A 57671-nucleotide genomic window follows, 5' to 3' on the forward strand; every position below is an offset into this window, starting at 1 on the left:
CTTGACCTGCGGGTCGCCGAGGATGACGTCCAGTCCCGCGGCCATGACCTCTGCCGAGGCGCCGCCGCCGATGTCGAGGAAGTTGGCGGGCTTCACGCCGCCGTGGTTCTCACCGGCGTACGCGACGACGTCGAGCGTCGACATGACCAGGCCCGCACCGTTGCCGATGACACCGACCTCGCCGTCGAGCTTGACGTAGTTGAGGTCGTTCTCCTTGGCCTTGGCCTCGAGCGGGTCGGCCGCGGCCTTGTCCTCGAGCAGCGCGTGGTTCGGGTGGCGGAACTCGGCGTTCTCGTCGAGGGAGACCTTGCCGTCGAGGGCGATGATGTCGCCCTCTTCCGAGAGGATCAGCGGGTTGACCTCGACCAGGGTGGCGTCCTCGCCCTTGTAGACGTTGTAGAGCTTGACGAACACGTCGCTCACCTTGTCGACGAGGTCGGCGCTGAAGCCGGCGGCCTCGGCGATCTCGACGGCCTTGGCCTTGTCGATGCCCGTGCCGGGGTTGACCTCGATGCGTGCGAGTGCCTCGGGGCGCTCGACGGCGAGCTCTTCGATCTCCATGCCGCCCTCGACGCTGGCGAGGCTCAGGTAGGAGCGGTTCGCGCGGTCGAGCAGCACCGAGAAGTAGTACTCCTTGTCGATGCGGGCGCCGGCGGCGACCATCACGCGGCCCACGACGTGGCCCTTGATGTCGAGGCCGAGAATGGCCTTCGCGGCCTCGTAGGCCTCGTCGGGGTTCTTCGCAACCTTGACGCCGCCGGCCTTGCCGCGACCTCCGGTCTTGACCTGCGCCTTGACGACGACGACACCGCCGAGCTTCTCCGCGGCCGCCTTCGCCTCCTCAGGGGTATCGGCGATGATGCCGGCGAGCACCGGCACCTCGTACTTCTCGAACAGGTCTCGTGCCTGGTACTCGTAGAGATCCACGTGCAATCCTTCGCTGGGCGACTGTGGGGTGGGGTGCCGAAAGTGTCTCGATGTCGAGAGATCGACCAGTCCCCCAGCTTAGTACGGCTCGCTGAAGGCCCCGGCCCGCCCAGTGCCATCCGACAGGACAACTAAGCTTTCAGGCACCATGAGCGATACCCCGCCGCCGGCCACCGCCCGCAACGCCGTCGTCGCCGCTGCGCTCGACCTGTTCGCGACGCAGGGCTTCGAGGCGACCAGCGTCGAGCAGATCGCGCAGGCAGCCGGCGTCTCGCGCTCCACCTTCTTCCGCCAGTTCGGCGGCAAGGACGATGTCGTGTTCTCGGATCACGACCTGGTGATCGCGCAGCTGCGGGTGTTCCTCGCCCACGGCCATGAGAATCCCTGGGCTGCGGTGTGCGCGGCATCCATTCGCGTGTACAAGCACTTCGCCGCCGACCCCGAGCTCGCCCGTCGCCGCTATGTCGTGGTGCGGCAGGTGCCGGCGCTGCGCGAGCGCGAGATCGTCGAGGTGTTCCGGTACGAGCGCGTGTTCGACGAGTATCTGCGCGGCGCCGTGCCGGGCCTGGATCCGATCGATGCCGTCGCGTTCGCGGCCAACGTCACCGCGGTGCACAACCACGTGCTGCGGCGCTTGCTGCGCGGCACCAAGCGCGTTCCCCCCGCGGTGCTGAAGGACGCATACGACACCCTCATGCACCGCTTCGGCGTGCACCCCGACGGCGAGAGGCCCGCCGCCGACGACGTGATCGTGGCGACGTTCCCCCGGCGGATGCCGACCGCGGAGATCGCCCGCCGCCTCGGCGCCGAACTGGGCTGACCCGCCGGCGCGCCCCCGGCATCCACCTGCGGTAGCGGCGTGCAATCCGGAGGCGTGATGCCGCGAGAATCGACCTCCGGATCGCACATTCCCTCCGTTTCCCGCCATGACCGGCGCGGATATCGTCGCGCTCGGCGGTGCGGACTGCCACGATGGGTCCATGCCTGCGCGCACGTCTCGGATGATCGGTCGCGACGCCGAGCTCGCGGTTCTGCGTGATGCCCTCGACGCCGGACGCGCCGGCCATCCGCGGGTCGTCGTCGTGCGCGGCGAGGCCGGGATCGGCAAGACGCGGCTGCTGCAGGAGTTCCGCGCGGCGGCGAGCGCACTCGGCGGCACTCCGCCGATCACCTTCGCGGTCGGCCAATGCGTCGACATGGGTGAGATCGGCAGTCCGTTCACCCCGATCCGCCGGCTGCTGCGCGAGCTGTACGCCACCGTCGGCGACGACGTGTTCCGCGCGGCCGCGCAGACCCCGACGGTCGTCGCGACCCTCGCGGCCCTGCTGCCCGAGCTGACCACCGACGCCACTCCAGCCGACACCGGCGCCGACTACATCACCGAGTCGATCGAGCGGGTCATCGAGAGTCTCAGCCAGGATCATCATCTGGTCGTCATCATCGAGGACCTGCACTGGGCGGATGCCGCGACCCTGGCCCTGCTGAAGACCTTGGCCGTCACGCTGCGCGGCGCCCACGTCACGATCGTGATGACGTACCGGTCCGACGACGTCGGGCGCGGGCACCCGCTGCGTCCGGTGCTCGCCGAGCTCGACCGCAACCGCACCGTCACGGGTCTGGATATCGGGCGCCTCAGCCCGGCCGAGACGGTCGAGCTGGCCCGCGCGGTGGCCGGGGCCGCCGACACCGGGGCGATCGACACGATCGTGAAGCGCAGCGACGGCATCCCGTTCTTCGTCGAGGAGCTGGCCGAGCTCGACGCGAACGAGGCGCTCCCCGACACCCTGCGCGACCTGGTCCTGGCGCGGTTCGAACGTCTCAGCGACACCGGACGCGAAGCGACCGGACTGGTCGCTGCCGGAGGCGTGCGCGTCGAGGGCAGTCTTCTCGAGACCGTGCACGACGGCGACCGCGAAGCGCTGCGCGCCGGGTTGCGCGAGGCGCTGGCCGCCCACGTGCTCGAAACCAGCGGCGAGGGGTACGCGTTCCGTCACGCGCTGATCCAGGAAGCCGTGCACGACGACCTGCTGCCCAGCGAGCGCGCCGAGCTGCACGCCCGCTACGCGGCGGCGCTGCAGCGGCAGGTCGATGCGGGGCACGCCGAGGTCGCGGCCGAGGCCGCCGAGCACTGGCTGGCCGCCCGCGACCTGCCGCGCGCCTTCGACGCGATGGTGATCGCCCGCCGCCACGCCGATTCGACGTGGGCGCCGATCACCGCGGCCCGGCTGGGTGAGCGTCTGGTCGAGCTGTGGGATCGGGTTCCGGATGCCGCGGCCCGCACCGGCCTGTCACGTGCGCAGCTGTACGCCGACACCGCCGCCGCGTGGCGCCTTCAGGACTCCGCCCGGGCGATGCGACTAGCCCGCGCGGGACTGGCGGTCACCCCCGCCGACGACGTGCTCGGACGCGCTCAGCTGTACGCCGAGATCGCCAGCGCCCACGGCAACGCCGGTCGCATCTCCGAGATGATCACGGCGGTCGACTCGGCGCTGGATCTGCTCGACGACACCGCGCCGGCCCATGCGCTGCTGCGCGCGCGGGCTCTGGGGCTCAAGGTGACCGGTGCGGCCTCGGCGGTCGGCGGTGAGGACGAACGACAGCGCATCGCGGCGGCGGCACTTCACGCGGCGGAACTCAGCGGTGATGCCGTCGCACTGGCGACCTGCCTCATGCATCTCACCTGGCCGCTGATCGACCGGGGGCACCTCGATGAGGCTCTGGCGTACATCGCCCGGATCGCCGCCCTCGACCTGCCGGCCGACCGGCGACTCCACGCGACCATCTCGGAGCTCGACACGCTCGTGCGTGCCGGACGGTTCGATGAGGCCGTCGAGCGGGCCACGGCCGCGATCGCCCTCGCGATGGAGGTGGGCCTCGACCGCAGCATGGGAGCGCTCCTCGCGTCGAATCGCGCCGAGGCGCTGCTGGCGCGCGGCGACGCTGTCGAAGGTGAAGCGGTCGCCCGCCGCTGCCTGGACATGCTCGCCGGGGTGCCGACTTTCCGTTCGTTCTCCCTGCGGCTGATCGCTCTGGCCGCCTCGTGGGACGACCGGGCGGACGAGGCCGAAGAGATCCGGCGACGCGAGAGCGCGGACATCGCCGCGGTGCAGGCCGAGGACCCCGAGGAGAAGATCGGGTGGGCCGAGTTCGATACCGAGGTGGCGCTGAACCGTGCCGAGGGACACGCAGACGACGCCGTTCGCGCAGCTCTGGTCGACGCCGCGGTCACCGCCGCGCTCGTGCTCGACGACGAGGACTTCCTGCAGGGACCGGGCACCTCGCGTCGGCTGCTGCCCGGCGCGGTCCGGGCGCTGGCCGAGGCCGACCTGCTCGGCCTCGACGTCGACCGGCGGGAGCGGCTGCGCACCACCGTGACGGCTGCCGTCGCGAGTCAGCCCGACGATGCGCCCGGTCGTGCGTTCGCCGCGCTGTGGGCAGCCGAGTCCGCGCGCGGCGGCGCGGCGCCGATCGGGCCGTGGCGACAGGCGGTGACGATGGCCGACGAGCGCCTGATTCCGGTCCGGTTCCTGCATTACGCGCGGTACCGGCTCGCGGAGTCGCTCATCGCGTCCGGCGACCGGGATGAGGCCGGTGCGCTGTTGACCTGTATCGTCGCCGACGCGCCGAGCGACGGTGCCGCCGTCACCGCCCGCTGGGCTCGAGAGCTCTCCGTGCGCGCCGGACTCACGATCCTCGGCACGCAGGGAACCCACGGGTCGGATGCCGGGGGTGCCGGCGTCGCGGCCGGCATCGCCACGCTGACGCGCCGGGAGCGACAGGTGCTCGCGCTCGTGGCCGAGGGGCTCACCAACCCGCAGATCGGTCAGCGACTGTTCATCTCGCCGAAGACCGCATCGGTGCACGTGTCGGCGATTCTCACGAAGATCGGCGCGACCAATCGCGCCGAGGCCGCCGCGCTGTATGCGGCCGAAGACGATGCCGTACCGGCCGAGTGAATGACAGGTCAGCCGTGCCCGATCGGCACTGTGGCCTGGATTGCCGCCGCAGCGGCGGGCTGAGCCGCCGACGCGGCTCACTAGGGCGGTTCTGAGACGCCTTAGCCGCGTCGCAGCATGACCCACCGCGCAAACTAGGGCGCTCGCAGGCGCGAAGATGGGGCATCCGCCCGATGAGCGGCACACACCTTAGCGAGGAAAGTCGTACCTGTCAGCAGCACCGGATCCGGAAGCACCGGAACCGTCCCAGACAGGAGACCGACATGAACGCCACCGTCCACACCGCCTACGTCCTCGACCAGCACCGCGCCGCCGTGCTCGACCGCGAGAACGAGCTGCTCCGCCGCCAGGCGGAGCGTCCCGCCGCCGGACCGCACCGCCTGACCGGGTTTGCCGTCGTCACCGACTGGCTCACCGCCATCGTGCGACGGCCTCGCGCACCGCTGGCCGCCCACTGACACCACATCTCTCCTGACTGGGGACGGTGTCGCGGTGGGGACCGGCGACACAACGGGGCGGAGCCGCAAGGCTCCGCCCCTTCACCGTGCCGGGGCGTGGACGGTGAGGCCTCGGGCGCGTCCACGGGCAACACCTTTCGCGCAGCCGCCCCGGCGAGGCAGGATGGGGCGGTGGCCTACGAGATCCCCGCGCCCATGCTCGCCAAGTCGGTGCCCGACATCCCCGATCCGGCGACGACACCGGGCGGCCTGTCGTTCGAGCCCAAATGGGACGGGTTCCGTGCGCTGGTGTCGTGGGACGGTTCCGGGGTCGAACTGGGCTCGCGCGGCGCGAAGCCGCTGACCCGCTACTTCCCCGAGCTGGTCGACGCGTGCGCGAGGCTGCTTCCGGAGCCGTGCCTGCTCGACGGCGAGATCGTCGTCGCCGACGGCGAGCCGGGGTCGCAGCGGCTGCAGTGGGAGATCCTGTCGCAGCGCATCCACCCGGCCGCGTCGCGGGTGAAGATGCTGAGTGAGACCTACCCGGCGATGTTCGTCGCGTTCGATCTGCTCGCGCGCGGCGACCGCGACCTGCAGGAGGCGCCGTTCGCCGAGCGCCGGTCCGAGCTGGAGGCGCTGCTGGCCGGCATCCCGCATCCCATCCATCTCACGCGCACGACGGAGGATCCCGAACTCGCGCGACGGTGGCTGGCCGAGTTCGAGGGCGCGGGCCTCGACGGTGTCGTCGCCAAGCCGCTCGCCCAGCCGTATGCGCCGGGCAAGCGCACGATGTTCAAGATCAAGCACGCGCGCACGGCCGACGTGGTCGCGCTCGGCTACCGGATCCACAAGAGCGGCGAAGGCGTCGGGTCGCTGCTGGTCGGGCTGTACGACGCCGACGGCGTGCTGCGCAACGTCGGCGGCGTCGCCGCGTGGAGCAATGCGCGCCGGCTCGAGCTGGTCGACGAGCTCGCACCCCTGGTCGAGGTGGATGCCGCGGGGCAGACGGTCACAGGCGAGACCGACCGCTCGCGGTTCAGCGGGTCGAAGGACGTGTCGTTCGTGCGGCTGCGGCCCGAGCGCGTGCTCGAGGTGCGCTACGACCAGCTCGAGGGTCACCGGTTCCGGCACACCGTGCAGTTCGAGCGGTGGCGGCCCGACCGCGAGGCCCGCTCGTGCATGTTCTCGCAGCTCGAGCAGGTCTCGGCGTACGACCTCTCCGAGGTGCTGGGCTGAATCAGAGCAGGATGATCACCTGCGCGACGACGATCTTGACGACCATCGCCGCGGGATAGATGAGGCTGTAGCCGAGCGCGACGCGGGGGTCGAAGTTCGTGCGCTCCTGGGCGAACGCGAGCAGCGCCGGGTTGGTCATCGCACCGCCGACGACTCCCGACAGGCGCGTGCCGCCGAGGCGGAACACATGGCGCATGACGAGGTAGGTGCCGCCGACGACGATCGTCGTCATCACCGCGCCCAGTGCGAGGAGCGTCACCACCTCGCCCGACACGATCGCCGCCACGATCTGCGAGCCGGCTTTGATGCCCGCGAACGCGAGGAAGACGAGCAGCCCGAACTCGGCGAGCACGGTGGCCGCGGTGTTGGGGAGAGTGACCGGTACCGAGCCGATGCGCCGCACGCGCCCCAGCACGAGCCCGATGATCAGCGCCCCGGCGGCGAAGCCGAAGCTGAACGCACCGCCACCGGGCAGGGGGATCTGGACGACCCCGACCAGCAGTCCGATCGTGATGCCGATGCCGAGGGCCGCCGGATTGGTGTCGGTGTTGCCGCGCTCGGAGTCGCCGAGGTAAGCCGAGACCTCCGGCATCCGCTTCTTCGGCCCGACCACCCGCAGCCGGTCGCCCTGCTGCACGACGGCGTCGGATGTCGCGAGGAGATCGACGTCGCCGCGACGGATCCGCACGATCGACGCCCCGAACTTCTCGCGCAGTCCGAGACTCGCGATGGTGCGGCCCGACAGGCCGGGCGTGGACAGGATGATGCGCCGGTAGTCGAGGCTGCTGCGTTCGCCGACGACGTCGATCGACGACGTGTGGCCGAGTTCGGTGGTCACCGCGTCCACCTCGTCCTTCGGCCCGACGACGTTGACGACTGCTCCTTCGGGGAGCTCGGTCTCGTCGTCGGCGACATCCATCGATGTGCCGCCCTTGCCGCGCAGACGCGAGATCGTGATGCGTCCGCCGTGACGGTGCGCGAGGTCGCCGACCGTGGGGTGCGAGGCCGTGTCGACACGGACCGCCTTGTCGACGATGGGTACCGGGGTGTCGGTGTCGGAGCCGCGGTGACGCAATGCCAGCCACACGCCGATCATGGCGCCGATGACGCCGTAGACGTACGCGCTCGCGTAGCCGACCGTGGCTTCAGGGCTGCCGCCGGTCGCGGCCAGGGCGGGTGTGTTGGTCATCGCGCCGGCGAAGGTTCCGGCGATCGTCTCGGGGGTGACGCCCAGCATCCGCCCGAGGAGGAACCCCGCGGCTGCGGCGGCCAGCAGGAAGGCGATGTCGGCGAGGATCGTGGCGTACGACGACCGCAGTGCGTTGAAGAACCCCGGGCCGGCGATGACGCCGGTGCAGAACGCGAAGACGATCACGCCGAGGTCCCCCACGGCGGCGGGAATCTCGAGAGTCACGCCCTGCGAGACGGCCCACGCGTTGAGGCCGATCGCGGCGAACAGCACGCCGACCGCGCCCAGCGAAATGCCGCCCACGCGCACGCGGCCGAGCGCGGCCCCGAGCCCGACCAGCAGGAAGAGGGTGATCGACGGCTGCTGCTGCAGGAATTCGAAGATGGTGGTCACGGTCTCAGCGCAGCCCGGGCGGCGTGAACTCGACCATCGGCGCGGGTGCGGTGCTGCCGGTGGCCGCTTCCATCGCGGCGGACAGCTGCTCCCAGGCCTGCGGGTGGGCTGCGGCGTAGCGGGCGAAGGATGCCGCTGCCTCGTCCTCGCTCAGAAAGCGCACGTTCGCGCGGATCCGTCGCGCCCGGCCGATGCTGAGGTAGGCCACGCCGTTGGCCCGCAGATTGCGGTACCACTGCGAACCAGAGCCGAGTCCGGAGGCCACGCGGATGACGTTGTGCGAACGCTCCACCACCTCGACCACGACGTATCGCGGTGTGTGCGAGACGCGGCCCAGGTGCTCGATCATGAGCAGCCGGTCGCCCAGCAGCCACCCGAGACCGACTCGGTAGAGCCCGATGGGCATGCGCATGAGCCACGGGGTCTTCAGCAGCCGTGCGGTGATGCGGGCGGTTCTGTTCGGGGCGGTCATGCGTCGTCGTCCCAATTCGCGGCGTTCATCCGGCTGGGCTGCACGCGCGGCGGCTCGCCCGGCATCTTCGGGAACTCGGGCGGGAACGGCAGCTCTCCGAGCCCCTCGTCGACGTCGCGCCGCCACCACTCGAGCAGGGTGTCGATCCGCCCCGGCGATGACTGCAGCTTCTCCCATGGGTCGCCCACCTCGGCGAGGCGTTCGGGCACGGTGCGGACGGTGAATGCGGCCGGGTCGACACCGGCATCCAGTTCCTCCCACGTGATCGGCGTCGCCACCGTCGCGGTCGGCAGGGCCCGCGGGCTGTATGCACCGGCCATCGTGCGGTCGCGGTTGGCCTGGTTGAAATCGATGAAGATGCGCTCGCCGCGCTCCTCTTTCCACCAGTTCATGGTCACCTTGTCGGGCATGCGCCGCTCCAGTTCGCGCCCGGCTGCGATGACGGCGTGCCGCACATCGAGAAACTCATGGGTGGGTTCGATGGGGCAGAAGACGTGGATGCCGCGGTTCCCACTCGTCTTCAGCCAGGCCTCCAGGCCGGCTTCGCGGAGGACTTCGCGCAGTGCGGGGGCGACTGCTGCGGCATCCGCGAAATCAGTTCCCGGCTGCGGATCGAGGTCGATGCGCAGCTCGACGGGGTTGTCGGTGTCGGCGGCGAGCGAGGCCCACGGGTGGAAGACAATGGTGTTCATCTGGATCGCCCACACGATCGCGGCGGCTTCGTTCAGGACGACCTGTGGATGTCGGCGGCCGCTGTTGTAGGTGCACATGACCTGGTCGACGAAAGCGGGCGCGCCCTTGGGTGGGTTCTTCGAGAAGAAGCTCTCGCCGTCGACACCGTCGGGAAACCGCTCGAGCGACACGGGGCGGTGTCCGTTGGCGCGCAGGAACGGCTCGGCGACCGCGATCGCGTACTCGGCGAGCTCGCGCTTGGTGATGCCCAGTTCGGGCCAGATGAGGCGATTGGGGCTCGATAGCCCGACGTCCCGCTCGCCGACGGTCAGGGTGATGCGCTCGGAGGCCATGCTCCGAACCTACGGGTTTCGGCGTGTGTCGAGAAGTGCCGTGCGCGGTGGACACGAGCGCGTGGTCCCGCTGGGTTCAGGCTGACGGGTGCACCCGACGGGCACGCGCCGACGGGCGTTCCGCCGGGCTCCGCACGACGGCGGCCCTGCACAGTCCCGCTCGGGCGGGCGCCCCGGGACGCCCCTGCACACAGGACGGACCCGCAGCGGCGCGGATATACCTGCGGCCGTCGTGCGGGTCCGAAATCTGTGGATACTGCGGTTTCACCGCGGCTTCTTGGGTATGACGATACCCGGTTCGGCGCCGCATTACGAGGGGTCGAGCCGGGATTAATCACATTCGGCGAGAACACGGGCGCGAGCCGGAGCACGGGCCGCGCGAGGGGATTCACCCCGCGAGCGCGATGACCGGGGCGAGGTCGTCACGGGTGAGCGTGATCCACGGGCCTGCCGGGTCGAGCAGGATGCCGGTGATGTCGGGGTCGGCGGCAAGCGCCTTGCCGAGCTGCTCCGCCGTCAGCGGCAGGGGCCGTTCGTCGCGACCCTGGACGAGCACTTCGAGCGGGTGACTGAAGATCTGCAGCAGGCGCGCGCCCGCTTCGGTGCGCACCTCGGCGAGGCCCACCCGCGCGGAGTCGTCGGCCTTCCCGGCTGCAACCCAGAACTTGGCGCGGGTGAGCGCGTCGGCGATGTCGGCCGCCGTCGCATCGGTGCGCGGCCTCGCGAGCAGGTTCTTCAGCGGGAACCCCTCGTCGGCCTCTTCGACCGACTTCTGGATCAGCTGGGACGGCAGGATGATCCGCGCCTGCGGCGTCGCGTGGTCGATGATGAGTCCGGCGTACGGTCCCTCGATGACGTTGCGCAGCACGACCTGCGCCGGCTGGCCGACGGCAGAGGTCTTCGTGTCGCCGTCCGATGCGATGCTCCGCTGCAGCGCCTCGCCTCCGGTGAACGCCAGCAGGAACCGCTTGTCGTCGATCGCCGACACAGCGAGGGTGAGCTGCTTGCCTTCGGCGAGGAGGGACTTCGCGTCGCCGCGCACGCGCACGTACAGGTTGCCCTGCAGCGACTGCCGCATCGCGTTCATGATGTCGAGGTTGCCGGGCTTCTCGGGCAGCGCCGCGAGCGCACTGCGCAGCACCACGTTGTCGGGGAGTCCGGGAACCTTCTCGGTCTGCGCGGGCGCTTCGGCGGGCGGCTGCTTTCGAGTGGATGCCGGTGGCGTGGATGCCGCGGGCTTGCCGTACGTCGACACCGAGATGTTCACGTGCGGCACCGGCTCGGCGGGAGTCTCCGGTTCCGTCGCGCCGACGACCGCCGCGTCGCCGGTATCGGAAGCGGTGTCCGCGGCGACGGCCTCGGGCGTGCCGGAGTCGCTGTTCGCGGAGACGGCTCCGGACATGCCGCGGTCGGCGGCTCCGGGCGTTCCGTCGGCGACGGCTCCGGCTGCTCCGTCGGCGACGGCTCCGGCATCCGTCACCACGGCATTGTCCGTCGAGGTGACGGCATCGTCCGGTCCCGGCGCGTCGGCGGAAGGGGTCTCGGACTGGGCTTTGGAGCGGCGGGAGAACAGTGCCATCGTGCCAGCCTAACCGCGAGCCCGCCCGGTTCTGTCTCCGCCGACTGGGCCGTGGTGACCACTTCGCCGCGCGCGGTCGCGGTCGTCTCGGTCACGATGACGACTCCGCCCTGGGACACCGCGTACCGGGACACCGCGTACCGGGACACTGCGGCCCAGCGACACTGCGGCCCGGCGATCCTGCCACACTGCGACACTGCGACACTGCGACACTGCGACACTGCGACACTGAGGGCATGGATGACCTCGACCTCCAGTTCTTCGTCGGTCTCGAGTTGCGCGTCTGGGATGCGCTGGCCGACGGCGACGCAGCCGCCGACCACGAACTGCTGTCGTCCGACTTCGTCGGGGTGTACCCGACGGGCTTCGCCGGCAAAGCTGACCATGCTGCCCAGCTGGCTGATGGGCCCACGGTCGCGTCGTACGCGATCACCGAAGCGCGGTTCATGAAGGTCTCGCCCGATGCGATCATGCTGAGCTACTGCGCCGAGTACCGGCGCCCCGACCGCAGCGAGCCAGAGGCGATGTACGTGAGCTCACTGTGGCAGCAGCGCGACGGCCGCTGGTGGAACACCTTCAGCCAGGACTCGCCGGTCGGCGCCGCCACGGTCTAGACGTGTGGGCGCACCGCCCGCGGTACCCGCCTGCCGGTCAGGCGGCGCGCCAGTTCGGTTTGGAGGGTGGGGGTGGTGGATCCCACGCCCATTTCCAGGGTGCTTTGGAGACCAGGGTGACGGGTGGGCCGCCGACGTCGGGTGGCGGGTGCAGGATGAACGCACGTTTCCCGTCGCGGGTGATCCGCCAGCCCCGGTTGTGGAGCAGCAGGTGATGGTATTTGCACAGCAGGATGCCCCGGTCGATGTCGGTGCGTCCGCCTTCGGCCACCGGGTCGATGTGATGGGCCTCGCAGTACGAGCCCGGCATGTCGCACCCCGGCCACATGCACCCGCCGTCGCGGGCAGCCAGCGCGAGACGCTGTTTAGGTTGGAACAGGCGGTGCTCACGCCCGGCGTCCAGCGGGTTGCCGCACCCGTCAACGGTGACCTCGGTGGTCCCGTGCATGCACAGGTTGCGGTCGATGACCGACCCGGGCAACGGATGCCCACGGTCTTCGGTGAACCCGGCAGTCAACAGCCGCCCATACGCGTCACGCGGACCGGGATCCCCGCCGCCGCTGTCGGGGTTGTTCACGATGAGCATGCGGACGCCGGGTTGCCGGACCCCGAAGACGTCCTTCGCGTCGGCCACAGCCCCGGCACGCAGCACCGACATCACCAGGTCGTAGGCGAGCTGGTCGTTGCTGCGCGGATCATGAGCAAGCTCAGCCGCCCGGGCGCGTTCCTCATCGGTCATGAACCGGGGGCCACCGCGGCGAGGCCGCAGCCCGGCAGCGGTGATCGCGTTGATCCACGCGCCGTCTTCGTCGTCGAACACGATACTGCCCCGGTGCTGCCCCTCCCGATCCAGCCAGGTCCGAAACGACCGGTTCTCAAAACGTCTGGCGTACCGCTGCTCCGCCCCGACCGGGTCGATCGCGTCACGCACCGCGCGGGCGTGAACCGCCAGATCCTCCACCGTCAAGTTCACGGCGTCATCCACAAGCGAGGCCGCCGCCACCACCCACACCTGTGCGGTGTCCTCGGAATCGTCGAACGGCTCCCCCAGACCCCGGCGGATCACATCATGCTGCTCCGCGGTGAGCCGGCGACCCAGATGCGCATCACGCAGCACCGTCTTCCACGTCGCCCGCGGTGCCGCCGCGGGGACAGCCGCCTCGCCGGAAGCGCCCTCACCACCGGCACCCGACCCACCAGCGCCGGACCCCGGCCCTCCCTGTCCCGACTCGGGCCCGGCACCCGGGCGCCCCTCCCGCAACTCGATGACCTCTTCGAGCAGCGCCTTCCCGACACGCACCTGCCGCAGCACGTCAGCCTTCGACCCGCCCGTGATGTCCTGGATCAACGACGCCGGGCTCGCATGACCCTCCGTGGCCGACAGCCCGTTCTGCCCGTCCTTGCGCTGCGACCGATGCGCCGCCACCCCGGCCATCAGCGCCTGCAACCGGGCCACATCATTCGCGATCGCCGCGAGATCCCGCGCGATCTCCACCACCGACCGGTCACTGAGATCCAACACCGCCCCCGGCAACTCTGCCGCCGGCACCCCCAGCTCAGCGAAACACGACAACCGGTCCAACCGGTGCGCCACATCCGCCAAAATGTTCATACGGACAGTGTGGCAAAGACCTCCGACATTCGAAGTCGTATTCTAAATATCTGTGGACAACTCATCCTCCGGATCGAAGGACTCCCCGGATCGAAGGATTCCCCGGGCCCGAGGACTGCCGGATCGGAGATTCCCCGGATCGGACGATTGCCCGGCTCGGCTCGCATCCCCCGCGCCGAGGTCTACAGCTTGCTGATGGGCGCGATCTTGATGAGCAGCTTCTTCGCTCCCGCGCTGTCGAACCGCACGTGCGCGACGCGCTTGGCGCCCTCGCCGGTGACCATGTCGACGCGACCGTCACCGAAGTCGTCGTGCCTGATCCGATCCCCTGGAGCCAGCTCGAGGTCGCTGTTGTCGCGAACCTTCGCGGGGATCCGGTTCGCGAACTTCTCGATCGACCCGACCGGCTTCTCGCGCCGCGGCAGCGGCACCAGGTCGTCACCGTACCGGCCACCACCAGAGCCGCCGGCACCACCGCCGCCCGAACCGCCGAACCCACCGCCGGGCCGGCGCGCGTTCAGCGCGCGGGACCGCGACCCGCCACGCGAGTTCACGTCGCCGGGCGACTGCCGCCAGTCGATGAGCTCGTGCGGGATCTCCTGCAGGAACCGGCTGGGCATCGCGACCGACACCTCGCCGAACTGCGCACGAGTCATCGCGAGCGAGAGGTAGAGCCGCTTGCGCGCGCGCGTGAGCGCCACATAGAAGAGGCGTCGCTCTTCCTGCGGGCCGCCGGGCTCGCCCGCCGAGATGCGGTGCGGGATGAGGTCTTCCTCGACACCGGTGACGAACACGGCGTCGTACTCGAGGCCCTTGGCGGTGTGCATCGTCATCAGCGAGACCGAGCCGGAGGCATCGTCGAGATCATCGGCATCCGACACCAGTGCGACCTCGGTGAGGAAGTCGAGGATCGTACCCTCGGGATTGTTGCGCGCGAACTCGCGCGTGACGGCGACCAGTTCGTCGAGGTTCTCCACGCGCGCCTCGTCCTGCGGATCCTTCGAGATGCGCAGCGCGTCGAGATAGCCCGACTTGTTCAGCAGCAGCGTCAGCCCCTCGGTGACCGCCGCCGGGGGCGCGACCTCGCCCGACGAGGGCAGCATGATCTCGGTGGCTTCGGCCAGCACCGCGTCGAGGTGCGAGATGGCGTGCTGGATCTTCGGCCCCACCCCGAGCGCCGATGCGTTGGCGAGAGCGTCGCGGAAGGTGATGCCCTCGTCGGCCGCGTAGCGCGCGATCGTCGTCTCGGTGACGTCGCCGATGCCGCGGCGCGGCTTGTTCAGGATGCGGCGGACGGCCAGTTCGTCGGCAGGGTTCGTCACTGCGACGAGGTAGGCGAGGGCGTCCTTGATCTCGGCGCGGTCGTAGAACTTCGTGCCGCCCATGATCTTGTACGGCACCGCCGAGCGGATCAAGATCTCCTCCAGTGCACGCGACTGCGAGTTGGTCCGGTAGAACACGGCCATCTGCGCGTAGTCGACGCCCTTGCGGCGCAGCGCCTCGACCTCGTCGGCGACGAACTGCGCCTCGTCGTGCTGCGAGTAGCCGGTGAACCCGATGATGGGGTCGCCGTCGCCGACGTCTGTCCACAGCTTCTTGTCCTTGCGGTCGAAGTTGTGGCCGATGACCGCGTTCGCCGCCGACAGGATGTTCTGGGTGGACCGGTAGTTCTGCTCGAGCAGCACGACCTTCGCCCCTGGGAAGTCCCGCTCGAACTCGGTGATGTTGCGGATGTCGGCGCCGCGGAACGCGTAGATCGACTGGTCGGAGTCGCCGACCACCGTGAGCGAAGCGCCCTCGAGCTCTGGCGCTTCGGACGCCTCGAAGATCATCATTCCGCCCGCGGCATACGGCTCCGCGTCGCCCACCACCGGTCGGGTCAGCTCGTGGATCAGGGCGTACTGCGCATGGTTGGTGTCCTGATACTCGTCGACCAGCACATGCCGGAACCGGCGGCGGTAGACGTCGGCCACATGCGGGAACGCGCGGAACAGGTAGACGGTCTGCGCGATCAGGTCGTCGAAGTCGAACGCGTTCGCCTTCTGCAGCGCCCGCTGGTAGTCGGCGAAGATCTCGGCGAACAGCCGCTCGGCGGGATCGGACATGTTCGCCTGGCGGGCGAACGACTCCGCATCGGCGAGTTCGTTCTTGAGCTTCGAGATGCGCCCCTGAACGGATGCCGGAGTGAGGCCGAACGCATCGGCTTCGTGCTCTTTGACGAGGCGTTTGATCAGCGCACGTGAGTCGCCCGAGTCGTAGATCGTGAAGCTCTTGGTGAACCCGAACTGCTGCGCCTCACGGCGCAGGATCCGCACGCACGCGGAGTGGAACGTCGAAATCCACATGCTCTGCGCACTGTCGCCGACCAGCTGCTGCACGCGCTCGCGCATTTCACCGGCCGCCTTGTTCGTGAACGTGATCGCGAGGATCTGGCTCGGCCACGCCTCACGGTTGCGCAGCAGCGACGCGATGCGGCGAGTGAGCACGCTGGTCTTGCCCGACCCGGCGCCGGCGACGATCAGCAGCGCCTGCCCGCGGTAGGTGACGGCGTCGCGTTGCGGCGGATTGAGCCCGCGGAGCAGGTCGTCGTCGGCGCGCGCGCCGCTGGATGGTTCGCCCACGATCATGGGCCCTTGGGGTTCAGGCATGGCCCGTCAAGTCTAGGTCGGCGCGCCGACACGGTAGTGCGCCGGAGCGTCCCGCTCCCCGGTCCGGCACCTCGACCGAGAATCGAGGTCTCACTCGCTCGGAACCTCCCACCGCAGCGCCGGGAACCGTGCAAAATCGCGGTCGAAGCTCACGACGGTCGCCCCGTGTTCGATCGCGATCGCGGCAATCACGGCGTCGCTCACGAGGTTCATATGGCCGCGGGTGGAGACAACTGACCTCGTGCCGTTCACGCCCGACGAGCCCCCGCTTGCTGCGTCGGGCGACGAGGCCGACACAGGAACGAGCGCGACGCGCCCACGCACCCGCTGGGCGGCCATCCTGTGGGGCCTCGTGTTCGCCGCCCTCGCCGTCGCCGGCATCCAGCTGGTGTCGTCACCGGAGCGATTCGACCAGATGCTGGACTGGCTCGCGGCCCTCACCGCCCCGGCGGTCATCGCGTACGCGCTGCTGACCGTCGGCGTGCTCGTGCTCGTCGCGGGACTGGTCGGGCTGCTGCGTCGCGCGCACGTGCTGCTGGCCGCGCGCCGCTGAGCGAGGCCGGTCGCGTGCCGCGGGAGGTTTCCCAGCGGCATCCATCGACAATAGGTTCATGCGCACCCTTCTCAACATCATCTGGCTCGTGCTGTCGGGCTTCTGGATGTTCCTGGGCTACATGCTCGCCGGGGTGCTGCTGTGCATCCCGATCATCACGATCCCGTGGGCGATCGCGTCGTTCCGCATCGGGGTCTACGCGCTGTGGCCGTTCGGGCAGACGATCATCGCGAAGCCGACGGCCGGTGTCGGGTCGTTCCTCGGCAACGTGATCTGGGTGATCCTCGCGGGCATCTGGCTCGCGATCGGGCACATCACCACCGGCATCGCGCTGTGCATCACGATCATCGGCATTCCGCTGGGCATCGCCAGCTTCAAGATGGTGCCGATCTCGCTCATGCCGCTGGGCAAGGAGATCGTCCCGAGCCCGTGAAACACGTTCGGCCAGACTCCGAAGAGCCTGGCCGAATCGGGTGTCAGAGACTTACTCTGCGATGTCGCTGCAGGCAGCGTCTTCTTCAGCGGTCGTGCACACGATGAGCTCTGCCGGGTCGACGAGCTCTTCGGGAACCTGGTAGCTCCACGCGTAGGTGTAGAGCCGGTCTGCGGTCATCGGCACCTCGACGGCGCGCGGCGAGACCGCCTCGCCCTCGAAAGCGGTGTCGGCGGTCGAACGCAGCACCGGCGCCACGTCGGTGTCGTTCAGGCCCTCTTCCGAGACCCACTGGGCGACGTTGAGGGTGACCCACTGCGTGCCCTCGGCGGGGTCGCCGAGCGTGGCGACAGCGCCCTCGTCGGGGGTGGTGTTGCTCCAGACCTGCAGGTCGATGCCGTCGGCGCCGACGCGGTCGCCCGCCGCGGCAGGTGCCTCCCACGACGACTCGGTGACCGCGCTCGATGCCGGCGCGTCGGTCGGCTCGTCGTTCGAGTCGGAAGCGCAGCCGGCGAGCGCGAGGCCCGCGATGGCGGTGACGGACAGGACGGTGGCAATGCGCGCGCGCATGACGAACACCTCTTCAGATCGGGGGTAGGGGGATGCCGTCCACGCTACTCCGGTGCTGCTGTGAGCGCTCCCGGAATTCGGGCCGCTCGATCTGATACACCCGGTGTTCCGGCCGGCGTCATGAACCGACTCATGCCGGAATCATGGGTCATACACAGGGCCGACGTCGGGGACTCGGGCTAGCGTGGAGGCGTTCCTCGGACCGGCGGGCTGGCGGCCGGCCGAGGCACATCGCGGCGATCCGGTTGGTCCGGGCTCCGGTTCATACCCGGGAGTGCTGTGGGTTCGACTCCCACCGTCGCGTCAACTTCGTGCACTAGTAGAAGTGGGCTCGCCCGTGCAGCCCCATCGCAACGAGAGATGTCGTTATTACGGTTTCCAATATCGAAACAGAACTAACTGTGCGACTCCGCGGTATGGCGAAGACCACGCCATAGGCGTGGCGGGGGAGGTCACGTGCGCGATCGTGGCACGTACGAGTTCACGACGAGGCCGGAGCGCAAGTCCGTCCGTCCCGTCGCAACGAGGTCGATGGCCGAACCGAGCCCGTCGAGCAGACGAGGACCGTGCCCTGCGATGCGCGGATGTACGACGAACTCGTATTCGTCGATGAGGTCCAGCGCCGCCAGAGCGGTCGGAAGTGTCACACCGCCGACGTAGAGGTCCATGGTGGCCGTCAGCGCCCGAACTGCCTCGGCGAGGTCGCCCTCGACCAGTTCGGCATTCCAGTCGACGGTGTGCAATGTCGACGAGACCACGTACTTCTTCGCCGCATCGATCGTCCGGCCGAACGGCTTCGCCCAATCGGGCATGGCGTCCGACGCGGGAGGCCTCCAGGCGTCTTCCATCATCTGGTACGTCACGCGTCCGAGAAGCAGCGCATCCGCACGGGCGATGGTCTCCTCAGCGTGCTGATGCGACTCGGCGTCCACATACCCTTCACGGTGGTCAACGCATCCGTCGATCGTGACGTTGATCGAATATCTCAACACGCCCATGTCGTCACGATAACTCGCGCACGGTGTCCGTGAAACGCTACGCGCACATCGGCGCGCATTCCACCCCGGCTCAGCGCACCTGTCCGATGCGCAGCGTGCAGGAGCGCGCGCCGTCGCTCAGCATCTCGTCGACCGATTCCGGCGACCCGGCGTACTTGCGCCGCAACTCGTCGTCGATCTTCGCCTGCACCGCATCGTCGACCGGCACGGACGTGGTCGACACCTGCTCACGCGGCAGCTCCAGCGCGGCCACGCGATCATGTGGCCGAAACCACCTCACCCGATGGATGCCGGGGCCGCCGAGACCGAAGGCTTCAGAGCAACGAATACCGTGGCCTCCGAAGGCGGCGGATGCCAGACTGACCGCATGGGTCGGGGGATCTCGCTGGGAGCGCTTCTGCTTGCGTGCGTCGTCGCGCTCACCGGCTGCAGCATCCCGCCGGTGACGACGCACGCGCGCGCCGACGGCTCGACCGTGTCGCTCGCGTGGGCCGATTACCCGGGCCACGCGTACGTCGACGCCGACGACATCCTGGCCACGCCTGGCATCGACGAGATCGAGGCGCATGGGCACGCGCTCATCGAGGCGATACAGGCCGAGGTCGCTGCCGAAACCGGCATCCATCTGACGATGCATGGGGGCGAGGGTCAGTTTCACGGGTTCGATTCGAACGGTTACGGCAGCCCGACGCTGCTCACCTCGTACAGCTGCTGCTCGCTCGTGGCCGAGGCCGTGCCCGCAGAGTTCGCGGACTGGATGCGCGTCTACGGCATCGTCGCCCGGATCAGCGCCGAGTTCGGTGCCGGTCCGATGATCCGCGAACAGGACCAGGAGTGGGTGCGCGACGACCCCGAGCAGCTCGCCGAGTTCGAGACGACCTGGACGACGGGCGTGGAAGGCGAGTACTCGCTGCTGTCCGCGTGGACCACCGGCTCCGGGCAGTCTGTGATGCTCACGATGGAGGATCCGGCGCGCCGCCTGGCCGCATCCGACGCGGAGAAGGAGACCGGTCCTCGCTTCTCTGTCGATTACTCCGCGACGGTCATCGAACGCGGCAAGCGGGCCGAGTTCGAGGAGCGGCTCGCCCCGTTCGCGGGGGCGGAGAAGCCTGACTCCACAGAGTGGGAGTGGTGAGCCGGCGACGTCAGTCGTGAGGTGGCCGGCGCAGCTGCTTGATGTCGGTGCGGTGCTTCTTCGCTTTGAGTCGGCGCTCCTTGGAGCCCCGACTCGGCCCCGTCGGCCTCCGCGGCGGTGACGGCGGACGCAGCGCCTCGACGACGAGGGAGACGAGCCGGGCGCGCGCCGCGTCCCGGTTGCGCAGCTGTGCGCGATGCTCGGACGCCGCGATCGTCAGCACGCCCTCGACGAGGCGTCCGCTGAGCCGCTCGAGGATCCGCTCTTTGTGGATCGGCGAGAGCACGGCCGAGCCGGCGACATCCCAGACGAGCTCGACGCGCGAATCGGCGGTGTTCACGCCTTGCCCGCCGGGACCGGACGACCGCGAGAACCGCCACGACAGTTCCGACTCGGGGATCGTGAGCCTCGAGTCGACCCGGAGACCGGGACGGTGGGCGGCAGGCATGCTTCCATCCTCGTCCGTCACGCGAACGGCCGCGACATCGCAGTGATGCGCCCGAGCGACGATGCCACCGCGGCCGACGGCCCGATACCGTCGCCCACCGTCGCGGCATAGCGATCCACGGCGTCGGCGGCGGCGGCCAGCTGCTCGTCGGCCTCGGGTGCGCCCAGCGGTGCTGCCACCGCGTCCGCCGCACGTCGCAGCGCCTCGGCCAGCAGCTCCGGCCGCCCGCGCGAGCCATCCCTCAGCTCGGGGTTCCGCGACACCAGATCCGCGACATCCCGGGCGAAGAACGCCGTCCGCTCCAACGCCCACCACCGCCGGGAGTTCCGTTCCGACGCGTCCCCCGCCCGCCGGGCTCGAGGATTGCCGCGACGGCTGCGATCGGCATCCTGCACATCCACGGAGACCGCGCCCACCAGCGTCGCGAGCGCATCGGCGTCGCGGTCGAGTTCAGCGGCGTCGATCTCACCGGCATCCATCATCTCGGCGATGCGCGTCAGCAGCGCGACCACTCCGCCGCGCAGGTCGGAGAGCCGATCGCCGGCCTCGCGCAGGTACAGCGGCGGAAGCACGAGGTAGTTCGCGGCGATGCCGACCACGACCCCGAAGGCCATCGTCGCGAGATACGAGAGCGAGAACTCGTCCGCGTTCTGGCCGCCCAACAGCAGCACGAACAGGCCGGCGATGGCGATCCAGTCGCGTCCCGCCTCGAGCTCGCGTACGCCGCCGAGCGCCACTCCGACACCGACGACGAGCCCGAGCGCCACGATCCCCGGAGCGCCCGCACTGATGATCGCGAGCCCGCCGAGACCGAGCGCGACACCGCATGCGAGCCCGAGGAGCGCGAGCAGCCCGGACCGCACGGAGTCGACCACCGTGGGATACATCGCCACGAGCACGCCCAGCGGCGCATAGTACGAGTACTCCGCGTCGGCGAAGGGCACGAGCGGCGCCAGATACCACGCCACCGCGGCGGCGAGCGCCGTCTTCAGCGCCAGGATCAGCCGAGACGCCGCCAAGACCTCGCCCACCGCCGATCGCAGGGCTCCGGCGATGCCGCGGCGGGGTGGGGTGGATGCCATGGTCGCACGCTATGCGGGGCAGGCGAGGCGGCCGAGGGGGTTGACTCGCGCCGCAGCGTGCTTCCGTGGGCGCTGCGGTCGGGTATCCAGCATCCATACCCGTCCCAAGCGCCAACTGAACAATCGGCACCGTGACTCAGTGGGCGCTGCGGTCGGGTACCCGGCATCCATACCCGTCCCAAGCGCCAACTGAACAATCGACGCCGTGACTCAGTGGGCGCCGCGGCCGGGTATCCAGCATCCATACCCGTCCCAAGCGCCAAACGAGCGCGCGGGGCTGCCACCCCGACGCATGCGGGGCGCCGCTGAGATTGATGGATGCCGGTGCTGTCCCCGCCGGGGATTGGCGCGCCCCGCTCGCGGCTGGGAAACTAGACAGCGACCGCATACGCGAGAGGGACCCATGACAGTCGCAGACCCCAGCATCTTCGAGCCGGACGGCCGCGCCATCCGCCACGTCGTCGACGGCGAGGGCGACGGCCCCGTGCTGGTGCTGCTGCCCGGGCGCGGTCTCGACATCACCTACCTCGGCACGCTCGCCATGGTGCTCGAGGAAGAGGGCTTCCGCGTCGTCCGCGTCGGCTCGCGTCGCACGGCTGCGGCCACGATGCACGACCTCGCCCAAGACGTGATCGACGTGCTCGACCACCTCGGCTTCGACGACGCCTGGATCGGCGGGCACGGGTTCGGCGGCACGATCGCCCGGACCGTCGCGCTCGACCATGACGACCGCGTCAACGGCGTGCTGCTGCTCACCGTCGACGGCGCGAGCGCCGAGAACGACGATGTCAGCGGCGCGCTCCCCCAGGACGCCGAGATCGCCGGCATGCAGGCCGCCGCGCTGGCGGCGACCCCCGAGGCCGAGTGGGCGACGGTGGCCCCGAACCACCCGATCCTGATCATCCAGGGGGCCGACGACCCGATCGCACCACCCGTGAACGGCGAGCAGCTGCGCGCCACCGCGCCGCACCTGGTCAGCCTCACCACCATCGAGGGCGCCGGTCACCTCTTCGTCTCGACGCACGCGGGCGAGACCGGCTTCCTCATCGAGGACTACCTCGGCATGGACTGACGGTGCCGCGCCCGCGCGGCACCGGCCCCTTCATCCGGCCGATACTGCCGTCACCGCGCCGGTAGACAACGGTTCGGGCCGGATCAACGCCCCGCGAGCCACGTCATCCGGCGCTTGCGGCCGTTACGCCGCCGGTAGACGACGGTTCGGGCCGGATGAACGGCCCGCGAGCCGCGTCAACCGGCATCCGCCCGCCGCCACCGCAGCGAGAGCAGCACGCCGGCCACCAGCAGCACCGCCCCGAGCCCGGCGGCGTACCAGGCCGTGTCCGCCGGAATCTCGAGGTACGTGGTGATCCCGAGGATGCGCGCCATGCCCCACGGCAGCAGGCCCATCTGGTCGTTCCAGATCGTGAGCACCTGCTCGAGGCCGATCAGAGCGATCGCCGTCGCCGGCACGGCCAGCCCGGCCCCGACAGCGGTGAGGACGAACCCGGTCGCGCGGCGCCGGCCGACCTGCTCCGACATCGCCCAGCCGGCGGCGATGAACACCCACACGAACAGCGCGAACGCGATCGTGATGTACACGGTGCGCAGCACGGGGTCGGTCCAGAAGACGAACCAATAGCCGCCCGGGCCGGTGAACGACAGCGCGAAGAGCGTCACGATGCAGCGCAGCACCACGACTCCGCCGACGGCGGCGATGACCGGCCACGGCGAGCGGCGCCTGACGCACAGCCGCACGACGATCGCGAACATGACCCAGGCGCCCACGATCACCACGAGCTCGACCCACGACAGCAGCGACGTCTGCACCGCCCGGGTGGCCACCAGCAGGCCCGCCGGAATGATCAGGGTCAGCCACCGGTCGAGGTCGTACATCCCGAGCGTCGACTCGCGCGCCCGCCAGGGCCGGGTCGACGCGAGCCAGGTCAGCCGCGCCGCCGCCGCGCCCGGACGCCGGATCAGCCGCGTCCGCGCGGCCAGCATGCCGATCACCACCCACGCGAGCGCGAGCACGAGCAGCGCGCGCGCCAGCCATGACATGGCCACGTCGCGATCGCCGCGCTCGACGCCCAGCTGTGCGGCGGTGAGGTTGTAGGCCGGGTGGTCGAGGTCGCCCTCGTACTTCTCCAGATGGGATGCCGCGAGCGCGACGTACGCGTCCCGCGCGGCGTCGCGCCGCTCCAGCGCCTCCGGCGCGAACGTGTCGTGCCACTGACCCTGGGCGAGGATCATCTCGCGGTAAGCGGCCAGCAGCTGCAGCACGTCGACCTGATAGTCGAGGGTGTCGAGGAACGATGCACGCAGCGTCTGGTCGCGCCACGTTCCGGCATCCGTCGCCTGCACGATCTCGCGCATCTGCTCGGCGGCGGCGACCGCCTCGGCTCCCCCGGCGATGGCCGCGTCGATGTCGCCGCCGGTGGCGTCTCGCACGACCTGGTACATGACGTCGAGGACGGCCGAGTCGCCGGTGAGGATGTCCCACTCGAAGATCCACATCATCGGCGGCGGCTCGAGCCCGAGCGCGAAGACGCGCTGGTCGGCGAACGGCTCAATGTACAGCCCCTGCGCGATGGCCTCGCGCGAGTGCGTCATCGCCGCCACGATCGCCTGGACGGTCGCCGGGTCGTCCGAGAACCATTCGCGCGCCCAGGCTGCGGTCACCTGCGCCACGTCGACCTCGGGGTCGAGCGCCAGCGCGCCGGCGAGCTGCGTGTTGAGCTCGTACAGCTGCCAGAACCCGGCCTTCAGGTACAGCGTCATCGGGCCGGCGCGCCACGGCCCGCCGTCTTGCGTCCAGGTCCACACGCCCTCGATGTGCTCGTTCGCGGCGAGCAGCGTCTGCAGCGCCCACTGGTACTCCGCGCCGAGGTCGTTGGGGAACGCGCCGAAGTTCTCGAACTCGCGGCGGCTCTGGAACTCGACGATCCGCCGCTGGTCCCCCTGCTCGAGGGTGTCGTTGAGCGGCAGCCAGGTGTAGAAGTCGCCGAGCGTGTACTTGGTCGACACGATGAGCGCCGGTGAGTGGATGCCGGAGAGCACGGCCTCGTACGACTCCACGTTCGTGTGCATGTCGCCGACAGCCCCGACACCGACGCTCCAGGTGCGGAAGATGACTTCACGCTCGGCCGCCTCGGCCTGCGCGGTGAAGGCGTCGAGCATCGCGCGCACGGCGTCCGCGGTCGTGACCTCGAGCGCCGAGTACACGTCCCAGCCCTCCACGTCATAGACGGCACCGGCCTCGCCGATGCGCAGCAGCACGCCGTCGAGCGAGGGCACCGCCTCGTACAGCTCGTCGAGTCCGGCGGTGTAGGTCTGCCAGAACTCGGGATTCTCGGTGTCGAGCGACCCGAACCGGTCGGTGAGGTGGTCCGCCAGCGGCGTGGTCAGCGCGAGCATGTCGGTGCGCAGGAACACCTTCATGCCCAGCTCGTCGGCCCGCTGCCACAGCGGTGTGAACGCGTCGCGCAGCGCGAGCGCGCGGTCGACGTGGTCGTCGCCGTCGGCATAGACCGGTCCGCCCGGTGCGCCGGCGAACGTCACGAACTCGACGAACCCGGGGAACGCCACCGCGTTGTACCCGTTCGCCAGCGAGTGGCGCACGAAGTCGTCGAACTCGCGGTAGGCGGCCTCGAGGGCGACCTGGTCGACATAGGGCGACTCGGGCAGGATCACATCGGCGAACGCCTTCGACGCGTGCGAATAGTCCGTGCCATCGGCCCACTCGCTGGGGTCGGCGTCCACCCCGACCGCGCCCAGATCGACCATGCGCAGCGACAGGCGCGCGGTGACGTCCTCACCGAGGTGCTCGGCGATCGACCGCCCGGCACGAATCGTGGATGCCATGTCGTACAGCGCCCGGGCAGCCGAGGCCTCGTCGGCGGCTTCGACCGTGAGATCATCGGCGGTGCCGGTGAGGCGGTACGACTCCACTTCAGGCTCGCCGGCCTGCGCGAGCCCGTTGTCGGAGATCTCGAGGGTGATCGTCGCGGTCCCCTCGGTACCCCCGGCGGACTCGGCCGCATCGGCCAGTTCCATGCGGGCGGCGTTGAGTCGCGCCGTCTTCAGTGCGCCGGCAACGGTGATCTCGGGCGGCAGCACCGCCTCGGTGACCTCGGGCACGACCGCGTCGGCCGGCGTCATGGCCGCGGCGGGTTCGGTGCGGATGCCGAGCGCATCGCCGACGATCACGCCGACTCCGGCGCCGAGCGCCAGCAGCACGATGGCGGTGACGAGGGCGATGAGTCCTCGTCGCTGCTTCGCCATCGTCACTCGAGAAGGCTAACCGGGCTCGCCGGGCGCCGAAGAACTGGGCGATAACGGCTGGATCACAACATGCGATCGATCAGATCACGACGCCGCGGCGGGGGTGCGCCGGACGATGGCGCCCGTCCGATGCCACGGCGCGCAGATCAACCGCGCCCCGACCGCGAACCGGCGCCATCGCGCTCAGCGGGCTGCGCTCAGCTGCTGGTGCGCATTGCGCGGATGCCCACCAGCAGCCCGACCACCGCGACCGCGAGCGCGGCGATCCAGCCCCACAACACGGTGACGTCGCCGAGCTCGCCGGCCAGCAGCGCGCGCTCGGCCTGCACGACCCAGTTGATCGGGTTGACGACCGAGACCGCGCGCATCCAGCCCGGCGCCTGGTCGAGGGGCAGCAGCATGCCCGACAGGATCAACAGGGGGAAGATCAGCGTCTGCTGCACACCCCAGAAGAGCCACTCGCGGTCCTTCGTCTTCAGCGCGAGGGTGTACGAGAGCGATCCGAGCCCGACCCCGAACACGGCCAGCAGCGCGAGGCCGATCACGAGGCCCGGCACGTTGATCGTGAAGCCGAACGGCCACGCGATCAGCACGATGACGATCGCCTGCACCACGATCGGGGCGATCTCCTTCAGTGCGCGCCCCACCAGCAGCGACGATCGTGAAAGCGGCGCGACGAGGGTCCGCTCGTGCGAACCGGTCATCATCTCGTACTGCAGGTTCGAGCCGGTCGCGCCGGTGCCGAACAGCACGATCATGACCAGCACACCGGGCACGAACCACTGCAGCGTCTCGCCGACCGGAGCGCCGGACGTGCCGACCAGCAGCGGAGCGAAGAGCCCCAGGAACACCAGCGGCTGCACGAGGCTGAAGATCAGCGAGAACGGGTCGCGGACCACCGGCTTGAGCTCACGGGTGAGCACGTGCCAGGTATCGCGCGCGGGGTTCACCCGCACGGCCGTGTCGGGTCGGATGTCGGTGGCGGTCATCGTCCTGCTCCTTCGGTGACGGCTGCGTCGGTGGATGCTGCTTCGGTGAGGGATGCCGGCGACTCGGCGCCCGCGGCGGGCGCAGCGCCGTCGGCCGCTTCCGCGGCCTGCGTGTCGTCGACGGCCTCGCCTTCGCCCGCTTCGCGCAGGGTGCGGCCGGTGAGCGCGAGGAACACGTCGTCGAGCGTCGGCGGGACGCCCGTGGCGCGTGCGACGGTGATGCCCGCGGCATCCAGCGCCCGCACCGCCGCCGGCAGCAGGGCATCGCCGTCCGGCGCCGTGAGCGTCACGGCGTCGCCCTCGCCGACCACTTCCCGGTCTGTGAGCCCCTGGACGACGGCGACCGCGGCAGCGGCATCGGCCTCCGACGCGAACCCGAGGGTCAGCAGGTCGCCGGCGAGGTTGGCCTTCAGCCGCGCGGCGGTGTCGTCTGCGATGACACGGCCCTTGTCCATCACCATCACCCGCTCGGCGTAGCGGTCGGCCTCTTCGAGGTAATGGGTCGTGAGGAACACCGTCGTGCCGTACTCCTGCCGCAGGTCGAGGATGTGCTGCCACAGGTTCGCCCGGCTCTGCGGGTCGAGGCCCGTCGACGGCTCGTCGAGGAACAGCAGCGGCGGCGCGTGCATGAGCCCGAGCGCGATGTCGAGCCGGCGCTTCTGCCCGCCCGACATCTGCTGCACCGACCGGTTCGCGAAGCCGGCCAGATCGAGCGACTCGATGAGCTCGTCCGCCCGGGCGCGCGAGGCCGGCTTGCTCATGCCGTAGAACGCGCCCTGGCTGAGCAGCTCGTCGCGGGCGCGCTGTGCGAAGCTGCCGCTGGTGAGCTGGCCGACGTACCCGATGCGCGCCCGCACGTCAGCCGGCTGCCGGAGGATGTCGAACCCGACGACGCGTGCCGTGCCGGCGCTGGGTGGGATGAGGGTGGTGAGCATGCGCAGGCTGGTCGACTTGCCCGCGCCGTTGGGTCCCAGGAACGCGACGAGTTCGCCGCGTGCGACCTGGAACGTCAGATCGGTGACCGCCTCGACGGTCTTCTTCTTTACCGTGAAGCGCTTGGTGAGTCCGTGCGCTTCGAGGATCGTTTCGTTCGCCATGACCTCAGGCTAGAAAGGGATGCGGACAGATTCTGTCCGCGATATCTGCCAATCTTGAACCATGTCCGACACCACCACCCGCGCCCTGTCGCTGCTGAACCTGCTGCAGACGCATCGGCACTGGCCGGGTTCCGAACTGGCCGGGCGGCTCGGCGTCACCGAGCGCACGGTGCGCCGCGACGTCGAGCGGCTGCGCGAACTGGGCTACCGCATCGAATCCTCCCCCGGCGCCACCGGCGGCTACCGGCTCGAGGCCGGCAGTGCCGTGCCGCCCCTGCTGCTCACCGACGAAGAAGCCGTCGCGATGGCCATCGGGCTGCGGGTCGCCGCATCGCAGCGCCTCGTGAGCGGGCCCGAGACCACGCTGACCGCACTGGCGAAGCTCGAGCAGGTGCTGCCCGCGCCGCTGCGGCGCCGGGTCAACGCCCTCGCCGAGACGGTGCAGCCGGTGGGCCTGGGCGCCGGCGCGGCGGTGTCGAGCGAGGTTCTGGGCGAGCTGGCCCTGGCCTGCCGCGACCACGAGCGGGTGCGGTTCACGTACGAGGCGGCATCCGGCGCGGTCACGCGCCGCCGGGTCGAACCGCACGCACTCGCGCCCGCGGATCGCCACTGGTATCTGTTGTGCTGGGACCTCGGGCGCGACGACTGGCGAACCTTCCGCGTCGACCGGCTGAGCGGCGTCGAGCACACCCGCGTGCTGTTCGAGCCGCGCCCGCTGACGGCCGAGGAGATCGAGGAGTTCATCCTCGTCGCCCGTTCGTGGGTGCGTCAGGCTGTCGAGGCGGATGCCGTGATGGCCATGCCCCTGGACCAGATGCGCGACTACTTCGGGCAGTGGGGCCAGGGGTCCAGCGCCGAGGACGAGACCCACACGCGGTGGCAGGTCGGCGGCAGCGATTTCCGCGAGACGATGTACGGGCTCTCGTGGATCCCGGCCGGCGTCGAGTACACGACCGACCTTGCGGAGCCGGCTCGGGGCGAGCTGCGCGAGACGCTCGCGCGGATGCTCCGAGCGCTCGATGCCGCCCCGCCGCCGCACCGGCGCGACTGACACCCGGATTCGCCGGAATCTTGCAGGCGTGCGGCGTACCCTCGAGGCCACCGAGGAGGTTCGCATGCGTCGCGTCGGCACACTGGCATCCACTTTCGCCCTTGCAGCAATCCTGACCGCCTGCGCATCGGGAGGTGCCATGCCCGACTCGCCCAGCCCGAGCCCGACCGACCGGTTCCAGACGACGACGCCGGGGCCGATCTCACCCTCGCTCGCTCCGACCGGGGCGCCCGCCGACGTGCCGGAGGCGCGCTGGGACGCGATCGTCGACGACCTCGCGGCACGCGGCATCACCGGCACCCCCGACGTGGTGTCGGCCGAGAACGTCACGTTCAGCGATGGATCGCTCGGCTGCCCGCAGCCGGGTGTGTCGTACACGCAGGCCCTCGTCGACGGCATGCGGGTGATCGTCGCGGTCGACGACGTGCAGTACGACTACCGGTTCGGCCGGGGCGACGCCCCCAAGCTCTGCGAGAACTGAAGCCGCCGCGCCGATCCGCTGCGCAACGCTGACTGCCGGCGGGCCCGAGTCGTGCCAGGGCCGCCCGAACGCGCCGTCCGAGAACGCCGAGGGGGCGACACCCTCGCGGATGCCGCCCCCTCGGACCCGGTGCTACCTGAGGTTCACCAGCAGCGCCTCATCGGCACCCGACTCGTTGTCGGGGACGACGATCATGCTGCCCAGCGGCTGCTGCGCCGCGGCGGCGTCGACGTCGACGACGACCGACACCTTCGCACTGCCGCGGACCGGAACGGTCGCGAACTGGCCGTTGCTGACCGCCGGCGCAGTCGGGTCGTACGATGCCCAGCCGTCCATCGCATCCTCACCGTCCGTGGTGAGGCTGACCGACTCCACGGTGTAGTCGAACGCCCCCGTCACGCCGATGTCGCCGGCCCACACCGGCAGCAGGATCGTGCTGCTGTCGGTGGGCGCCTGCGCCAGGAACCCGCTCGCGTACGTGGCCCCCGTGGCGATGTTCTGGAGGAACACCTCCGCGGTGCCGTCGACCGATCCCGTGCGCACCACACCGGAGTCGTATGAGAACACGATCCAGTCCGGGGTGCCATCGCCGTTGTTGTCGATGACGACGTCGAACTCGTTGCTCGCCGCGTTCGACCACCGGTCGTGCGTGTTCACCGCGAACACCATGAGGTGGTCGCCGCCGGCCGGGAACGACTGCACACCGGCGGCGCGCAGGTCGTAGCCGGTCTTGGCGAACGCGCGCGGGGTGTCCTTCTTGTCGCTCAGACCCCACGTGTACACGTCGGCACTCGCGTCGAGCGCGCCCTTCGTGTTGCGCAGCGCGATCTCCGCCGTGACCTCGCCCTTGTCCCGCTTGGAGACGAGCCGCTTGGTCTGGGTGGTGACGTCGCTGTTCGAGCGCGGCACGAGCAGGTACGGCACCCGCAGCGTGGACTGCTCGGACGTGAGCACGACGTTGCCCGAGATATCGGAGAACGAGAACTGATCATCGCCCGACAGCGAGCCCGGCACGTCCTTCGCCGAGGCGGCGAGGGTCACGATGACCTTGGCCGTCTTGCCCGGACGCACTGTGACCGACTTCGGCGCAACCCGCACCGATGCCTGCACCGACTCTTCGGTCGCCGTGGTCGAGACGCCGAACTTGACCGTCTCGTCGCCGTCGTTGCGGATGGTGACCGTCTTGATGCCCCCGAAACCGAGCCACGACTCCTCGAAGCCGAAGCTCAGCCCCGCCTCGCGCGCCCAGCCGCTCTCGGTGCGGAACGCGTCACCGGTCGCGGTGACCTGCGTCGCCACCGCCTGCGCGGTGTCGACCAGGCCCACGCCGCCGCGGGTGTTGCTCTGGCCCGCGACCTTCTCGGGGTCGGCGGTCGAGACGATCGCCGCGCCCACCTGCGGAGCGGTCCAGTCGGGGTGCGACTCGACGACGAGCGCGGCGACACCTGCTACATGCGGTGCGGCCATCGACGTGCCCGACATGATCGCCGCGCCGTTGCCGGTGCCGACGCCCGCCGAAGCGATCGCGACGCCGGGAGCAGCCACGTTCGGGCTGATCGCACTGTCACCGCTGCGCGGACCCGACGAGCTGAAGCTCGCGTAGCCGCGGAAGCCGGGGTTGGAGATCTCGGCTCCGACGACCGTCGCGGTCGCCCCCGTCGTGAACGCGGCACCGTCCGAGGCGCGCACGCCCAGGAACGGGATCGTCACGGTGTACGGCGTGCCGTCGTCGGGGTTCGAGGTGATCTCGCCCTCGTACGGCGGCAGCGTGTTGTCGGAGTTGACCATGAGCACCGCGGCTGCCCCGGCCTGCTGGCCGAAGATCGCCTTTGCCACCCGCGCGCACGTGCCGCGCTGAACGACGGCGAGCTGTCCGCCGCCTTCGGTGACCCCCGCCTGGGTGTAGTCGGATGCCGCGCATCCGAGTGCTTCGTTGGCCGGCGTCGCCGGGTCGTCGGTCACGACGACGACCTCGAGGTCGCCGACGGCCGACAGGTCGGCGCCGTTGGCGTTGATCGCCTCGACAGCCGTGCCGTCGACGGTGACGATCGCACCGGGGAACGACTCGGTGCTGTCCACGGCCGACACCGCGATGACGCCTTCACCGGCACCGGGCGCGCCGGTGAGGTACGGGTTGGGACCCGAGTTGCCGGCCGAGGCCACCACGACCACGCCCGCGCCGACGGCGTTCGATGCCGCCACGGCACTGGGGTCGTCGGCACGGCCGAAGGACGAGCCGAGCGACATGTTGATGACGTCCATGCCGTTGTCGACGGCCCAGTCGATCGCCTGCACCGTCAGGTCCGTCGAGCCGTCGCAGCCGAACACGCGGACCGCGTACAGGTCCACCTGCGGCGCGACGCCCGGGCCGACCATGAAGTCGTTGTCCGAGGTCGTCTGGTCGTACGGTCCCGCGTAGGTCGAGCCGTCGGCGAGCACGCCGCTGCCGCCGGTGGTTCCGGCCACGTGCGAGCCGTGTCCATGGCAGTCCAGCGGGTTGGCGTCGGGCTGCGGGATCAGCGCGTCGCCCGAGCCGCTGGCGTCGTAGTCGTCGCCGGCCAGGTCGATGCCGCCCTTGACGCGCGGCGCGCCGGGTCCGAACAGCGCCGGGTCCGCGGGCTGGTCAGAGGTGGCCGCGGCTGCCTCGAATGCGTCGACCGTGCCCGGGCCGCCGAAGGTGGCGTGGGTGTAGTCGATGCCGGTGTCGATGATGGCGACCTTGATGTTCTGACCGGTGTAGCCGGTGCTCTCCCACACCTCTGGCACACCCAGGAACGGCACCGAGACCGCGTTGTCGAGCTCCTGCACGGTGACCGGGTGCACGGCCACGACGCCGGGCAGCGCCTCGATCGCGTCGACGTTGTCGACGGGCACCGACGCTTGGATGCCGTTGTAGGCCGACTGCATCTGGGCGTGGATCTTGCCGCCCTTGCCGTTGATCGACCCGCGGATCGAGTCCTGCGCCTTCTTCAGCTTGCTCTTGACGGCCGAGCGCTCGCTCTTCGAGAGGTCGCTGCCCTTCTCCGCCTCGACGACGGCGACGGGGTCGCCCTCCATCTCGATCACGACCGTGACGCGACCATCGGCGCCGACGGACGGCGTGAAGCTGCTGTCGATCTGCCCGGCCGAGCCGGACTCGAGGAATCTCGATGACGGATCGTCACCGGGTGCCGCGGCAAAAGCCGCGGATGTGGGCAGGGTGAGCGCGAGGGCTCCGACCACTGCCAAGATGCGTCGTTGCATGGGACCGCCTTCCGGATGTGGGGGCACGCCTTCACGAAAAGGTGAGTGAAGGCTGATAGGAGGCTATGCAGACACTGACAGCCACCGGAAGGAGCACCTTGTCAGAATGAGAGGAATCTCATCTTGCACATGTGTCAAGCGATGCGCGTTCCGGGCGGCAACGTGCGCGCCGGGGTGCGCGTGCGCAACCACGCCCACCACAGCAGCACGACCGCGAGCAGCACCTGCACACCGAGTCCGACGAACCAGCTGGGCACCGAGTTCGCGACGATCTCCTCGCCCGTCGGCACCTCGTCCTGCTGGTCCTCCCACGGCGCGCACTCGTCCCACGAGGTCTCCAGCTGAGGCGGCTGCTGGGCGCCGCGCACGCCGACCTTGATCCAGCCGAACACGTCGACGGGGTCACCGTGCTCGTCGAACTGGGTCGGGGTGGCGTCGGCGAGGATCACGAACGGGTTCGTGGCCAGCAGCCACCACACCCGATCGAAGCGCGGCACGTTGTAGGTGTCGACCTGCCACTCGCCGCAGACCATCTGCTCGGGGTTGCTGCCGCACGACTCGACGCCCTCGACGCACTGGGGCTCGCCGGTGACGGGGTCGTACACGGCCGAGCGGTACGAGTTCGTCGCCTCGGAGGAGACGCTGGCGCCCACCAGCCCGAAGCCGATGAGACTGCCGATCGCGAAGGCGGCCACGATCAGGTAGGTGGTCGCGACGGAGAAGAGAGGACGGGCCAGGATGCCGCTGATCGCCACACCGATGGCCGCGATGATCCCCGTCTCGACGACGAGCACCACCGAGGACACCAGCACGACGATCGGGTCCACGCCGCCGGCGAAGGTGGCGATGATCAGGAACGGCACCGTGACGGCGGCGAAGGCCAGCCCGGTGAGCCACGCGGCCACGAACTTGCCGAGCAGGATCTCGCCGGTCGTCGCGAGGGTGACCTGGACGGGGGCGAGAGTGGCGGCATCCCGATCGCCGTTGATGCTGTTGCCGCTGAGGGTCGGAGCGACCAGCAGGACGAGCAGCAGGGTGATGTTGACGACGACCGAGTACACGCCGGCCCCGGCCCGGTCGACGAAGCCGTAGGCGAGGAATGCGAGCAGCGTGATCCCGACCAGCAGCAGGGCGAACACGCCGAGCAGGACATACCAGGAGACCGTCCGCACGCGCTGCAGCAGCTCGAGCCGGGCGATGGTCCACAGCCGCGAGAAGCTCATCGCTGTCCTCCTTCGAGGTCGAGGAAGGTCTGTTCGAGTGCGCCGGTCGCGGCCGCGAACTCGGCGATCGGCAGCCCCGCGCCCACGAGGGCGGTCAGTCCCGCGGCGGCTTCGCCATCCGAGGCGAAGCTCACCAGCAGATCACGCCGGTCGATCCGGATGCCGGTGACGTCGCGCCCGAGGGCCTGCGCGACCGGCAGCGCGCCCGCCTGCGGATCGCGGTCCGCCAGGCGCACGCGCCACATCCGCTCGCGGGTCGCCGCGGCGGCGATGCGCTCGGAACTCACGGTCTCGCCGGCGATGAGGAACACGGCGTCGTCGACGACCTCCTCGAGCTCGGACAGGATGTGGCTCGAGATGAGGATCGTGCGGCCGTCGGCGGCGAGGCGACGCAGCAGCACGCGCAGGTCGACGCGGGCCTGCGGGTCCAGGCCCGAGGCAGGCTCGTCGAGCAGCAGTATCTGCGGGTCGTGCACGAGCGCGCGGGCGAGGCCGAGCCGCTGCTTCTGGCCGCGCGAGAGGACGCGGGCCGGGGCGTCGGCCAGATCGGCGAGCCCGACGGTGTCGAGCAGCTCGGCGGCGCGGCGTGCGGCGACGTCGCGGTCGAGGTCGTACAGACGCCCGGTGGTGACGATCGTCTCGCGGGCAGTGAGAGAGGGCCAGGCGCCCAGCGCGTCCGGCATCCATCCCAGGATGGCGCGGGCCGACGCCGGGTCCGCGATCGGGTCGATGCCGCCGAGTCGCACCGCTCCGGCATCCGGGGCCAGCAGCGACCCGAGGATCAGCAGGAGGGTCGTCTTGCCCGAGCCGTTCGGCCCGACGAGGCCCGTGACGGCGCCGGCGCGCGCGTCGAGCGAGACGTCGCGGACGGCATGGACATTTCCGAAGGAGCGGCGCACCCCGCGCGCGCTGATACCGGCGTCTGTCATGCGCTCACCCTAGGGCCTTTCTATGACTTGGCTGAGAACGATTCGGCAACTTCTCAGCGGAAGATGCCGACGCCCAAGTCGGGGTGATCGACGAAGACGCCGTCGACCCCGGCATCCACGATCAGCTGCCATTCGGACTCGTAGCACCCGAACGCCGCCTTGTCGCGTCCACGCCGGAACTGGCCGATGAGGAAGGCATTCTCGGGGCGGCACGTCCAGGTGAACACCCGCATTCCGCGTGCGTGCGCGTCGGCGACGACCGGGGCGGGGCCGGTGGCGCGTCCGCGCCGGTCGGGGGCGAGGATGATGCGCTTGTCGAGGCTGATGCCGTCGACCCGGCCGGCCAGCGCGTCGAGCCCCTCCGGCTGCAGCAGCGAGCGGTACGTGGGCGCGTGCCGGCCGTGCGCGGCGACGAGGTCGAAGGGACGGCCCGACGACTCGCAGAGGAAGATGTACGTTCCCCGGATGCCGTGGTCGCGCACCTCGTCGAGGATCGTGCCCTCGAAGGACTCGACGATCAGCGGCAGCCGTCCGTCGGCCCATCCCGCCGCGTGCAGCTCGGCGGCGATGAGTCCGGCGAGGTCGAACCCGAGGCCGGCCATGTAGGTGGCGTGCTTGATCTCGAGGACCACGCCGATCTCGCGGCCCTGATCCAGCGATGCCCGGGAGACGAGGTCGAGCACGTCGCGCAGCCGCAGCACCGGCTGGGTGTCGTCGAAGCTCGCGCTGCCGGCCCGCAGCTGGGGCAGCCGCTCCCGGCAGCGAAGGGTGGCCAGCTCGTCCCAGGTGAAGTCCTCGGCGAACCAGCCGGTCAGCGCGGTGCCGTCGATGGTCTTCGTGGTGCGGCGTCCGGCGAACTCGGCGCGGGTGGCCACGTCGGTGGTCGAGCCGATCTCGTTCTCGTGACGGACGACGAGCACGCCGTCTCTGCTGACCACGATGTCGGGCTCCACGGCATCCACCCCCAGCTCGAGGGCGAGGTCGTACGACGACCGGGTGTGCTCGGGGCGGTAGCCGGGGGCGCCGCGGTGTCCGATGACGAGCGGTGTGCGGCGCGGCATCCGTCCAGGCTACCCGGCCCGGCGACGCGGAGTTCCGGGCGGTTTTTCAGCCGCCCAGTGCCCTGCGCAGGCATGCGTCGGATAGCCTGGAGGCCCGCAGCAACTCGCTGCGAGCCGACTTTGGAGTAAGTAGAGACCATGGCCTCCAGCAACTTCGCATTCAACAACCCCGCGTTCCAAGAGCAGCGCCCGGGCCTGACCCCGCCCGCAGCGACGCAGGCCGGCGCCACGCAGACCTCCGCAGCCTCGCACGCGACGGTCGACGCCGCCGCCAACGCGCAGCTGGAGGGCATGTACGCCGCCCCGCCGGCCGGCTCCATCGACACCGGTCGCATGACCGTCGAGGACACCGTCGTCAAGACGCTCGGCCTGTTCGCGATCCTCCTGGTGACCGCCGTCGTCGGCTGGATGTGGACGATGTCGCCGGTGACCGCCGCGAACCCCGAGCCCACGATCATGCCGTGGATCATCGGCGCGCTCGGCGGGTTCGTGATGGCGATGGTCGTCATCTTCAGCTCACGCAAGAAGATCCGCCCCGCGTTGATCTTCGCCTACGCGGCCTTCGAGGGACTGTTCGTCGGCGGCATCTCGGCCTACTTCGAGATGATCTGGCCCGGCATCGTGCTGCAGGCCACGCTCGCCACCCTGTCGGTCGTGGGTGTCACGCTGGCGTTGTTCGCGAGCGGCAAGATCCGCGCGTCGAAGAAGGCCACCAAGATCTTCCTGATCGCGATGGTCGGCTACCTCGTGTTCTCGCTGATCAACGTCGTCATGATGATGTTCGGCGCCTTCCCGGCCGGCAGTGCGGGCCCCTTCGGCATGCTGAGCCAGCCGGTCTTCGGCATCCCGCTCGGCCTCATCATCGGCGTCCTGGTGGTCATCATGGCCGCGTACTCGCTCGTGCTCGACTTCGACTCGATCCAGCAGGGCGTCCGCAACGGTGCGCCCCGCCAGTTCGGCTGGTTGGGCGGATTCGGCATCATGGTCACCGTCGTGTGGCTGTACGTCGAGATCCTCCGCATGATCGCGATCCTGCGCGGCAGCAACTGAGTCTGCTGTTTCTCGAGGGCCGTCCGGTGAACCCGGGCGGCCTTCGCCGTGTGTGGGGTTGACCACGCGGCATCCCCAGGTCCGCAGAATGCGACCAAGTTCGCACCCGGATCCCGGTATCGATGCGAACTTGGCGCGAGTCTGCGCACGTGCGCGCGTTCTACGCGGCCGCGTCCTCCTCCGCGACGGCCACGCGGCCCGGGATCGCGTCGATCAGGCGCCGCGTGTAGGCCTCGCGCGGGCGGGCGAACAGCTCGCGGGTCGGGGCGTGCTCCACGAGGCGGCCGTGCTCGAGCACCGAGACCTCCTCGGCGATCTGGCGCACCAAACTCAGGTCGTGCGAGATGAACAGGTAGGTCAACCCGTCCCGGTCGCGCAGCTCCATGAGCAGGTCGATGATCTGCGCCTGCACGGTGACGTCGAGGGCCGAGGTCGGCTCGTCGAGCACGAAGATCTCGGGGCTCAGCGCGAGCGCCCGGGCGATCGCGACCCGCTGCCGCTGTCCGCCCGAGAGCTCCGCGGGGCGCCGGTCGAGCAGCTCGTGCGACAGGGCGACGCGGTCCAGCGCCTCGTCGACCTTGCGCTTGCGGTCGGCCGCGCCGGCGCCGGTGGCCAGGCCGATCGGCTCTTCGATCAGTCGCCGCACCGGCAGCCGCGGGTCCAGCGCCGACAGCGGGTTCTGGTACACGAGCTGCAGCTGTCGCGCGTGCGGGTTCGATGAAGGCGGGTCGGGCGCGAGCGCGCGCTCGCCCACCTTCACCGCTCCGGCGTCGAACGACTCCAGCCCGGCCACGATGCGCGCGATGGTCGACTTGCCCGAGCCGGACTCGCCCACCAGCGCGTGGATGCTCCCCCGCCGCACGGCCAGATCCACGCCGGCGACGGCAGGTGCCGGCGTCCCCGCGAACCGCTTGACGAGTCCCGAGACGGACACGGCAAGGGGGTGGGATGCCGCGACCGCGCGCAGCCGGTCCGCGTAGCGGTCGGGACTGAGCGCGGGGGCGTTGGTGAACAGCACGCGCGTGTAGTCGTCGGCGGGGTCGTCCAGCACCAGCGCGGTCGGGCCGTGGTCGACGAGGCGCCCGTTGTGCAGCACGGCGATCCGTTCGGCGCGGTCGCGGGCCAGCGCGAGGTCGTGCGTGATGAACAGGACGGAGAGCCCGAGGTCGACGCGCAGGTCGTCGATCAGGTCGAGGATCGTGCGCTGCACGGTGACGTCGAGCGCCGAGGTGGGCTCGTCGGCGATCAGCAACCGCGGCGTGCCGGCGATCGCGATGGCGATGAGCACGCGCTGCAGCTGACCGCCCGACAGCTCGTGCGGGTACCGGCCCAGCTTGTGCACGGCATCGGCGATGCCCACTCGCTGCAGCAGGTCGACGGCACCGGCGGTGCGCTCGGCGCGCGGCACGCCGCGGCGCCGCAGCTCGCCGCGCAGGCGCGAGCCGATCGTCTGGAGCGGGTCGAGCGAGCTGAGTGGATCCTGCGGGATGAACCCGATGTCGCGCCCGCGCAGACGGCGCCACTCGCGGTCGCCGAAGCCGGTGACATCCCTGCCCTCGAACTCGATCGACCCGCCGGCCACCGCGCCGTTCACCGGCAGCAGTCCGGCGGCGGCGAGCGCGATGCTCGACTTGCCCGAGCCCGACTGACCGACCAGAGCGACGGTCTCGCCGCGCGGCACGGTGAAGGTCACGTCGTCCACCACGGTCCGCGTGTCGTGGTCGCGGCGGTACGAGACCGACAGGCCGCGGACGGCCAGGGTCGGGGCGGGGTCGTCGATGCGCGCGAGGTCGTGCGCGGCAGGTGCGGTGAGTGTCATGCGTCGGCTCCGTTCGGTACGTGCGAGAGGAGGCGGCTCACGCGGCTGATCGACAGCACGGTGAGGATGATCACGAGACCCGGCAGCAGGGTCAGCGTGGGGTTGGACGAGATGTACTCGCGACCCTCGGCCACCAGCAGACCCCACTCGGGCTGGGGCGGCGGGGCGCCGTAGCCGAGGAAGCTCAGCGCGGCGATCCACAGGATCGAGGCGCCGAACTGCAGCGTGGTCATCGACAGCACCGGCCCGTATGAGTTCGGCAGCACGTGGTGCCACAGCACTCCGACCGGCCGCACGCCGAGGTGACGTGCGGACTCCACGAATGTGAGCGCGCGTACGCGCAGCACCTCCGAGCGCATGAGCCGGGCGAACATCGCCACCGACGCGATGCCGACCGCGATCGCCGCATTGACCGAGCCGAACCCGAGCGCGACGACGATGACCATCGACAGCAGCAGGCCGGGAATCGACAGCAGCACGTCGACGATGCGGCTGATGACGGTGTCGGCGGTCCGCCCGAAGTAGGCCGCGATGAGCCCGAGGAGCGATCCGACGCCCAGCCCGATGACGACCGCGATGAAGGATGCCAGGAGCGTGCGCCCCGTGCCGTGGACGACCCGGGTGTAGAGGTCGCGCCCCAGGTAGTCGGTGCCGAACAGGTGGGTGAGGCTCGGCGACTGCAGGGTCTGGCCGGGAGCGACCTCGAGCGGGTCGTACGGCGACAGCAGCCCCGGCGCCGCCACGGCCACGGCGAGCACCAGCAGGAAGGCGAGCGCGGCGATGTCGAAGGCGGCCAGGCGCCGTGTGTTCCGGGGTCGGCGCGCGGCGACAGCGGCGACCGGCGCATCGGCGGTGAGCTGACTCATGAATGGGCTCCTTCGCGGGTGGATGCCGGCGGCTCGGCGGTCACGCCGGCGCCCACAGCCACGCGGATCGCGGTGCTGTCGTCCTCGCCCGCGCCCGCCGGCCCGGTGGCGCGTGCGGCGCGCCGCGCGGCCAGTCGCGGGTCGATGAGCGGGTAGACGAGGTCGGTGATCAGGTTCACCGTGGTGAACACGATCGAGACGAACATGACGACGGCGAGGACGACCGGGCCGTCCTGCGCCCGCACGGACTGCTCGGTGAGGAACCCGAGGCCGGTGCGCGAGAAGATCGTCTCGGCGATCACCGACCCGGCCAGCAGTTCGCCGACCGTCAGGCCCAGCAGCGTGATGGCGGGGATCGCACCGTTCTTCAGGACGTGCCGCCCGATGATCCATCCCGGTGCGGTGCCCGACGCGCGCAGCACCGTGACGAACGGCTCCTTCGAGGCCCGGGTGAGGCCCTGGATCAGCACCTGCGCGATCGGCGCGCTCACCCCGATCGCCAGCGTCGCCGCCGGCAGCAGGAGCGACTTAAAGCCCTCGTCGCGGATCGACGAGAACCACCCGAGCTGGTAGGCGAACACCTGCAGCAGGATCAGGCCGATCAGGAAGCCCGGGGTCGCCAGCGCCAGCACCGGCAGGGCGCGGACCGCGCCGCGCAGCCGCGGCCACGGCGCGAACACCGCCACGAGCGCGATGAGCAGAGCCAGCGCGACCGAGAACACGAGCGCGAGCGTGGCCAGTGCGAGCGTCTCGCCGATGCCCTGCGCCATGAGATCGTTGACGCTGCGCCCGTCCTTCAGCGAGTAGCCGAGGTCGCCGGTCAGCACGCGCTGCACCGAGATCCAGAACTGCTCCAGCGGCGGCTTGTCGAGGTTGTAGTAGTTGATGATCACCCGCGCCTGGTCTTCGGGGATCGGGTTCTGCGGGTTGTTGATGCGGCTCTCGATCGGGTCGCCCGGCAGGAGGAACAGCACCGCGTAGACGAACACGTAGGTGAGGGCGACGACCAGCAGCGACTGGCCCAGGCGCCGCACGATCACGGACGGCGACACGGCTACTTCTTCTCGGTCCAGGTGTCGTAGAACCACGGCCGCGCCTCGTAGGTGGTGCCGAAGTCGTGGATGTGCGGCTGGATGCCGAACACCTGCGTGTCGTCGATGATCGGCAGTCCGTAGGCCTGGTCGATCACGTGGCGCTGGATCTCGCCGACGATCTCGGCGCGCTCCTGGTCGCTGGTCGCGACCGCCTGCGCCGCGTACAGTCCGTCGAGCGTCTCGTCGGCCTGCGCGAAGCCGTACAGGTTCGACTGCGTCGAGTTGTAGTTGACGTTCTGGCGCACCCAGGCGTCGGCCTCCGGCCAGCCGTTGCGGCGCACCGCGACGTCAGGGTTCGCGAGGATCGTGGAGTAGTTCGCGTAGTCGGTCTCTTTGATCTCGAGCTCGATGCCGAGCTTCTTCAACTGCCACTGCACGAGCTGGAACAGGGGCTTCGCGGTGCTGTCGAACACGTCGACGTAGGTCAGCAGGTGCAGGCGCTCGCCGTCCTTGGTGCGGTAGCCATCGGCATCCACCTCGGTCCATCCGGCTTCGTCGAGAAGGCGGTTCGACTCGTCGGGGTCGTAGACCAGCTCGGCGGAGAGGTCGACGTAGCCGAAGGTCGTCGGGGTGACCGTGCTCGTGGCGACCTGCCAGTTCTCGGTGTAGAGGTCGTCGATGATCTGCTGCCGGTCGATGCCGTGCTGCAGCGCGCGTCGCACGTTGATGTCGTCGACGAACGGCGCCGACTGGCGCACATCCCAGATGTTCACGTTGCCCGCGCCCTGGATACCGACGACGGTGATGCCGGCCGCTTCGAGCCCCGCCTCTTCACTGGGCTGGATGTAGCGGATGAGGTCGGACTCGCCCGACTTGAGCGACCCGAGCCGGACGCTGTCCTCGGTGACGGGGATGACGACGATCTCGTCGAGGTACGCCTCGCCCTGGTGCTCGAGGCTCGGCGGCGCCCAGTCGTAGCCGGAGCGCTTGGCGAACACGATCTCCTCGCCGTACTTCTCGGATTCGACGACGAACGGCCCCGAGCCGATGATGCCGGTGATCTGCGACTGGGCTTCGAGGGTCGCGTCGATCGTGGCGTCGGCGACCAGCGACGTGCGCCAGAACGACAGCACGTTGAGGAACGGCGCGTACGGGGCGGTGAGGGTCACGGTGACCGTCTGAGCGGCCTCGTCCGAGGTGACCGAGGCGACCTCGGGGAACCAGTTGTCGGCCGGGATGCCCTTCTCCTCATCGCCGTATGCCTGCCACTCGAGGTTGCGCTGCACGCTCGCGGCGTCGAGCGGGGTGCCGTCGCTGTAGGTGACGCCGTCGACGATCTCGAATGTGTAGACCAGGCCGTCGTCCGAGACGGTCCAGTCCGAGGCGATGTAGGGCAGCAGTTCGCCGGTGGCCGGATCGCGGTAGATCAGCCGGTCGGTGATGTTGGTGATGTACCCGCTGTCCTGCCAGGTGCCGCTCGACTGCAGCTGGGTGTTGCTCGACAACTCGGCGTCGAGGTACACAAGGCTGCCGCCGGCCTTGTCGGTGCTCTGCGTGCCGGTGGCGGTGGGCGCGGCGCAGCCGACCATGAGGGCTCCGGATGCCAGTGCGCCGACGGCGGCGATGATGAGGCGACGGGGGCGAATGCTCATGCGGTGCTCCTGCGAGGGTTCGGGTGGATCTTGTGGGGCGGCGAGAGTGCCGCCGGATGAGGGATGCCGCCGTGGACCAGCCCCGGCGACGTGCTCATGCAAGCAGTCGCGTGCGTTCGTGTTTCGCGGCGTCGTCACATCGGGCAACCCGATGTCACATGGCGACATGCGAGGTTGCCGGGCGTAACGCTGCACGCGAGTGAGCAATGCGCGGCCGTACAGTCGCTCGATATGACCTCCCCCTCACTCGTCGCGCCTCGCATCGCGACCCTCGAAGAGTTCGACCGCGAGCTCGACACCCTGCTGATCGGAGTCACCGCGCGCGCCGCCGATCAGGAGCGCTCGGGCACGCTGCTGCGTGACGATGTCGCCGCGCTGCAGGCACTCGGGTTCGGCGCGCTCCGGCTGCCGGTCGAGTCGGGCGGGCTCGGTCTGAGCTTCGAGCAGTACGTGGAGCGGCTCATCCGGGTCGCGGCCGCAGACTCGAGCCTGGCTCACATCTACCGCGGGCACATCGCCTTCGTCGAGGGGCTGCTGGCCGAATACGACCCCGATCCGGTGAACAACCGCACGTGGACCCGTCGCATCGCCCGCGGCGACCTCATCGGCAACGCCCAGTCCGAGCGCAACGCGACCGCGGACCTCACGACCGTGCTCGAGCGCGACGGGGACCGGCTCACGCTCACCGGCCGCAAGTACTACACGACCGGCAGCATCTACGCGGACTGGATTCAACTGAGCGCCCTGGACGGCGAGCAGTGGGTGGGCGTCACGGTCTCGACCTCCGAGCCGGGGGTCGTCTCGTACGACGACTGGGACGGGTTCGGCCAGTTGCTCACCGGCACCGGCACGACGACGTTCGACCGGGTGCCCGTCGACCCCTCGGACGTCGTGGCAGCACGCGAGAACCCGGAGCGCGGCGATCACATCGCCGCCGTGTTCCAACTCGTGCTGCTGGCCGTCGTAGCCGGCATCGGCCGCGCCGCGCTGCGCGACACGATCGAGTTCGTGCGGCCGCGGCGCCGCATCTTCGGCTTCGCCGGTGAGACGCTGCCGCGCGAGGACACCCTGGTGCAGGAGACCGTCGGGAGTGTCTCGAGCGCCGCCGACGCCGCGGTGCGTCTGGTGTTGTCGGGCGCGCGCGACATCGAGGGTGCCGTGCGGCGCCGGAGCGGCGGCGGGGCGGATGCGCTCGGCGACGTCCTGCTCGATGTCTTCCGGCTGCAGCAGGTCGTGGCCCCGATCGTGCTCGACGCGATCACCGAGCTGTTCGAGGTCGGCGGCGCCTCGGCCGTCAGCCGCACCATCGCCCTCGACCGCCATTGGCGCAACGCCCGCACCGTGCACTCCCACAACCCCGCGGCGCAGCGGCGTCGCGCGATCGGCGACTTCGAGCTCAACGGTCAACGGCCCGTGTGGCGCGGTGCCGCGGCGTCGGCTGCCCAGGCGACCGACGCCGCCGGCACTCCGGCATCCATCACCGACGACGCCGGCACTCCGGCATCCACCCTCACCCAGCCCGAGGAGAACCGCTGATGGCCGAGAAGAAGCGTCTCATCCTGAACCTGTTCGAGATGAACACGGTCAGCCACATCACGCACGGGCTGTGGCGACTGCCCGACAACAACCGCGAGCGGTTCAACGACATCGACTACTGGATCGAGCTCGCACAGATCCTCGAGGGCGGCGGTTTCGACGGGATCTTCCTGGCCGACGTGGTCGGCGCGTACGACGTGTTCCGCGGCGGGCCCGAGACCGCACTGCGGGAGGGGATGCAGATTCCGAGCAACGACCCGCTGCTGGTCGTGCCGGCGATGGCCGCGGTCACCAAGCGGCTCGGCTTCGGCGTCACGTTCTCGACGACGTACGAGCCGCCGTTCGCGTTCGCGCGGCGGATGTCGACGCTCGACCACCTCACCAAGGGCCGGATCGGCTGGAACATCGTCACGTCGTACCTGCCGAACGCGGCGCAGAACTTCGGCCTCGACCAGGAGGTTCCGCACGACCAGCGCTACGAGATCGCCGACGAGTACCTGCACGTGCTGTACAAGCTGTGGGAGGGCTCATGGGATGACGACGCGGTCCTGCGCGATCGCGACGGCGGCCTGTACACCGACCCGTCGAAGGTGCGGTACATCGACCACGTCGGCGAGCACTTCCGGGTGAAGGGCCCCCACCTGGCGGAGCCCTCGCTGCAGCGGACGCCGGTGCTGTTCCAGGCGACCGGGTCGCCGGCGGGCATCGCCTTCGCCGGCCGGCATGCCGAGATCGTGTTCACGGGTGGCCGGTCCGTCGAAGACTTCCAGCGCAACGCGCAGGCGATGCGGTCGGCGGCTGTGGGTCAGGATCGGGATGCCGGTGACATCAAGTTCATCGTGCAGGCCGGGGTCGTCGTCGGTCGCACCGAAGCGGAGGCCGCCGACAAGCTGCGGACCTATCGGGCGCATCAGAGCCTCGACGGCATCTTGGCGCATTCGAGCCTGCCGGTGGATCTGACCGCGTATCCGCGTGAGACGCCGCTGTCGGAGATACCGGCTGCTTCGGGCCGTTTCCCCCTGCCCGGTGCGACGGTGGGCGAGGCGCTGGACAAGATCATCGAGGGGCGCGAGGATCGCTTCTTCGTCGCCGGAACGCCGAAGGTCGTCGCGGACGAGATCGAGCTGTGGCTCGACGAGGCGGGCATCGACGGCATCAACCTGCGGCAGTACCACTCGTTCGACACCGCCCGCGACTTCGCCGAGCTGGTCGTGCCCGAACTGCGTCGCCGCGGCCGGCTGCGCGAGGACGAGGCTCCGACGACGCTGCGCGAGAGGCTGTTCGGCCGCGGCGACCGGCTGCCCGCGTCGCACACCGGCGCCCGCTACCGCGGCGGCGCGAACCTGGGCGTGCCGGAGCTCGCGCTCACGGTCTGAGGTCGACCGCGCGACGGTCCCCACGTGCGCAGAATCGCGCCAAGTTCGCACCGGATCGGCCGTTCGCGTGCGAACTTGGCGCGATTCTGCGCAGTTGGGGCAGGGCCGGGTCAGTCGGCGAGCAGGCGGGCGAGGACCAGGTCTTCCCACGCCATGCCGACCGCGCTGTACAGGGCAGGGTGGCCGGCGCGGCGGATCACCCGGCCGGCGACGAGGTCGACGAGGTTCGCGGGAGGGTGCGACTCCCAGTACTCGCGCGGCTGCGCGCTGAGCAGGTTGCCCGACTCGCGCAGCGCCGACGCGCGCGCTTCGACCACGATGTCGGCACGGTCCACGAGCGCGGCATCCACTTCGCGCGCGTCGAGGCCGTGCGACCCGATGGCAGCGACGACGGCATCCCGGCGCACGAGCGTCCCGTCGAGCACCGGCGCCGCGGACGACGTCGCGCAGATGATCACGTCCGCCGCCGCCACGGCCGCAGCGGTCGAGATGACCTCGGTCGCGGGCGCGACAGCGGCGGCGGCGTCGATGACGACACCCGCGTTCAGCCCTGCAGCCGCGAGCCGCGCGACCAGCGGCGCGGCGCGTTCGGGCGAACGCCCGGCGATGAGCACGCGGCCGATCTCGCGATGCGCGGCGATCCAGTGGACGTGCGCCTCGGCCTGCGGACCCGAGCCGAGCACCAGCAGCGTCGGGATGGGCCGATCGCCCCACAGGCGCGTGACCGCGAGGGTCGTGACGGCCGGCGTCCGCGCGAGCGTGAGGGCGGTGCCGTCGATGATGGCGGTCGGCGCGAGCGTCTGCGCGTCGAACAGCAGGTAGTGCCCCTGGATCTTGGGGTGCCCCGCGGCGGGGTTGTCGGGGGCGATGGTCAGTACCTTGATGCCCACCGCGCCAGGCACTTCGGCGGGCATCAGCAGGAACTCGCCGCGCGCCAGCCCGCTGAACAGACGCGGGGAGTCGGCTTCGACGTCGAGCCCGCCGGCCAGTGCCGCGGCGAGCGCGTCGACCGTGGCTGTGGGAGTGAGCCGCTCGCTGACGGTGGCGGCATCCAGATACGGAATGGAACTCATGCGTGGGTCCTCCTCGGCAGCACGATCCGCTGACGCGCTTCTTCGTTGCCGGCGCGGTCGGTGGCGGCGAACTCGATGACCTGCTCGGTGTCGGTGAGCGCGCGGACGAACGCCTCTTGGAAGGTGCCCCAGAACGTGCCCGGTCCCTCCCATTGGATCCGCTCGACGCCCGACACGTCGTCGGAGGCGTCGAGCGTGATCTCGACGCTTGCGCCGAGCGATTTCACGCGCGCGCGAGAGACCGGCGGTGCGGTGTCGACGCTGAATTCGCGGCTCGTCGATCCGACGGCACCGTGGGCGTCGATGACGCGGGCATCGATGGTGTGGATGCCGTCGTCCAGCACGACCGGGCCCGCTCCGTCGTTCCACGCGCCGCCGTCGAGCCGCCAGCTGCACTGCAGCTCGGCGCCGTCACCGAGGTCGACGGGCTGGACATGGACGCGCGGCGACGACAGGTACCAGCCGGAGGGCGCGGCCGTGATGTCGGCGACGATCTCGACGGCGGGTGCCACGGGCGTCTCGTCGTCGGGCACGGTCCACGTGAGGGTGCCGTCCGCGGCGGTGGACCACGCGGCCCGCTCGCCCGTGGTGACCGTGACGGTTCGCGCATTCGCGGTGTCAGGCGATGCCCCGGGGACGATGCGGGCGAGGGACTCCCCCGCCGCGACCAGGACGTTCTCGAGCTCGTCGCGCGACAGCAGGCCTTCGGCACGGACGGCGAGTGCGACCTCGAGCACGCGGTCGAGCAAGGCGTCGCCATCGCGGAAAGCGCCGTCGGCCCACAGAGCACTGAGGAAGGTCGAGCCATCCGGCCGGCGGCGGTTCGGCACACCGGTCAGAACGCCGGCGAACGCGATGACCTCATCATCGGCGCGGAGGTACATGTGGTAGCGGGAGTCGGCGCCCGACCAGCACGGTTCGAACTCGAGACCGCCGAGCGAGATCACGCCCGCTCCGAGATCTGCGGCGCGGGCTTCGCGGGCCGGAGCGTCGCCGGTCAGCGGCCCCGCGGCCGGAGCGTCGCCTCTCAGCGGCCCCGCGGCCAGCGCCTCGCCGGTCAACGAGCCGTCGATGCGACGCGCCCCCCACAGCGGCGCACCGATCGCGGTCGTCGCCTCGGAGCGGGCCAGCAGCAGCGTCGGGCCGAGGAACAGCGCCTGCAGACCGGGGTCGTCGATCGTCCGCTCGGCGCGCAGCGGGAGGGGCAGGGTGAAGCGCACCTCGTCACCGTCGGCCCACACGCGGTCCAGCGTCACGAACGAAGCGGGGATGCCCGTCGCTGCCTTTTCGCCGTTCACGAAGACGTCCACGGTTCCGAGAACCCACCCGGGAATCCGCACGTGGATCGCGCGCGCGAGGGTCGCCGCCGGTCCGTCCGGAGGAGCACCCGCCGCACCCCGCGCGAACCGCACGCGGACGTCGCCGCCCACCGGGTAGGCCGAGTCGACCGTCACCTCGAGTCCCGCCCACACTGCCGAAGCTGCGAACAGCTGCGTGATCCACAGCTCGCCGTCGCCCTCGGCGAAGACGGCCTCCTGGTAGGACACGTGGTTCTCGAGGCCGGTCCCGCCGCAGCAGGTGCCGACGTTGTCGTACTCGCGCAGCGCGCCCGGGTGGACCGGGAACATGTAGGTGACCTCAGGGCTCACGTCCGAGCGCACCGCGCGCCGCGACCCGAGGATGTGGTTGACCAGCGCCCGCTCGATGTAGTCCTGGTAACGCGCATCGCGCGTGTGCTGGAACAGCCGGCGTGCGATCTTCACCAGGTTGTAGGTGGCGCAGGTCTCGGCGTTGCGGTGGCCGATGTCGCCCGCGACCGTGGCGGGCGGCCCCCACAGCTCGCTCTCGCCGGTGCCGCCGTGCGCGTACATGCGGCCGGGCACGAGCTGGCCCCAGAGGCCCGTCACGGCATCCAGGTACCGCGGCGTGCCGGTGATCTCGTACTGGCGCAGGTACCCGAGCAGCTGCGGCAGGTGCTGGTTCGCGTGCATGTCGGTCAGGATGTCGGTGCGCGCGGCACCGGCATCCATCAGCGCATCCTGATCGAACATCGCGGCGGTGTCGAGGAAGACCGGCTCGGCGGCGACGACGCTCAGCCGCGCCATGGTCTCGTTCATGCCGCCGAACTCGCCGGCGATGTACAGCGACCACATCCGCTGACGCCGGCCCGCGTCGAGCCGCACGAGCCGGCTGTGCACCCAGTGCCCCATGCGCGTGACGACCTCGAGCGCCTGCGCGCTGCCGGCGAGCTCATACGCGTCGAGCAGCCCGGCCATGATCTTGTGACACGTGTAATACGGCGCCCAGATCTCGCCGTACGGCGCGTAGTGCTCGAGCCGCGAGAACTGCCATTCGCCGTACGCGGCGAGGAACCCGGGGTGCGAGTAGCGGCCCGTCGCGGCGAGAGCGTCCTGCACCTCGGCGAGGCCGGCGACCAGCTCGTCGACCTTCGCGCGCAGCGCGGGTTCGTGAGTGGATGCCGCGGCCATCGCGAGCATGGACAGGAAGTGCCCGGCGTAGTGGCCGCGCAGCAGGTTGGCGGTCTGGGCGTGCTCGCGACCGGGGTAGTCGGTCTCGCTCCAGGGCTGCTCCTGCGGGTGGCCGAAGTCCTCCCACGTGCCCGGCGGCTGCGCCCCGCGGGTGTCGAGTCCGGCGTTGCGGCGGAACACGGCCAGCACCCGGTCGACGGGGTACACCCGCGCGAGGTGCAGCATCTCGTCCCGCGCACGCGCGAAGACTCCGCCGTGCGCAAGACGGACGGTGCCGGTCGGGAGCGGGTTCACGGCGGGTGCGGCGGCGACGATCGGCATGTCAGCGCCCGGCGAGCAGTCGGGCGGCCCAGGCCTCGATGCCGGCCGCGTCGATCGGCAGGGCCGCCGACAGCACTTCGGCTCCGTCGGCCGTGACGAGCAGGTCGTCTTCGAGGCGCACCCCGATGCCCCGCAGCTCGCGCGGCACGGTCAGGTCGTTCGCGTGGAAGTACAGGCCCGGCTCGACGGTCATGACGACGCCCGGCTCGAGGTCGGCGCCCATGTAGTCCTCGTACTCGGCGTGGCTGCAGTCGTGCACGTCGAGGCCGAGGTGGTGGCCGATGCCGCACGCGAGGTAGCGGCGGTGCTGCTGCCCGTCGGGCGAGAGCGCCTCGTCGACCGAGACCGGAAGCAGATCCCAGTCGTGGAGCCCCTGCGCGATGACCTCCATCGCGGCGAAGTGGAAGTCGAGGTACGGCGTGCCGGGGCGCACGTGGGCCATGCCGGCCCGGTGCGCGCGCTCGACGAGGTCGTGCACGGCGCGCTGTTCGGCGCTGAACGTGCCCGACGCCGGCACCGTGCGGGTGACGTCGGCGGTGTAGAGCGAGTGGGTCTCGACGCCCATGTCCAGCAGGAGCGCCGCGTCGGGGAGCACCGGCCCGTCGCACCGCACCCAGTGCAGCACGGGCGCGTGCGGGCCGGAGCCGACGATCGTCGAATACCCGGGACCGTTGCCGTGCGTGCGCGCGTGCCGGTCGAACGTGCCCTGCAGCCACCGCTCGCCCAGGCCCTCGCCGATCGCGGTCGGCACCTCGCGCATGACGGCGGCGAAGCCGGTCACCGTGGCGTCGATCGCGGCGCGCAGCTGCCCGATCTCCCAGTCGTCCTTGACCATGCGCAGCTGCGACAGCGCGCGATCGAGCTCTGCCGATCTCGTGAGGTCGAGGGACGCCAGAAGCGTCTCGTCGACGGATGCCGCGGCCTGGCCGCCGGCGATCGCGAGACCGTCCAGGGCCTCCAGCGCACGCACCTCGATGCCGAGGGCGTCGGACCACTCCGCGACGCCGGGTGACGCGCCGACCCACAGCTCGCCGTGCAGCGCGTTGCTGAAGAATCCGTCATCGCCGGGCCGGAACGGCGCGGGGATGTACAGCGTGGCATCGTGGCCGCCGCCCGCGGGCGTCATCACGAGCGTGCTGCCTTCGATCTGGCATCCGCTCGCCCAGACGAAACCGCTGTTCGCGCGGAACAGGTATGAGGCGTCGTCGTTGCGGACCGGCGCGATGCCGGCCGAGAGCACGAGCGTCTGGCCGGGGAACCGGTCACTGAGCCGGCGCCGGTGGTCGGCTGCGGCGGCCGCGGTGCCGGGCACGAGGCTCGGCAGCACCGGCTCGTCGCCCCAGCCCTGGGCGATGAACGACGTGAACGCGGGGATCTGCGCGAGGCGCGGGTAGCGGGTGCCGGCGTACGGCGGGCGGGCGGTCATCGCTCTCCTCCTCGGTCGCGGACCAGTTCGCGCAGCCGCTCGAACACCCGCGCGGTGCCGATGCCGTCGTGCTCGAACTCGTTGGTCACCCAGTGCTGGGCATTGCCGAGGCCGCGGAGCGTCTGCAGCTGCAGGTCCGCGTCGACGTACATGTCATCGAAGTAGACGGCGGCCGCGACCGGCACCTCATTGGCTGCGAGCCGGTCGACGTCGTAGAGGGTGCTCCAGGTGGGCCGCTCGGCCAGTGCCTGCACGGCGGGGGCGAAGCCGCGCAGCAGCCGGACCTCGTCGAACATCCACGGGAAGGCCATCTCGCCGGTGAACAGCAGCGGCCGCCGGTCGCCGTCGAACTCGGGGCGCCGGTCGCGCTCGCGCTGGGCCGCCCAGGCGATGGGTCCGTTGCCCCCGTCGCCGTAGATGGATTCCTGCAGCGTCCAGAACAGCGGGTTGGCCGCCGAGGAGGTGCGGGCCAGGGCCCCGGCGAGGAAGCCCTCGGACAGCCGGCCGGGACGGATGAAGGCGTCTTCGATGAGCCAGTGCATGCGCTCGAAACCGGGCTTCATGCCGAAGTCGATGCCCAGCGACTGGAACCGGTGCACGGTCAGCCGGTCGCCGTCGGGCAGCCGCACGTCTTCGGCGGCGAGGTGATCGGCGATGCGGGCGACGGCATCGATGTCGCCCGGGTGACGACGGTAGTACTCCGCGGTCTTGTCTGCCACGCGTGAGAAGGTGCGGCGGTAGACCTCGTTCGCGTCGGCGGGGATGCCCGGGATGCCGCCGCACACATAGCTCGCCGACAGGGCCTCGGGTGCGTGCGACAGGTACGCGAGGGTGATCCAGCCGCCGAAGCTCTGCGCGATCGTCGCCCAGCGGCGCCCCTCGTACACGGTGGTGCGGACGTGCTCGAGGTCGCGGACGATCGAGTCGGCGCGGAAGCAGGCGAGGTAGTCCGCGCCGTCGTCGCCGCGCTCGGCGACGATCTGGGCGTCGATCGGCGTGCTCCGTCCGGTGCCGCGCTGGTCGACCAGCACGATGCGGTAGTTCTTCAGCGCCTCGTCGATCCAGCCCGAACGGTCGACCGGCCGGGGGTTCGCGCCGCCGGGCCCGCCCTGCAGGTACGTGAGCAGCGGCAGGTCGTCGGTGCGGCGGTCGGGGTCGACGAGCTCGCGGACGAAGACCTCGATCTGCTCGCCGCCGGGGGCGTTCCAGTCCAGCGGCACGGTCACGGTCTGCTCGCGGACATGGATGCCGGGCAGGTGGTACTCGGTCACTTCTCTCCTCCTTCGGCCGCGCGCTCGGCGGCGATGAGCTCGGCGCGCGCCTGCTCCCACTCCGGGTTGATCTGCGGGACGGCGGAGAGCAGCTGCTTCGTGTACTGGTCCTGCGGGGCGTCGAAGACGGCATCCCGCTCCCCGTGCTCGACGATCTTGCCCTTGCTCATCACGGCGACCGTGTCGGCGATCTGCCGGACGACGGCGAGGTCGTGGGCGATGAACACGTACGAGAGCCCGAGCTCTGCCTGCAGATCGCGCAGCAGGTTGATGACGCGAGCCTGCACCGACACGTCCAGCGCCGACACCGCCTCGTCGCACACAACGAGCTTGGGCCGCACCGCCAGCGCCCGCGCGATGCCGATGCGCTGGGCCTGACCACCCGAGAACTGACCCGGGTAGCGCTGCTGGTGGTCGGGGTTCAGTCCCACCCGCTCCATCAGGTCGCCGACGAAGGCCTTCCGCCCGCCGGGGATCTTCTTGCCCTGGTACTCCAGGGGGGCGGCGATGACCCGCTGCACGGTGTGGCGCGGGTTGAGCGAGGAGAACGGGTCCTGGAAGACGACCTGCACGTCGGAGCGGAACTTCGTCAGCGCAGCGCCCGTCGAATGGGTGACGTCGGCGCCGTCGAACTCGACGGTGCCGCTGGTGGCATCCAGGAGCTTGGCGGCTATGCGTGCGGTCGTCGACTTGCCGCTGCCCGATTCGCCGACGATCGCGGTCGTCTTGCCGGGGAACACGTCGAAGCTGACGTCGTCGACGGCGCGGAACACGGTCTTGCCCGCGAACACGGCGCCCCGGCCGCGGCCGACGAACTCCTTCGTCACGTTCTGGACGCGCATGAGCGGCTCGGTGGCGGTCATTCGCCGATCTCCTTCATCGTCCCGACGGTGTCGTCGATGCGGGGCACCGCGTCGAGCAGGGTGCGGGTGTACGGCTGGGTCGTGCGGGCGAACACGTCTTCGGCGGTGCCCTGCTCGACCTGGAGCCCGTCGCGCATCACGAGCACGCGGTCGGCGATCTCGCTGACGACGGCGAGGTCGTGGGTGATGAAGACCATGCCCATGCCCGTGTCGGCCTGCAGATCCTCGAGCAGCTCGAGGATCTGGGCCTGCACGGTCACGTCCAGCGCCGTGGTCGGCTCGTCCGCGATCAGCAGGTCGGGCTCGAGGCAGACCGCCATCGCGATCATGATGCGCTGCCGCATGCCACCCGAGAACTGGTGCGGGTAGTAGTCGATGCGATGCTCGGCGTCGGCGATCTGCACCCGGTCGAGCGCGTCGATCGCGACCTTGCGCGCCGCCTTGCGGCTGCCGCCGCGGTGGGCGCGGTAGGCCTCTTCGATCTGCAGCCCCACGGTGTAGTACGGGTTGAGCGACGACAGCGGATCCTGGAAGATCATGCCGATCCGCTCGCCCCGCACCCGCCGCAGCTGGACGTCGGAGCGTGCGGTCAGCTCGTGTCCGTTGAGCTTGATGCTGCCGGTCGTGCGGCCGCCGGTCGGCAGCAGCCCCATGATCGCGAGCGAGGTCATGGACTTGCCCGAGCCGGACTCGCCCACGATCCCGAGGGTCTCGCCGGCCTCGAGGCTGAATGTCGCATCCTTCACCACATCCACGTCGCCGCGCGAGGTCGGGAAGGTGACCGTGAGGTTCTCAACCTCGAGCAGGCGGGCACCGGGGAGCTTGATGCCGACGGTCTTCAGGGACGTCGTGTGCCGGGGAACGCTCATGACGACTTCACCCTCACTCTCGGGTCGAGCACCGTGTACAGCACGTCGACGATGATGTTGGCGATCACCACGAGCGCGGCCGCCAGCAGCGTCACCGCCATGATGACCGGCTGATCGTTCTTCTGGATCGAGTCGGCGGTGAGCTTGCCGATGCCGTTGAGGCCGAACACGGTCTCGGTGATCAGCGCGCCGCCCAGCAGGCCCGCGAAGTCCATGCCGAACAGCGTGACGACGGGGGTCAGCGACGGCCGCAGCGCATGCCGCTGGATGACCGTCGAGGAGTGCAGGCCCTTGGCCCGCGCGGTGCGCATGAAGTTCTGGCCGAGGGTGTCGATCACGTTCGTGCGGACGATGCGCGAGTACATGGCGGCGTACCCGAACGCGAGCACCGTCCACGGCATGATGTACGTCTGGAACCACCGCAGCGGGTCTTCGGCGAACGTCACGTCGGCCGGGAACGGCAGCCAGCGCAGCTGGACGACGAGCACGTACTGCAGCAGCAGGGCGACGAAGTAGTTGGGCAGGCTGATGCCGGCCAGCGCCGCGATCATGACGCCGCGGTCCCAGAAGGTGCCCTGCTTCATCGCGGCGAGGAGGCCCCCCGCGACGCCGAACAGCAGCCACAGGATCGCGGCGCCGACGGCGAGCGTCAGCGACACCGGGAAGCGCGACACGATCATCTCGGTGACCTGCTGGTTGGTCTGGAAGCTGAAGCCCAGGCACGGCACGGCGCACTCGACGGCGTTGGGGCCGGTGCCGAACGTGCGGCCGCCGAAGATGCCGGTGATGAACTGCCAGTACTGCGTCCAGAACGGCTGGTCGAGACCGAGGGTCGCGTGGATCTGCTCGATCCGCTCGGGGCTGCAGGTCTTGCCGCAGATCTGGTAGGCGGGATCGGGCGAGAGCATGAAGAAGATCGCGTACGTGAAGACGCTGATCAGGAACAGGACGAGGACGGATGCCGCGAGGCGACGGACGATGTACCAGAGCATCAGGCGGCGTCTCCCGCGTCGAGCGTCTTGCGCAGCCGGTCGCCGATGACGGTGAACGACAGCACGGTGAGGAACAGGAAGGTGCCGGGCACGATGAAGAACATCGGGTCGACCGAGTACCACGGCACGGCTTGCGCGATCATCTGGCCCCACGACGGGGTGGGCGGGGTGACGCCCACGCCCAGGAAGGACAGGCCCGCCTCCGTGCCGATGTAGCTCGGGACGGCAAGGGTGGCCAGCACGATGATCGTGCCACGGAGGTTGGGCAGCACCTCACGCATCGCGATGCGCAGCGGCTTGGCGCCGGAGGCGCGGGCGGCCTCGACGAACTCCGAGTTGCGCAGGCTCATGGTCTGCCCGCGGACGACGCGCGCGGTGTACGGCCAGCCGAAGATGCTGAGCACGATCACCAGCAGCGCCGGGCGGTTGCCGGCGGGAAGGGCCGAGAGGATCGCGATCATGAAGATGAGGGTGGGAAACGCCATGAGGAAGTCCATGACGCGCGAGACGATCTGGTCGACGACGCCGCCGAAGAATCCGGCCAGCATGCCGAAGACGACGCCGAGGGTGGTGGTGATGACGGTGGCCGATGCCGCGATCATCAGCGACACGCGTGCGCCGTAGGCGATGCGCGCGAAGATGTCGCGTCCGCTGCCGGGCTCCACGCCGAGCCAATGCTCGCTGCTGATGCCGCCGCCCGGACCCACGGGCAGGCCGCCCAGGTCGGGATCGATCGAGTCCGGGTCGAACTCGTAGGGACCCCAGCCGGTGATCTGCACGATCAGCGGGGCGAAGATCGCCAGCAGGGTGACGAAGATGATGAAAAGCGCGCTCAGAACCACTGCGGGGGAAGACCGCAGCTCTCGCCATACTCGCCGGCCCGGGGCCGGGGCGCCGTCTGGTGACAGCGCCCCGGCACTTTCGGACTCGACGGCCAGTTCACTCGGGACCGTCGACATCGTCTTTACTTGCTCGGGTCGACCAGGCCCACCGACACGAAGTCGATGCCGCCCGAGAAGCCGGCGTGCGAATAGGCGCCGGCGATGTTGCTGCCGGTGACCGAGAGGACCTTCTCGTACAGGAGTGGGATGCCGGGGGCCTTGCTGACGATGGTCTGATCCAGCGCGCTCCACGCGGCGTTCGCCTCGTCGATGTCGGCCATGGCACGGATCTCGGTCATGCGCTCGTTGACCTCGGGGTCATCGAACTGCGCGATGTTGGAGTTGCCGGTCGGGAAGATCTGCGAGCCCTCGAACAGCGGGGGCAGGAAGGTCTCACCGTTGGCCCAGTCGGGGCACCAGCCGGCCAGCGCCGCGTCGGTCTGCTGCGACGTGTTGCCGATGGTCTCCCAGTAGCTGGCGGTGTCGATGACGTTCAGGTTCACCGTGATGCCGGCCTTGGACAGCGACTGCTGCAGCGATTCGGCCTGCGCCTGGGTCTTGGGCGTGGTGCGCATGTCGAGTGAGAACGAGAAGCCGTCGGGCAGACCCGCCTCGGCGAGCAGCTCCTTCGCCTTCTCGGGGTCGCCGGCGTCGTCGGCCGTCTCGAAGTCGTTGAAGTCCTCGCGGCCGGCCATCTGCGGCGGCAGCATGGTGTGGGCGATATCGGCCAGCAGCGTGCCGCCGGTGCCGGTCTGGGCCGACTTCTTGTCGACAGCCCAGGCCACGGCCTGGCGCACGAGCTCCTGGTCGAACGGCGCCTTGGTGGTGTTCAGGCCGAGATAGGTCGTGCAGCCCTGGATGCCGTCGATCGTGCGCGCCTGGATCTCAGGGGTCTGAATGCGCGAGATCGCGGCCGGCTGGACCGAGCCGCCGATCGCGTTCGCGTCCTTGCCCTGGTCGGCGATGAGCCGCTCGTCGATCGTGGCCGGGTCCAGTCCGAACGTGTACTCGAACGAGTCGGGCAGCGCGGCGCGGATGTCGTCGGTGTCGGCACTCCAGTGCTCGTTGCGCTCGAGAACCAGCGACGATCCGGGCGTGTACTCGGTCACCTTGTAGGGGCCCGAGGAGATCGGCTGCTGATCGATGCTGGTCGTCGTGACATCGCCCTCGGCGGGGAACGGCACGAAGACATTCTGCGCCACCGCGCTGGCGAAGTCGGCGAACGGCCGGCTCAGGTGGAAGACGATGGTCTTCTCGTCGGGCGTCTCGATCGACGAGAGCTGACCCGAGCGGTAGATGCCCTCGTAGCCGTCGGTGTCGGCCAGCAGCAGGCGGGCGTACGGCGAGCCCACGGCGATGTCGGGGTCGAACGAGCGCTCGACGCCGAACCGCACGTCGGCGCTGGTGATCGGGGTGCCGTCTTCGAAGAAGATGTCGTCCTTCAGCGTGAAGGTCCACACCGTGGCGTCCTCGTTCGGCGTACCGAGGTCGGTCGCGAGGTCCGGCACGATCTCGGTGCCTTCGGCGCCCTCACCGGTCGACTGGCTCGTCAGGGTGCGGTAGATGAGCCGGTAGAAGTTGTTGACACCGCCGTCGAAGCCCTGCGCGGGGTCGAGGTGGGAGTAGTCCGAGTTCTGGAGGACGTAGATCGTGCCGCCGTTGCCGCCCTCGGCGCCGGGAGCGTCGTCGTCGGTGCCGGGGGTGCTGGACGAACAGCTCGACAGTGCGAGCACTCCGACGAGCGCGATGCCGAGAAGGTACTTCTTTCTCATGGGATGCGTTCCGTTTCTCTGTGCCTGAGACCACGGTGGCGGACCACAGTGGCTGTGTCTCAGTGGGGTGGGTTGCCGTCATCGCGGGGGCGCGTCCTGGGGCGCGCCATCGCGATCAGGTCGTATGTACGATCAGGCCTTTCTGCACGTACCGTGTGACATACCACCATACGGGGAAGTCATCGGAATGTGTACCGTGTGACATATTATTCTTCCCGGCCAGCGAGAATCCAAGGGGAAACCAGGTCGCTACCGATTCGTTACGCGGCCGCAACACGACGCGCACCGGTCAGTTCGCGGCGTGCGAGCCCCAGTTCAGCGACTCTCCTGCGCGGGCGCGAGCCTGGGGCACACCCCACGGATTGTCGTCGCGCAGCGGTGCCGGAAGAAGCACGGCGGGGGCGTCCTGGTAGGACACCGGCCGCAGGAACCGACCGATGGCCGCGGTGCCGACCGAGGTGGACGCGTCGTTGGTCGTGGCCGGCCACGGGCCACCGTGCTGCATCGCGGGGGTGACGGCCACGCCGGTGGGCCAGCCGCCGAACAGCACGCGTCCGGCGTGCCGGGTGGCCGCCTGCACGAGGCCGCGGATCCGCTCATCATCCTCGCGCTCCCCCACGTGCAGGGTCACGGTGAGATTGCCCTCGAAGAGCGTGTCGAGCGCGCCGACGAGGTCGTCGCCGGGTCCGTACTCGACGAGCACGGCAAGCGGGCCGAAG

Annotated in this window: 48 protein-coding genes and 1 tRNA gene (2 of these 49 only partly in view); 15 read left to right on the plus strand and 34 right to left on the minus strand. The window is 70.1% G+C overall.

Going from position 1 to position 57671, the window contains the following annotated elements; translation table 11 throughout:
- A protein-coding gene (sucC, locus tag BKA10_RS08655; RefSeq protein WP_183499525.1) for an ADP-forming succinate--CoA ligase subunit beta crosses the window boundary here: on the minus strand, positions 1 to 927 show its 5' portion. It extends 237 nt beyond the left edge of the window; 927 of the gene's 1164 nt are visible here — the first part of the coding sequence; it begins with the start codon at positions 925 to 927; its stop codon lies off the left edge, out of view.
- Positions 928 to 1075: 148 nt separating this feature from the next.
- Here sucC and BKA10_RS08660 point away from each other — a divergent pair, with 148 nt between their 5' ends.
- The 4 genes from BKA10_RS08660 (at position 1076) to BKA10_RS08675 (ending at position 6556) form a co-directional block, all read left to right on the plus strand.
- On the plus strand, positions 1076 to 1747 hold the full coding sequence (locus BKA10_RS08660; RefSeq protein ID WP_183499526.1) for a TetR/AcrR family transcriptional regulator: 672 nt from the start codon (positions 1076 to 1078) through the stop codon (positions 1745 to 1747).
- Between the two features lie 160 nt (positions 1748 to 1907).
- Complete coding sequence (locus BKA10_RS08665) at positions 1908 to 4883, plus strand: helix-turn-helix transcriptional regulator (RefSeq protein ID WP_183499527.1); 2976 nt, start codon at positions 1908 to 1910, stop codon at positions 4881 to 4883.
- A 263-nt stretch (positions 4884 to 5146) separates the two neighbouring features.
- Complete coding sequence (locus tag BKA10_RS08670) at positions 5147 to 5341, plus strand: hypothetical protein (RefSeq protein ID WP_183499528.1); 195 nt, start codon at positions 5147 to 5149, stop codon at positions 5339 to 5341.
- A 171-nt stretch (positions 5342 to 5512) separates the two neighbouring features.
- On the plus strand, positions 5513 to 6556 hold the full coding sequence (locus BKA10_RS08675) for an ATP-dependent DNA ligase (RefSeq protein ID WP_248198855.1): 1044 nt from the start codon (positions 5513 to 5515) through the stop codon (positions 6554 to 6556).
- Between the two features lies 1 nt (position 6557).
- Here BKA10_RS08675 and BKA10_RS08680 read toward each other — a convergent pair whose 3' ends face one another.
- From BKA10_RS08680 to BKA10_RS08695, 4 genes are all read right to left on the minus strand, one after another.
- Positions 6558 to 8138 (minus strand): aspartate-alanine antiporter-like transporter, encoded by a 1581-nt coding sequence (locus BKA10_RS08680; RefSeq protein WP_183499529.1) that lies wholly within the window; start codon positions 8136 to 8138, stop codon positions 6558 to 6560.
- A 4-nt stretch (positions 8139 to 8142) separates the two neighbouring features.
- Positions 8143 to 8610, minus strand: a complete 468-nt coding sequence (locus BKA10_RS08685; RefSeq protein WP_183499530.1) for a nitroreductase family deazaflavin-dependent oxidoreductase — start codon at positions 8608 to 8610, stop codon at positions 8143 to 8145.
- Positions 8607 to 9635 (minus strand): non-homologous end-joining DNA ligase, encoded by a 1029-nt coding sequence (gene ligD / locus BKA10_RS08690; RefSeq protein ID WP_183499531.1) that lies wholly within the window; start codon positions 9633 to 9635, stop codon positions 8607 to 8609. The genes BKA10_RS08685 and ligD overlap by 4 nt, the downstream gene beginning before the upstream one ends.
- 388 nt (positions 9636 to 10023) lie before the next feature.
- Positions 10024 to 11214 carry an SseB family protein gene (locus BKA10_RS08695; RefSeq protein WP_183499532.1) on the minus strand — a complete coding sequence of 397 codons (1191 nt, stop codon included), beginning with the start codon at positions 11212 to 11214 and terminating at the stop codon, positions 10024 to 10026.
- A 236-nt stretch (positions 11215 to 11450) separates the two neighbouring features.
- Between BKA10_RS08695 and BKA10_RS08700 the strand changes: the two genes are divergently transcribed.
- Positions 11451 to 11828 (plus strand): DUF4440 domain-containing protein, encoded by a 378-nt coding sequence (locus BKA10_RS08700; RefSeq protein ID WP_183499533.1) that lies wholly within the window; start codon positions 11451 to 11453, stop codon positions 11826 to 11828.
- Between the two features lie 37 nt (positions 11829 to 11865).
- Here BKA10_RS08700 and BKA10_RS08705 read toward each other — a convergent pair whose 3' ends face one another.
- The 3 genes from BKA10_RS08705 to BKA10_RS16655 all read right to left on the minus strand — a co-directional run bounded on the left by BKA10_RS08705 (position 11866) and on the right by BKA10_RS16655 (position 16292).
- Entirely contained in the window at positions 11866 to 13350 is a 1485-nt protein-coding gene (locus BKA10_RS08705; RefSeq protein WP_183499534.1) for an HNH endonuclease signature motif containing protein, read from the minus strand.
- 272 nt (positions 13351 to 13622) lie between these two features.
- Positions 13623 to 16088, minus strand: a complete 2466-nt coding sequence (locus BKA10_RS08710; protein WP_183499535.1) for an ATP-dependent helicase — start codon at positions 16086 to 16088, stop codon at positions 13623 to 13625.
- 90 nt (positions 16089 to 16178) lie between these two features.
- Positions 16179 to 16292 carry a DUF5615 family PIN-like protein gene (locus BKA10_RS16655; RefSeq protein ID WP_248198852.1) on the minus strand — a complete coding sequence of 38 codons (114 nt, stop codon included), beginning with the start codon at positions 16290 to 16292 and terminating at the stop codon, positions 16179 to 16181.
- A gap of 19 nt (positions 16293 to 16311) precedes the next feature.
- Here BKA10_RS16655 and BKA10_RS16660 point away from each other — a divergent pair, with 19 nt between their 5' ends.
- The gene (locus tag BKA10_RS16660; protein ID WP_241739891.1) at positions 16312 to 16641 is read left to right on the plus strand and encodes a hypothetical protein; all 330 of its coding nucleotides are present in this window, start codon (positions 16312 to 16314) and stop codon (positions 16639 to 16641) included.
- A 58-nt stretch (positions 16642 to 16699) separates the two neighbouring features.
- On the plus strand, positions 16700 to 17074 hold the full coding sequence (locus BKA10_RS08725) for a YccF domain-containing protein (RefSeq protein ID WP_183499538.1): 375 nt from the start codon (positions 16700 to 16702) through the stop codon (positions 17072 to 17074).
- 51 nt (positions 17075 to 17125) lie between these two features.
- Here BKA10_RS08725 and BKA10_RS08730 read toward each other — a convergent pair whose 3' ends face one another.
- On the minus strand, positions 17126 to 17644 hold the full coding sequence (locus tag BKA10_RS08730) for a hypothetical protein (protein WP_183499539.1): 519 nt from the start codon (positions 17642 to 17644) through the stop codon (positions 17126 to 17128).
- Between the two features lie 232 nt (positions 17645 to 17876).
- Here BKA10_RS08730 and BKA10_RS08735 point away from each other — a divergent pair.
- A tRNA-Met gene (locus tag BKA10_RS08735) sits at positions 17877 to 17948 on the plus strand.
- A gap of 148 nt (positions 17949 to 18096) precedes the next feature.
- On the opposite strand, the gene BKA10_RS08740 is transcribed toward BKA10_RS08735, so the two are convergent.
- Positions 18097 to 18642, minus strand: a complete 546-nt coding sequence (locus tag BKA10_RS08740) for a dihydrofolate reductase family protein (RefSeq protein ID WP_183499540.1) — start codon at positions 18640 to 18642, stop codon at positions 18097 to 18099.
- A 70-nt stretch (positions 18643 to 18712) separates the two neighbouring features.
- The gene (locus BKA10_RS08745; RefSeq protein ID WP_183499541.1) at positions 18713 to 18895 is read right to left on the minus strand and encodes a hypothetical protein; all 183 of its coding nucleotides are present in this window, start codon (positions 18893 to 18895) and stop codon (positions 18713 to 18715) included.
- Between the two features lie 114 nt (positions 18896 to 19009).
- Here BKA10_RS08745 and BKA10_RS08750 point away from each other — a divergent pair, with 114 nt between their 5' ends.
- Complete coding sequence (locus tag BKA10_RS08750) at positions 19010 to 19777, plus strand: hypothetical protein (protein WP_183499542.1); 768 nt, start codon at positions 19010 to 19012, stop codon at positions 19775 to 19777.
- Between the two features lie 10 nt (positions 19778 to 19787).
- On the opposite strand, the gene arfB is transcribed toward BKA10_RS08750, so the two are convergent.
- Both arfB and BKA10_RS08760 read right to left on the minus strand, forming a co-directional pair.
- Entirely contained in the window at positions 19788 to 20225 is a 438-nt protein-coding gene (arfB, locus tag BKA10_RS08755) for an alternative ribosome rescue aminoacyl-tRNA hydrolase ArfB (protein ID WP_183499543.1), read from the minus strand.
- Between the two features lie 17 nt (positions 20226 to 20242).
- Entirely contained in the window at positions 20243 to 21307 is a 1065-nt protein-coding gene (locus tag BKA10_RS08760) for an aromatic acid exporter family protein (protein WP_241739890.1), read from the minus strand.
- Between the two features lie 403 nt (positions 21308 to 21710).
- On the opposite strand from BKA10_RS08760, the gene BKA10_RS08765 reads away from it, so the two are divergent.
- A complete protein-coding gene (locus BKA10_RS08765) occupies positions 21711 to 22379 on the plus strand; it encodes an alpha/beta fold hydrolase (RefSeq protein WP_183499544.1) in 669 nt (222 codons plus the stop codon).
- A 176-nt stretch (positions 22380 to 22555) separates the two neighbouring features.
- On the opposite strand, the gene BKA10_RS08770 is transcribed toward BKA10_RS08765, so the two are convergent.
- From BKA10_RS08770 to BKA10_RS08780, 3 genes are all read right to left on the minus strand, one after another.
- On the minus strand, positions 22556 to 25588 hold the full coding sequence (locus BKA10_RS08770; RefSeq protein WP_183501127.1) for a hypothetical protein: 3033 nt from the start codon (positions 25586 to 25588) through the stop codon (positions 22556 to 22558).
- A gap of 197 nt (positions 25589 to 25785) precedes the next feature.
- A complete protein-coding gene (locus BKA10_RS08775; RefSeq protein WP_183499545.1) occupies positions 25786 to 26577 on the minus strand; it encodes an ABC transporter permease in 792 nt (263 codons plus the stop codon).
- Complete coding sequence (locus BKA10_RS08780; protein WP_183499546.1) at positions 26574 to 27674, minus strand: ATP-binding cassette domain-containing protein; 1101 nt, start codon at positions 27672 to 27674, stop codon at positions 26574 to 26576. Before BKA10_RS08780 ends, BKA10_RS08775 begins: the two co-directional genes overlap by 4 nt.
- Positions 27675 to 27735: 61 nt before the next feature.
- Here BKA10_RS08780 and BKA10_RS08785 point away from each other — a divergent pair, with 61 nt between their 5' ends.
- Positions 27736 to 28725: a helix-turn-helix transcriptional regulator gene (locus BKA10_RS08785; RefSeq protein WP_183499547.1), complete on the plus strand. Its 990-nt coding sequence runs from the start codon at positions 27736 to 27738 to the stop codon at positions 28723 to 28725.
- Positions 28726 to 28789: 64 nt separating this feature from the next.
- Positions 28790 to 29206, plus strand: coding sequence for a DUF8738 domain-containing protein (locus tag BKA10_RS08790; RefSeq protein ID WP_183499548.1), 417 nt, complete (start codon positions 28790 to 28792; stop codon positions 29204 to 29206).
- A gap of 132 nt (positions 29207 to 29338) precedes the next feature.
- On the opposite strand, the gene BKA10_RS08795 is transcribed toward BKA10_RS08790, so the two are convergent.
- From BKA10_RS08795 to BKA10_RS08810, 4 genes are all read right to left on the minus strand, one after another.
- Entirely contained in the window at positions 29339 to 32449 is a 3111-nt protein-coding gene (locus BKA10_RS08795) for a S8 family peptidase (RefSeq protein ID WP_183499549.1), read from the minus strand.
- Positions 32450 to 32583: 134 nt separating this feature from the next.
- Positions 32584 to 33672, minus strand: coding sequence for an ABC transporter permease (locus BKA10_RS08800; RefSeq protein WP_183499550.1), 1089 nt, complete (start codon positions 33670 to 33672; stop codon positions 32584 to 32586).
- Positions 33669 to 34601: an ABC transporter ATP-binding protein gene (locus BKA10_RS08805; RefSeq protein ID WP_183499551.1), complete on the minus strand. Its 933-nt coding sequence runs from the start codon at positions 34599 to 34601 to the stop codon at positions 33669 to 33671. Before BKA10_RS08805 ends, BKA10_RS08800 begins: the two co-directional genes overlap by 4 nt.
- A 53-nt stretch (positions 34602 to 34654) precedes the next feature.
- A complete protein-coding gene (locus BKA10_RS08810; protein ID WP_183499552.1) occupies positions 34655 to 35662 on the minus strand; it encodes a glycerophosphodiester phosphodiesterase family protein in 1008 nt (335 codons plus the stop codon).
- 138 nt (positions 35663 to 35800) lie between these two features.
- Between BKA10_RS08810 and BKA10_RS08815 the strand changes: the two genes are divergently transcribed.
- Positions 35801 to 36712 carry a Bax inhibitor-1/YccA family protein gene (locus BKA10_RS08815; protein ID WP_183499553.1) on the plus strand — a complete coding sequence of 304 codons (912 nt, stop codon included), beginning with the start codon at positions 35801 to 35803 and terminating at the stop codon, positions 36710 to 36712.
- A gap of 160 nt (positions 36713 to 36872) precedes the next feature.
- On the opposite strand, the gene BKA10_RS08820 is transcribed toward BKA10_RS08815, so the two are convergent.
- The 4 genes from BKA10_RS08820 to BKA10_RS08835 are packed head-to-tail and all read right to left on the minus strand — an operon-like array spanning position 36873 to position 42083.
- A complete protein-coding gene (locus BKA10_RS08820; RefSeq protein WP_183499554.1) occupies positions 36873 to 38531 on the minus strand; it encodes a dipeptide ABC transporter ATP-binding protein in 1659 nt (552 codons plus the stop codon).
- Positions 38528 to 39397 carry an ABC transporter permease gene (locus tag BKA10_RS08825; protein WP_183499555.1) on the minus strand — a complete coding sequence of 290 codons (870 nt, stop codon included), beginning with the start codon at positions 39395 to 39397 and terminating at the stop codon, positions 38528 to 38530. Before BKA10_RS08825 ends, BKA10_RS08820 begins: the two co-directional genes overlap by 4 nt.
- Positions 39394 to 40449, minus strand: a complete 1056-nt coding sequence (locus BKA10_RS08830) for an ABC transporter permease subunit (protein ID WP_206686482.1) — start codon at positions 40447 to 40449, stop codon at positions 39394 to 39396. Before BKA10_RS08830 ends, BKA10_RS08825 begins: the two co-directional genes overlap by 4 nt.
- A 2-nt stretch (positions 40450 to 40451) precedes the next feature.
- Positions 40452 to 42083 (minus strand): ABC transporter substrate-binding protein, encoded by a 1632-nt coding sequence (locus BKA10_RS08835; RefSeq protein ID WP_183499556.1) that lies wholly within the window; start codon positions 42081 to 42083, stop codon positions 40452 to 40454.
- Between the two features lie 231 nt (positions 42084 to 42314).
- Here BKA10_RS08835 and BKA10_RS08840 point away from each other — a divergent pair, with 231 nt between their 5' ends.
- Positions 42315 to 43619 carry an acyl-CoA dehydrogenase family protein gene (locus BKA10_RS08840; RefSeq protein WP_183499557.1) on the plus strand — a complete coding sequence of 435 codons (1305 nt, stop codon included), beginning with the start codon at positions 42315 to 42317 and terminating at the stop codon, positions 43617 to 43619.
- Positions 43619 to 44995, plus strand: a complete 1377-nt coding sequence (locus BKA10_RS08845) for an NtaA/DmoA family FMN-dependent monooxygenase (protein ID WP_183499558.1) — start codon at positions 43619 to 43621, stop codon at positions 44993 to 44995. Before BKA10_RS08840 ends, BKA10_RS08845 begins: the two co-directional genes overlap by 1 nt.
- 110 nt (positions 44996 to 45105) lie before the next feature.
- Here the strand turns inward: BKA10_RS08845 and BKA10_RS08850 are convergent, their stop codons facing one another.
- The 10 genes from BKA10_RS08850 to BKA10_RS08895 form a co-directional block, all read right to left on the minus strand.
- Positions 45106 to 46068: an ornithine cyclodeaminase family protein gene (locus BKA10_RS08850; protein WP_183499559.1), complete on the minus strand. Its 963-nt coding sequence runs from the start codon at positions 46066 to 46068 to the stop codon at positions 45106 to 45108.
- The gene (locus BKA10_RS08855) at positions 46065 to 48878 is read right to left on the minus strand and encodes a beta-L-arabinofuranosidase domain-containing protein (RefSeq protein ID WP_183499560.1); all 2814 of its coding nucleotides are present in this window, start codon (positions 48876 to 48878) and stop codon (positions 46065 to 46067) included. The genes BKA10_RS08850 and BKA10_RS08855 overlap by 4 nt, the downstream gene beginning before the upstream one ends.
- Position 48879: 1 nt before the next feature.
- A complete protein-coding gene (locus BKA10_RS08860) occupies positions 48880 to 50304 on the minus strand; it encodes an aminopeptidase P family protein (RefSeq protein WP_183499561.1) in 1425 nt (474 codons plus the stop codon).
- Positions 50301 to 51575, minus strand: a complete 1275-nt coding sequence (locus BKA10_RS08865) for an alpha/beta fold hydrolase (protein ID WP_183499562.1) — start codon at positions 51573 to 51575, stop codon at positions 50301 to 50303. The genes BKA10_RS08860 and BKA10_RS08865 overlap by 4 nt, the downstream gene beginning before the upstream one ends.
- Entirely contained in the window at positions 51572 to 52438 is an 867-nt protein-coding gene (locus BKA10_RS08870) for an ATP-binding cassette domain-containing protein (protein ID WP_183499563.1), read from the minus strand. Before BKA10_RS08870 ends, BKA10_RS08865 begins: the two co-directional genes overlap by 4 nt.
- Positions 52435 to 53307, minus strand: a complete 873-nt coding sequence (locus BKA10_RS08875) for an ABC transporter ATP-binding protein (protein WP_183499564.1) — start codon at positions 53305 to 53307, stop codon at positions 52435 to 52437. The genes BKA10_RS08870 and BKA10_RS08875 overlap by 4 nt, the downstream gene beginning before the upstream one ends.
- The gene (locus tag BKA10_RS08880; protein ID WP_183499565.1) at positions 53304 to 54299 is read right to left on the minus strand and encodes an ABC transporter permease; all 996 of its coding nucleotides are present in this window, start codon (positions 54297 to 54299) and stop codon (positions 53304 to 53306) included. Before BKA10_RS08880 ends, BKA10_RS08875 begins: the two co-directional genes overlap by 4 nt.
- Positions 54299 to 55258, minus strand: a complete 960-nt coding sequence (locus BKA10_RS08885; protein ID WP_183499566.1) for an ABC transporter permease — start codon at positions 55256 to 55258, stop codon at positions 54299 to 54301. Before BKA10_RS08885 ends, BKA10_RS08880 begins: the two co-directional genes overlap by 1 nt.
- A gap of 5 nt (positions 55259 to 55263) precedes the next feature.
- On the minus strand, positions 55264 to 56952 hold the full coding sequence (locus BKA10_RS08890; protein ID WP_183499567.1) for an ABC transporter substrate-binding protein: 1689 nt from the start codon (positions 56950 to 56952) through the stop codon (positions 55264 to 55266).
- A gap of 289 nt (positions 56953 to 57241) precedes the next feature.
- Positions 57242 to 57671: the end of an aldehyde dehydrogenase family protein gene (locus tag BKA10_RS08895; RefSeq protein WP_183499568.1), read on the minus strand. It continues 1070 nt past the right edge of the window; 430 of the gene's 1500 nt are visible here — the last part of the coding sequence; the start codon falls outside the window, past its right edge — the gene reads right to left on this strand; the stop codon is at positions 57242 to 57244.

Origin of the sequence: Microbacterium invictum, assembly GCF_014197265.1 — a bacterium.
GTDB classification, from domain to species: Bacteria; Actinomycetota; Actinomycetes; order Actinomycetales; family Microbacteriaceae; genus Microbacterium; species Microbacterium invictum.

Bases quoted from the DNA above. Each gene is read 5' to 3' on its own strand.
- BKA10_RS08775 (WP_183499545.1), bottom strand. From the start codon at position 26,577: ATGACCGCCACCGACATCCGACCCGACACGGCCGTGCGGGTGAACCCC.
- BKA10_RS08760 (WP_241739890.1), bottom strand. From the start codon at position 21,307: ATGGCATCCACCCCACCCCGCCGCGGCATCGCCGGAGCCCTGCGATCG.
- BKA10_RS08825 (WP_183499555.1), bottom strand. From the start codon at position 39,397: ATGAGTCAGCTCACCGCCGATGCGCCGGTCGCCGCTGTCGCCGCGCGC.
- BKA10_RS08770 (WP_183501127.1), bottom strand. From the start codon at position 25,588: ATGGCGAAGCAGCGACGAGGACTCATCGCCCTCGTCACCGCCATCGTG.
- BKA10_RS08805 (WP_183499551.1), bottom strand. From the start codon at position 34,601: ATGACAGACGCCGGTATCAGCGCGCGCGGGGTGCGCCGCTCCTTCGGA.
- BKA10_RS08890 (WP_183499567.1), bottom strand. From the start codon at position 56,952: ATGAGAAAGAAGTACCTTCTCGGCATCGCGCTCGTCGGAGTGCTCGCA.
- BKA10_RS08845 (WP_183499558.1), top strand. From the start codon at position 43,619: ATGGCCGAGAAGAAGCGTCTCATCCTGAACCTGTTCGAGATGAACACG.
- BKA10_RS08750 (WP_183499542.1), top strand. From the start codon at position 19,010: ATGGGTCGGGGGATCTCGCTGGGAGCGCTTCTGCTTGCGTGCGTCGTC.
- BKA10_RS08685 (WP_183499530.1), bottom strand. From the start codon at position 8,610: ATGACCGCCCCGAACAGAACCGCCCGCATCACCGCACGGCTGCTGAAG.
- BKA10_RS08660 (WP_183499526.1), top strand. From the start codon at position 1,076: ATGAGCGATACCCCGCCGCCGGCCACCGCCCGCAACGCCGTCGTCGCC.
- BKA10_RS08725 (WP_183499538.1), top strand. From the start codon at position 16,700: ATGCGCACCCTTCTCAACATCATCTGGCTCGTGCTGTCGGGCTTCTGG.
- BKA10_RS08815 (WP_183499553.1), top strand. From the start codon at position 35,801: ATGGCCTCCAGCAACTTCGCATTCAACAACCCCGCGTTCCAAGAGCAG.
- BKA10_RS08740 (WP_183499540.1), bottom strand. From the start codon at position 18,642: ATGGGCGTGTTGAGATATTCGATCAACGTCACGATCGACGGATGCGTT.
- BKA10_RS08850 (WP_183499559.1), bottom strand. From the start codon at position 46,068: ATGAGTTCCATTCCGTATCTGGATGCCGCCACCGTCAGCGAGCGGCTC.
- BKA10_RS08875 (WP_183499564.1), bottom strand. From the start codon at position 53,307: ATGAGCGTTCCCCGGCACACGACGTCCCTGAAGACCGTCGGCATCAAG.
- BKA10_RS08670 (WP_183499528.1), top strand. From the start codon at position 5,147: ATGAACGCCACCGTCCACACCGCCTACGTCCTCGACCAGCACCGCGCC.
- BKA10_RS08765 (WP_183499544.1), top strand. From the start codon at position 21,711: ATGACAGTCGCAGACCCCAGCATCTTCGAGCCGGACGGCCGCGCCATC.
- BKA10_RS08820 (WP_183499554.1), bottom strand. From the start codon at position 38,531: ATGACACTCACCGCACCTGCCGCGCACGACCTCGCGCGCATCGACGAC.
- BKA10_RS08700 (WP_183499533.1), top strand. From the start codon at position 11,451: ATGGATGACCTCGACCTCCAGTTCTTCGTCGGTCTCGAGTTGCGCGTC.
- BKA10_RS08835 (WP_183499556.1), bottom strand. From the start codon at position 42,083: ATGAGCATTCGCCCCCGTCGCCTCATCATCGCCGCCGTCGGCGCACTG.
- BKA10_RS08800 (WP_183499550.1), bottom strand. From the start codon at position 33,672: ATGAGCTTCTCGCGGCTGTGGACCATCGCCCGGCTCGAGCTGCTGCAG.
- BKA10_RS08840 (WP_183499557.1), top strand. From the start codon at position 42,315: ATGACCTCCCCCTCACTCGTCGCGCCTCGCATCGCGACCCTCGAAGAG.
- BKA10_RS08790 (WP_183499548.1), top strand. From the start codon at position 28,790: ATGCGTCGCGTCGGCACACTGGCATCCACTTTCGCCCTTGCAGCAATC.
- BKA10_RS08860 (WP_183499561.1), bottom strand. From the start codon at position 50,304: ATGACCGCCCGCCCGCCGTACGCCGGCACCCGCTACCCGCGCCTCGCG.
- BKA10_RS08880 (WP_183499565.1), bottom strand. From the start codon at position 54,299: ATGCTCTGGTACATCGTCCGTCGCCTCGCGGCATCCGTCCTCGTCCTG.
- BKA10_RS08695 (WP_183499532.1), bottom strand. From the start codon at position 11,214: ATGGCACTGTTCTCCCGCCGCTCCAAAGCCCAGTCCGAGACCCCTTCC.
- arfB (WP_183499543.1), bottom strand. From the start codon at position 20,225: ATGCCTGCCGCCCACCGTCCCGGTCTCCGGGTCGACTCGAGGCTCACG.
- BKA10_RS08810 (WP_183499552.1), bottom strand. From the start codon at position 35,662: ATGCCGCGCCGCACACCGCTCGTCATCGGACACCGCGGCGCCCCCGGC.
- BKA10_RS08730 (WP_183499539.1), bottom strand. From the start codon at position 17,644: ATGCGCGCGCGCATTGCCACCGTCCTGTCCGTCACCGCCATCGCGGGC.
- BKA10_RS08780 (WP_183499546.1), bottom strand. From the start codon at position 27,674: ATGGCGAACGAAACGATCCTCGAAGCGCACGGACTCACCAAGCGCTTC.
- BKA10_RS08710 (WP_183499535.1), bottom strand. From the start codon at position 16,088: ATGCCTGAACCCCAAGGGCCCATGATCGTGGGCGAACCATCCAGCGGC.
- BKA10_RS08785 (WP_183499547.1), top strand. From the start codon at position 27,736: ATGTCCGACACCACCACCCGCGCCCTGTCGCTGCTGAACCTGCTGCAG.
- BKA10_RS08665 (WP_183499527.1), top strand. From the start codon at position 1,908: ATGCCTGCGCGCACGTCTCGGATGATCGGTCGCGACGCCGAGCTCGCG.
- BKA10_RS08870 (WP_183499563.1), bottom strand. From the start codon at position 52,438: ATGACCGCCACCGAGCCGCTCATGCGCGTCCAGAACGTGACGAAGGAG.
- BKA10_RS08885 (WP_183499566.1), bottom strand. From the start codon at position 55,258: ATGTCGACGGTCCCGAGTGAACTGGCCGTCGAGTCCGAAAGTGCCGGG.
- BKA10_RS08795 (WP_183499549.1), bottom strand. From the start codon at position 32,449: ATGCAACGACGCATCTTGGCAGTGGTCGGAGCCCTCGCGCTCACCCTG.
- BKA10_RS08855 (WP_183499560.1), bottom strand. From the start codon at position 48,878: ATGCCGATCGTCGCCGCCGCACCCGCCGTGAACCCGCTCCCGACCGGC.
- ligD (WP_183499531.1), bottom strand. From the start codon at position 9,635: ATGGCCTCCGAGCGCATCACCCTGACCGTCGGCGAGCGGGACGTCGGG.